Genomic DNA, 57,671 nt, shown 5'->3' with positions numbered 1-57,671 from the left:
ACCGCTAGGTCCGCGCCATGAGTGAGTCACACGACCAGTTGCTATCCCACCATGCGCGTGAAGTGATCGACGCATGGGTGGCCAAGTACCCGCCGGAGCGCAAGCAGTCCGCCTTGCTCGCGGCCTTGGCGGAAGTGCAGCACGAAAACCAGGGCTACCTCACCACCGAACTGATGGACGCGGTGGCCGATTACCTCGAACTGCCGCGCATCGCGGTGTACGAGGTGGCGAGCTTCTACTCGATGTACGAGACCTCGCCCTGCGGCCGCAACGCGGTGGCCATTTGCACCAACATCTCGTGCATGCTGCGCGGCAGTGAAGACATCGTCACCCATGTCGAGAAGAAACTCGGCATCCGCATCGGCGAATCGACGCCCGACGGCCGCATTTTCTTGAAGCGCGAAGAAGAATGCCTGGCGGCCTGCTGTGGCGCACCGATGATGCAGGTCAACCACGTCTACCACGAAAATCTCACCATCGACCGTGTCGACGAAATCCTGGACGGGCTGAAATGACCGATATCAAGCTCGATCTGACTTGCTACGCCACGCGCAACCTGGCCGAGCCGTGGTCGATGAAGACCTATCGCTCGATAGGCGGCTACAGCGCGTGGGAGAAGATCCTGCGCGACAAGACGCCGCAGGCGGACATCATCGAGATCGTCAAGTCGGCCGGTCTGCGTGGCCGTGGCGGCGCGGGTTTCCCGGCCGGCGTGAAGTGGAGCTTCATGCCCAAGGGCGACATGCAGCGCTACCTGGTGTGCAACTCCGACGAATCGGAACCCGGCACCTGCAAGGACCGCGACATCCTGCGCTTCAATCCCCATGCGCTGGTCGAAGGCATGGCCATCGCCGGCTACGCGATGGGCGCCACGGTCGGTTACAACTACATGCGCGGCGAGTTCATGGACGAGCCGGCCATCCATTTCCAGAACGCCTTGAAGGAAGCCTACGAAGCGGGGCTGCTCGGCAAGAACATCCAGGGCACGGGCATCGATTTCGACCTGCATGCCCATCTCGGCGCCGGCGCCTACATTTGCGGTGAAGAAACCGCGCTGCTCGAGTCGTTGGAAGGCAAGAAGGGCCAGCCGCGTTTCAAGCCGCCGTTCCCGGCGAGCTTCGGCCTCTACGGCAAGCCCACCACCATCAACAATACCGAGACCCTGTCCTCGGTGCCGACCATCCTGCGCAACGGCGCGGAGTGGTTCGCCGGTCTCGGCAAGCCCAACAACGGCGGCACCAAGATTTTTTCCGTCAGCGGTCACGTCAACAAGCCCGGCAATTTCGAGATCCCGATGGGAACGCCGTTCCGCACCTTGCTGGAACTGGCCGGCGGCGTGCTCGACGGTCGCGAATTGAAGGCCGTCATTCCCGGCGGTTCGTCGGTGCCGGTGCTGACCGGCAAGGCCATGCTCGAACTCGACATGGACTACGACTCCATCTCCAAGGCCGGCTCGATGCTGGGCTCGGGCGCCGTGATCGTGATGAACGACACCACCGACATGGTCAAGGTGCTGCAGCGTATCTCGCGCTTCTACTATTCCGAGTCCTGCGGCCAGTGCACGCCGTGCCGCGAAGGCACCGGCTGGCTGTACCGCATGTTGACGCGCATCGTGAACGGCGAGGGCGTGCCGGCCGACCTCGACAAGCTCGATCTCGTCGCCAGCAAGATTGAAGGCCGCACCATCTGCGCGCTGGGCGACGCGGCGGCCATGCCGGTGCGCAGCTTCGTGCGTACCTTCCGCCACGAGTTCGAGTACTACATCGAACACGGGCACAGCATTCTGCAAGCGCGCGGCCATTCGGCCGCGGCCTGACCAGTACGTGACAACGGGCATGAGTGACGACCGCATCAAGATTGAAGTCGATGGCCAGACCATCGAGGCGCGCAAGGGCGCGATGCTGATCGAGGCGACCGATGCGGCCGGCATTTACGTGCCGCGCTTCTGCTATCACAAGCACCTGTCGGTGGCCGCCAGCTGCCGCATGTGCCTGGTGGAAGTGGAACGCGCGCCGAAGTGCATGCCGGCCTGCGCGACGCCGGTCATGGATGGCATGAAGGTCTACACGCGTTCGCCCAAGGCCGTCGCCGCGCAGCACGCGACCATGGAATTCCTGCTCATCAATCATCCGCTCGACTGCCCGATCTGCGACCAGGGCGGTGAATGCGAACTGCAGGATCTCGCCATGGGCTATGGCGGCGACGTCTCGCAGTTCACCGAACGCAAGCGCGTGGTGCGCGACAAGAACATCGGCCCGCTGGTGCAGACCGACATGACGCGCTGCATCCATTGCACGCGCTGCGTGCGCTTCGGCGAGGAAATCGCCGGGCTGCGCGAACTCGGCGCCACCGGCCGCGGCGAGCACATGGAAATCGGCACCTACGTGGCCAAGGCCATGACCTCGGAATTGTCCGGCAACGTCATCGACCTGTGCCCGGTGGGCGCGCTGACCAACAAGCCCTACCGCTATTCGGCGCGTGCCTGGGAGCTGCAGCAACGCGATGGCGTCGCGCCCCATGATGCGCTCGGCGCCAACCTGCATTTCCACGTCAAGGGATCCACCGTCAAGCGCGTGGTGCCGAAAGAGAACGCCGCGGTCAACGGCACGTGGCTGTCGGACCGCGACCGCTACAGCTACCAGGGCATGAATCATGAGGCGCGCCTCGCGAGCCCGCGCATCAAGCGCGATGGCCGCTGGAGCGATTGCGATTGGGAGACCGCGCTCACGGTGGTGAGCGACAAGCTGCGCGCCATCGCCGCCAGCGATGCCGATCAGTTGGCGGCGCTCGCTTCGCCGTCGTCGACTACCGAAGAGTTTTATCTCCTGCAGCGACTGGTGCGCGGCCTGGGCTCGCATAATGTCGACCACCGTCTGCGTCAGCGCGATTTCTCCGACCAGAGCGCCGAGCCGCTGTACCCTGGCGTCGAATCGCTGGCCGCCATCGAGAACGCCGATGCCGTGCTGCTGCTCGGCAGCTATCCCCGTCACGAAAACCCGCTGCTCAACCTGTGCTTGCGCAAGGCGGCGCTGAAAGGCGCGGCGGTGATGCAGATAGGCAGCCATGCGCAGGACTTCAACTACGCGCTGGCCGGCCAGCTCGCGGTCAAACCGTCGCAGCTGCTGGGCGCCGCGGCCGCGCTGGCGGCCGGCGTCGCCAGCCGTCGCGGCACGGCCTTGGCCGCGCCGACCGCCAAGCTCGTGGAGCAGAGCGCGGTCACGAGCGCCGACATCGAGGCCATGGCCGACAAGCTGGCCAAGGCCAGCCGTCCGCTGGTGTTGACAGGCGCGGCCGTCAACAGCCATCCGCAGCGCAGCGCGCTGCTGCAGGTCACGGCCGCGCTCGCGGCGGTCAGTGGCGCGACCATGGGTGAACTGGCGGACGGCGCCAACGGCGCCGGCGCGTGGTTGGCTGGCGCCGTGCCGCATCGCGGCCCGGCCGGCCGCGTGCTCGAAAAGCCTGGCCGCAACCTGCGCGCCATGTGCGATGAGCCGCGCAAAGCCTATGTCCTGCTGGGCGTCGATCCGCAGCGCGACAGCGCCGACAGCGCCGGGCTCGCGGCGGCCTTGAACGCGGCCGAATTCGTGGTCGCCGTCAGCGCCTTCGAAAACCCGGCCCTCGACACCCTCGCCGACGTCATCCTGCCGAGCGCGCTGTTCGGCGAGAACGAAGGCTCGTTCGTCAATCTCACCGGCCGCTGGCAGCGTTTCGCGCCGGCCGTCAAACCGCGCGGCGACGCACGCGCGGCCTGGAAGATCCTGCGCGTGCTCGGCAACAAGCTCGACCTGCCCGGCTTCGATGCCGTCAACTGCGAAGACGTGACGCGCGAAATCGAGGCGCTGGTCGGGCAGGTCAAGCTCGCGCCGCGCCTCACGCCGACGCTCGAGACCAGCACCCTCAAGATTGACCCGAGCCGCCTCGAAGTGCTGGTCGAGGTGCCGATGTATGCCAGCGACGCGCTGGTGCGTCACGCCAAGGCCCTGCAGGAAATGCCACAGGCGGGCGACGATTGCGTGCGCCTCGCCAGCGCCACGGCGGCGCGTCTCGGCGTGGTGGCCGGACAGCGGCTCGACATCGAACGCGACGGCCAGCGGGCGCAGGCGCTCCTGGCGATAGACGACGGCTTGCCGGATGGCGTGTGCCTGGTGCACGGCGCGCGCGCGGCGCTGGCCGCGGTCGCGGTACAGGGCGCGGCGGTCACGCTGGTCGCGGCGCGCGGCGAGGCAGCGGCATGATCAATCCCTTCGAATTGCTCGAACAGCAACTGACGGCGCTCGGCATGATCCCGGCGCCGCTCATCACGGTGGCGGTGATCATCGCCAAGATCCTGGTCATCGTGTTGCCCTTGATGGGCGGCGTGGCCTACCTGACCTTGGCCGAACGCAAGATCATCGGCTGGATTCAAGTGCGCAACGGGCCCAACCGCGTGGGGCCGCTCGGCCTGCTGCAGCCCATTGCCGACGCCCTGAAACTCCTGACCAAGGAAATGGTGGTGCCGAGTGGCGCCAGCCGCTTCCTGTTCCTGATTGCGCCGATCCTGGCACTGGGGCCGGCGCTGGCGGCGTGGGCGGTGGTGCCTTTCGGTTCGGAAATGGTGCTGGCGGACATCAACGCCGGCCTGCTGTACATCCTGGCGCTGACCTCGCTTGGCGTGTACGGCATCATCGTCGCCGGCTGGGCGTCGAATTCGAAATACGCGTTCCTCGGCGCGATGCGCTCGGCGGCGCAGATCGTGTCCTACGAAATCGCCATGGGCTTCGCCCTGGTCGGTGTGTTGATCGCGGCCGGCAGCCTCAATCTCGGCGACATCGTCAACGCTCAGCGCGGCGCGCTCGGGCCGGGCAGCTGGTTCTTCATCCCACTGTTCCCGCTGTTCGTCATCTACTTCATCTCCGGCGTGGCGGAAACCAACCGCGCGCCCTTCGACGTCTCGGAAGGCGAATCGGAAATCGTCGCCGGCTTCCACGTCGAATACGCCGGCATGGGCTTCGCGCTGTTCTTCCTGGCCGAATACGCCAACATGATCCTGGTGTCGGGGCTGGCCGCGGTGATGTTCCTCGGCGGTTGGCTGTCACCGCTGCCGTGGCTGACCGGCGTGCCGGGCGTGGGCTTGTTCTTCATGGACGGCATCCACTGGTTCCTGGCCAAGACCGCGTTCTTCCTGTTCCTGTTCCTGTGGTTCCGCGCCACTTTCCCGCGCTATCGCTACGACCAGATCATGCGTCTCGGCTGGAAGATCTTCCTGCCCATCACCATGGTGTGGATCGTGGTCGTCGCGGCGATGGTGGTGTGGCACATGCCGCCGTGGTTCGCGGCCGGCGCGCGAGGCTGAGGCGATGAGTGCAGTTGTCGATTACTTCAAGAGCCTGACCCTGTGGGAACTGCTCAAGGGGCTCAGGCTCACCGGCGCCTACCTGTTCGATCGCAAGATCACCATCCAGTACCCGGAAGAGAAGACGCCGCAGTCGGCGCGCTTCCGTGGCCTGCATGCGCTGCGCCGTTATGCCAACGGCGAAGAGCGCTGCATCGCCTGCAAGCTGTGCGAAGCGGTGTGCCCGGCGCTCGCCATCACCATCGAATCGGAGCAGCGTGACGACGGCACGCGCCGTACCACCAAGTACGAGATCGACCTGACCAAGTGCATCTTCTGCGGCTTCTGCGAAGAATCCTGCCCGGTGGATTCCATCGTCGAGACCCGTCATTTCGAATACCACGGCGAGAAGCGTGGCGATCTGCTCATGACCAAGGACAAGCTGCTTGCGAACGCCGAGCGTTTCGAGGCCCAGATCGCCGCTGATCGGGCTGCCGAGGCGCGCTACCGCTAGCGCCACGCCACACCATAACGAACGATAACGGGAGGGGGACGACGCAGCGACACGGGAGCCGGCAGGGACACGCGCATGAAACGCATGGCGACTAGTTCGTCTGCGCCAACGCCGATGTCGCCCGCGCCTCCACTAGCCGTCTAACCACGATTCATGTTCGAACAAGTCGTCTTTTATTCGTTCGCCGCCGTGCTGGTGCTGGCCGCGACCATGGTCATCACGGTGCGCAACCCGGTGCACGCCGCGCTGTTCCTGGTGCTGTCGTTCTTCGCGAGTTCAGGCCTGTGGCTGCTGCTGGAGGCCGAGTTCCTCGCCATCGCGCTGGTGCTGGTCTACGTCGGCGCGGTGATGGTGCTGTTCCTGTTCGTGGTCATGATGCTCGACATCAATCTCACCGTGTTGCGAGAAGGCTTCGCGCGCTACCTGCCGGTGGCAGGCATCGTCGCGGTGCTGATGTTCATCGCCATTGGCCTGGTCATCGAGCACGAGCATTTCGGCCTCGAGAAGCCGGCCTCGGCCGTCACCCACGCCGCCGACTACAACAACACCCGGGAACTGGGCCTTGCGCTCTACACGCAGTACATCTGGCCGTTCGAAATCGCCTCGGTAATTCTCCTGGTGGCGATCATCGCGGCCATCGCGCTGACCTTGCGCCACACCCGCCAGACCAAGGCGCCCAAACCCGAGAAGCAGGTGAGCGTGCGTCGCCAGGATCGTGTGCGCCTGGTCAAGGTCGACGCCGAGCGCCAGGGCTGAGGAACAACGACGTGCTGACACTCACCCATTTCCTGACCATCGGCGCCATCCTGTTCTGCCTGTCGGTGGCCGGCATCTTCATCAACCGCAAGAACGTCATCGTGCTGTTGATGTGCATCGAGCTCATGCTGCTGGCGGTGAACATGAACTTCATCGCCTTCTCCCATTTCAACGGCGACGTGGCCGGCCAGGTGTTCGTGTTCTTCATCCTGACGGTGGCCGCCGCGGAAGCCGCCATCGGTCTCGCCATCCTGGTGGTGCTGTTCCGTAACCGTAGTTCCATCAACGTCGAAGACCTCGGCACCATGAAGGGTTGATGACGGTCATGATGCCGCGCGCCCTAACGTCACGCATTGCTGGAAAGCCGCATGGGTAATCTGCTTCTCGCCATCGTTCTCCTGCCGCTGGGCGGCGCCATCGCGGCCGGCCTGTTCGGCCGCCAGATCGGCCGCAGCGGCGCGCACTGGGTCACCAGCGGCTCGGTCGCGCTGTCCTTCGCGCTGTCGGTGCTGGTATTCAAGGACATCGTGCTGGGCGGCGAGCCGACCTACAACGCCAACGTCTACACCTGGATGTCGAACGCCGGCGTCGATTTCCACATCGGGTTCCTGGTCGACCAGTTGACCGCGACCATGATGGTGACCGTGACCTTCGTGTCGTGGATGGTGCATATCTACACCATCGGCTACATGCACGACGACCCGGGTTACCAGCGCTTCTTCTCCTATATCTCGCTGTTCACCTTCAGCATGCTGATGCTGGTGATGAGCAACAACTTCCTGCAGCTGTTCTTCGGCTGGGAAGCGGTCGGCCTGGTGTCCTATCTCCTGATCGGTTTCTGGTACACGCGCCCAACGGCCATCTACGCCAACCTGAAGGCCTTCCTGGTCAACCGCGTCGGTGACTTCGGCTTCCTGCTCGGCATCGCCGCGGTGCTGATGTACACCGGCACGCTCGACTATGCCGAGGTGTTCAAGGCCGCACCGGGTCTCGCCGACACCACCATCACGGTGTTCCCGGGCCATGAATGGTCCTTGATGACGGTCACCTGCCTGCTGCTGTTCGTCGGCGCGATGGGCAAGTCCGCGCAGTGGCCGCTGCACGTGTGGCTGCCTGATTCGATGGAAGGCCCGACCCCGATCTCGGCGCTCATCCATGCCGCGACCATGGTCACGGCCGGCATCTTCATGGTGTCGCGCATGTCGCCGCTGTTCGAGATGTCGACCACGGCCTTGTCGGTGGTGATGGCCATCGGCGCCATCACGGCGTTCTTCATGGGCCTGCTCGGCCTGGTGCAAAACGACATCAAGCGCGTGGTTGCCTATTCGACCTTGTCGCAGCTCGGCTACATGACCGTCGCGCTCGGCGCGTCGGCCTACAGCGCCGCCATCTTCCATCTTTTCACCCACGCCTTCTTCAAGGCGCTGCTGTTCCTCGCCGCCGGCTCGGTGATCATCGGCATGCACCACGAGCAGGACATGCGCCACATGGGCGGCTTGAAGAAGTACATGCCCATCACCTACTGGACCAGCCTCATCGGCACGCTGGCCTTGATCGGCTTCCCGGGCTTCGCCGGCTTCTTTTCCAAGGACGCCATCATCGAAGCGGTCGCGCTGTCGCATAACCCGGTCGCCGAATACGCCTATTGGGCGGTGCTGCTCGGTGTCTACATCACCGCGCTCTATTCGTTCCGCCTGGTGTTCCTGGTCTTTCATGGCAAGGAGCGCATGGATCACCACACCCAGGAACACTTGCACGAGTCACCGGCGGTGGTCACCGTGCCCTTGATGGCGCTGGCGGTGCCGTCGGTCATCATCGGCGCGCTCGGCATCGGTTCGATGGTGTTCGGCAACTATTTCGGCAACAGCATCGTGGTCGCCCACGAGCACGACGTGCTCGGCCACATGGCCGAGGAATTCCATGGCGTGGTGCCTTTCATCACGCACGGCGTGACCCAGCTACCCTTCATGCTGGCAATGGCCGGCGCGGTGACGGCGTGGTTCCTGTATCTCCAGAGTCCCGGGGTTCCCGCCAAGATAGCCTCAAGCCTGTCGCTGGTGCACAGGATCCTGCTCGACAAGTACGGCTTCGACCGCTTCAACGAATGGTTCTTCGCCGGGGGCTCGCGCGGCATTGGCCGCCTGCTGTGGAAGGTCGGTGACGAAGGCCTGATCGACGGCCTCTTGGTCAATGGCTCGGCGCGCGCGGTCGGCTGGTGGGCAAGCGTGGTGCGTAACGTGCAGTCCGGTTTCCTCTATCACTATGCCTTCGCCATGATCATCGGCCTGCTCGTGCTGCTGGGTGTGTTCGTCCACGGAGTCCTGTCGTGAACGCATGCATAACGAGCGTCCTTCGAACCAAGTGTGAGCCCGCATGAGCGCTGATCTGCCCCTGCTGAGTATTGCCATCTGGCTGCCGATCATCGGCGGGCTGTGGGTCATTTTTGCCGGTCGCCGCGTGCCCGATGGCCCGGTGCGCACGGATTCGCTGGTGGTGGCGCTTGCGACGTTCGTGGTCTCGCTGCTGCTGTGGCAGCGTTTCGACAATGCCAATGGCGGCATGCAGTTCGTCGAGAGGCTGCCGTGGATCAAGCCCTTCGACATCGAGTACGCGCTCGGCATCGACGGCCTCGCGCTGCCCCTGATCCTCCTGACCACCTTCACCACCGTGCTGGTGGTGCTGGCGGGCTGGGTGGTGATCAAGGACCGCTTGAGCCTCTACATGGGTAATTTCCTGATCCTCGAAGGCCTCATGAACGGCGTGTTCGCCGCCCAGGACGCCATCCTGTTCTACATCTTCTGGGAAGCGATGCTGATCCCGATGTTCCTCATCATCGGTATCTGGGGCGGGCCGCGGCGCGTGTACGCCACCATCAAGTTCTTCCTCTACACCTTCATGGGCTCGGTGTTCATGCTGGTCGCATTGCTGTACCTGTACGGCAAGGCGGGCAGTTTCGCGCTGCCGGCCATGCACCAGGTGCCGCTGACCCTGGCCGAGCAGCAATGGATCTTCATCGCCTTCCTGCTGGCCTTCGCGGTCAAGATCCCGATGTGGCCGGTGCACACATGGTTGCCCGACGCCCACGTCGAGGCGCCGACCGGCGGTTCGGTGGTGCTGGCCGCCATCATGTTGAAGATGGGCGGCTACGGCTTCCTGCGTTTCAGCATGCCTATCGCGCCCGACGCCTCGGCATCACTGGATTGGCTGATGATCGGCCTGTCGCTGATTGCGATCGTCTACATCGGTTTCGTCGCCCTCGTGCAGCAGGACATGAAGAAGCTGGTGGCCTATTCATCCATCTCGCACATGGGCTTCGTCACGCTCGGTTTCTTCATCGTGTTCCAGGTGGCGGCGGCGACCGGCGACTGGCATCGTTCGGCGGCCGGCATCTCCGGCGCGATGGTGCAGATGATCTCCCACGGTTTCATTTCGGGCGCGATGTTCCTGTGCATAGGCGTGCTCTACGACCGCGTGCACAGCCGCCAGATCGGCGACTACGGCGGCGTGGTCAACAAGATGCCGGTGTTCGCCGCGTTCATGATGCTGTTCTCGATGGCCAATGCCGGTCTGCCGGGCACCTCGGGCTTCGTCGGCGAGTTCCTGGTCATCCTCACCGCCTTCAAGGCCAACTTCTGGTATGCCTTCCTGGCCTCGGTGACCCTGATCCTGGGCGCGGCCTACACGCTGTGGATGTACAAGCGCGTGATGTTCGGCGAAGTCGCCAACGATCACGTGGCCGAACTCGAGGACATCGATGGTCGTGAGCGCCTGATCCTTTTGACCCTGGCGGTGGCGGTGCTGGTGTTCGGCCTGTGGCCGGCGCCGATGTTCGACATGATGAATGCCAGTGTGGATCAGCTGATCACGCAGATCTCGCACTCGAAATTACCCTGAGGCCGCCGGCGATGAACGAGATCGTGACCGTATTACCCGAAGCCACCATGGCGGGCCTGGCCTGCCTGGTGCTGCTGGTCGAGGTATTCCGCGGAGCGGACAACCGCGCGGCGACGTTCTGGGCCGCCGCCATGTCGGTGATGGTGGTGCTGGCGGAACTCGCGATGTGGTTTCCGCAGTCGACCACGCTGGCCTTCCATGGCACTTACCGCGTCGACATCATGGCGGCGGTGCTTAAGGCCTTCCTGATGGTGATCGTGCTGCTGTCGTTCTTCTACGCGCGCGATTACTTCGAGCGCCGCGGGCGCGAGGTGCAGGAATTCTACATTCTCGGCCTGTTCGCGACGCTCGGCATGATGGTGCTGATCTCGGCGCACAACCTCCTGACCGTGTATCTCGGTCTCGAGCTCCTGTCGCTGGCCATGTACGCGATGGTGGCCATGGACCGCGATTCGGCCTCGGCCTCGGAAGCGGCCATGAAGTACTTCGTGCTCGGCGCGCTGGCCTCGGGCATGCTGCTCTACGGCATGTCGATGATCTACGGCGTGTCCGGCACTCTCGACCTCGGAACCCTGGCGACGCAGGTGGCGGGCGGCAATTCCCATCTGCTGTACACCTTCGGCCTGGTGTTCGTGCTGATTGGCATCGCCTTCAAGCTCGGCGTCGTGCCATTCCACATGTGGGTGCCTGACGTCTACCAGGGCGCGCCGACGCCGGTCACGCTGTTCATCGGCTCCGCGCCCAAGCTCGCCGCCTTTGCCATGGCGGTGCGCGTGCTGACCGACGGCCTGGGCGGGCTGGTCGGTGAATGGCAGACCATGCTGGTCTTGCTGTCGGTGGCGTCGATGGCCGTCGGTAACGTGGTGGCCATCGCGCAGACCAACTTGAAGCGCATGCTGGCCTATTCGACCATCTCGCACATGGGCTTCCTGCTGCTCGGCCTGCTGTCGGCGCGCACCAGCGGCTATGCCGCCTCGATGTTCTACGTCATCACCTACGCGGTGATGAGCATGGGCGCTTTCGGCGCCATCGTGTTGCTGTCCTCGGCCAACTCCGAGTCGGACCGTCTGCAGGATTTCGCCGGCCTTGCCAAGCGCAGCCCGTGGCTGGCCTTCCTCATGCTGATCGTGATCTTCTCGCTGGCCGGTGTGCCGCCGTTCGCCGGGTTCTGGGCCAAGTGGTTCGTGCTCAAGGAAGTGGTGGCGGCCGGTTATTCGTGGCTCGCCATCGTCGCCGTGGTGTTCTCCCTGATCGGCGCCTACTACTACCTGCGTATCATCAAGCTCATGTATTTCGATGCGCCTGACGCCGCCGCGGAGCCTATTTCAGCCGGTGACGACGTACGCCTGGTGTTCAGCGTCAACAGCCTGTCCATCCTGCTGTTGGGCCTCTTGCCGGGCACCCTGATGTCGGTCTGCCTGGCCGCCATGCTGGCCTACGCCTCCTGAGCCCGGCCGCGCGGCACGGTCCTCGACGCGCGGCACGCCTTGCAAAACCGGTTTCCCTTCTGTTATTCAAGTATTCGCCCCCGCTCGGGGCCGATGGCCGATGCTCCCTTGGGCCTTGAGGGTTCACCGGTATTCAGCGCAAGGCACTCAGTCAGCGGGTAAATACTGTGAATATATACGTGGGAAATCTTGCTTACGCCGTCACCGACGACGACCTTCGGGAATTGTTCTCCGAGTTCGGTGAAGTGCGTAGTGCCAGCGTGATCTCGGACAAGGTTACCGGCCAGTCCAAGGGTTTCGGCTTTGTCGAAATGCAGGACAACAGCGCGGCCGACATGGCGATCAAGGAATTGAACGGTAAGCAGGTCAAGGGCCGCGCCCTGAAGGTCAACGAAGCGAAGCCGCGCGCCGACAAGCCGCCGCAACGCCGTCCGCGTTACTGAGCGCCGCGGCGGTGTGACCCGCCGCCGGCCATCGCGGGCGACCCTAGTCTCGACGGGCGTCGAGGGTTGTGGTCCGCCCCAGCCATGCCCCCATGCGCACCGGGAGACCGGCGCGCGCGTCCTCGTGCCAGTTGAGCCAGCCGCGGCTGGTCGTCACCACCACCGTCGAGCCCATGTTGAAGCGACCGAACTCGGCGCCGCGCTCGAGCGTCGGGCCGTCCAGTGCTTGACTGACATGCGCGGGCTGGTTGTTGTGCGGACGATTGCACGCCGGCTGCGCCCGCGGCAGCACCAGTTCGATGCTGCCGACGTTCAACGCGCCGACCATGATCAGCGCCAGGGAGTGGGGACCAGCCTCGAAGACCACGATGCTGCGCTCGTTGCGACAGAACAGCCCGGGCACGCCGCGCGCGGTGGTGGCGTTGACCGAGAACAGTTCGCCGGGCACGTAGCGCAACACTTTCGCCGTGGCCGTGCACGGCATGTGCACGCGATGGTAGTTGTAGGGCGCGAGGTAGATGGTGGCGAAGTGGCCGCCGTCGAAACGCGCCGCGAGCTCGGCGTCGCCGTCGAACAGGTCGAGCAGTGTGTAATCGATGCCCTTGGCCTGCACCAGGCGGTCGCCGTTCAACGCGCCGAATTCGCTGAGCGTGCCGTCGGCGGGGCACACGAAAGCCTCCGGGTCGTCGACGATGGGACGCGCGCCGTCGCGCAGCGCGCGCGTGAAGAAGGCGTTGAAGCTCGGGTAGGCGTTGCAGTCGGGCTCCCGCGCGTCGCTCATGTCGACACCGAACAGGCGCACGAACACGCGGATGGCGACGCGCGTCAGCACACCGCCCTCGAGGCGCGTGAGGTAACCGACCAGGTCGGACACGAGGTGCTTGGGCAGCAGCCACTGCAGGGCCACGAACAGGCGCGCTGAATACTTCACGCGCTCGCCTCAGGGGGGCGCATTACGCTGCACGGGCAGCGCGACTTTCAGCGCTTCGCCCTCGGCGCAGCGCAATTCCAGCGTCAAGCTCATGCCGGCCTCGAGGGCCTTCACCGGTTCGAACAGCATCACGTGGGCGCCGCCCGGGGCGGCCACGAAGCGCGCGCCGGGCTCGAGTTCGATATCGCCCTGGGCTCGCATCTCGACGCGGCCATCCACCACCTGCGTGGCATGCAGCATGGCGCCCTTGAAATCGGGGCTGGCGACGGACTTGATGGTGAGCGTCGACGCGCCGTCGTTACGCGCTTCGAAATAGGCGGCGGCGACGTCGCTGCCGGGCGGCGGCTGGCGCAGCCAGGCGCGTTCGACGCTGAGGCCATCGCAGGCCAGCGCTTCGCTGCCCGCCAGCACCGCGAGCATGGTCACAACAATGCGCATCAGGATCTTCCCAGGATGAAGGCGCTGACCGCCTTGAAGCGCGCGATCACCGCGTCGGCGGTATGCGGTGGCGTCAGCACGCTGACCAGGCGGCCCGCCGGGTCGATGAAGAAAATGCCGGCCGAGTGATCGACCGAGTAATCGGGGCCGCCGGCGGCCACTTTCATGAACAGCACGCCCAGCGCCTGGGTCAGCGGTTTGAGTTCAGCCTCGGCGCCGGTCACGCCGATAAAGTCCTTGTGGAAGTAATGCACGTATTGCGCGAGCTGGGCCGGCGTGTCGCGCTCCGGATCGACCGACACGAACACCACCTGGCCCTGGCTGCCGTAGGGCGGTGCTTTACGCAGGACCGTGTGGACCTGCGCCAGCACGTCCAGCGTGGTCGGGCACACGTCGGGGCAGTGCGTGAAGCCGAAGAACATCAAGGTCCATTTGCCGCGCAGATCGGCAAGCCGGAACGGCGTGCCGTCGTCACGGGTCAGGGCGATGTCGGGCACCACCGGCGGGTCGGGCCACAACAGGCCGTCGATGGCGGGCACATCGCCGTCGCGGTTATGCCAGTACGACAAGCCGATGCCCGCCGTGAAGGCCACACCGGCGATCAGGATCATCGCCAGCCACGGAATCTTGGGGGTGCTCGCTTGCATCAGCGGATTATAACGATCGCGCGTGTCCGGGTCGCTGCTTGCGCGGCGTCGCTTGCCTTGCAAATGCCTGGCGCAATCGACACCATGTCGGGCGATATCCATGCAATTCACACTGGCGTCGCGCAGGGCGGCGTTTCGGTCCGGCGGCAATCATGAGCGACGCGCCCAAAAAGCTCGGCAAGTACGACATCCTGTCCGAGATCGGGCGCGGCAGCATGGGCATCGTCTATCGCGCCTTCGACCCCTACATCAACCGCGAAGTGGCGGTGAAAGTGGCGATGGCCGAAGCCCTGAAGGACAAGGACACCGGCGAGCGCTTTCGCAAGATGTTCTTCAACGAAGCGCACACCGCCGGCATGCTGCGTCATCCCAATATTCTCGACATCTTCGATGCCGGCGTGGATGGCGATTCGTGTTACATCGTCATGGAGCTGGTGGCCAAGGGCGGCACCCTCAGGCCCTACTGCCGCGCCGAGAAACTGCTGCCGCTCAACCAGGCGGCGGAGATCATCTTCAAGTGCGCCAAGGCGCTCGATTACGCGCACCGGCAGGGCGTGATCCATCGTGACATCAAGCCGTCCAACATCCTCGTCACCGACGACATGGACGTCAAGATTGCCGATTTCAGCATCGCCCACGCGGTACGCCAGGACACCACCCAGACCATGCCCTTGGGCTTCGTCGGTTCGCCGCGCTACATGTCGCCCGAGCAGGTGCACGAGGACGTCATCACCAACCAGACCGATCTGTTTTCGCTGGGCGTGGTCGCCTATGAGCTCATCACCGGCCATCATCCGTTCGGCGGCGAAAGTTTTTCGGCGCTGGTGCACAAGATAGTCAACGAAGACCCGCCGCCCATGAGCAACTACCGGGCCGACACGCCCGAAGTGCTGGAACGCATCGTGCGGCGCGCGCTGGAAAAAAACCCGGCGCGTCGTTATCGCACGGGGCTCGACATCGCAGCGGACCTTTCCATGGTGTTCACCCACCTCGAACGTCCGCAGGAAGACATCGCCATCACGGCCAAGTTCGACAAGGTCAAGCGCCTGGAATTCTTTCGTGGTTTTCCCGACAACGAGATCTGGGAGATCATCCGCGCCAGCGTGTGGATGGAAGTGGATGTCGACACGGCGGTGGTGATCGAGGGCGAAGTCGACGAGGCGTTCTTCATCATCGTCAGCGGTGACGTCTCGGTCACCAAGTTCGGCCAGTCGCTGGACCAGCTGCATACCGGCGACTGCTTCGGCGAAATGGGCTATCTCAACCGCATCAAGCGCACCGCCACGGTCAAGGCCGACGGACCGTTGTCATTGCTCAAGATCAACGCGACGCTCATCGAGCAGGTCAGCGCCGATTGCCAGCTGCGTTTCTACAAGGTGTTCATGAAGGTGCTGATCGACCGCCTGGCCAGGACCTCCGAAATGGCGGTGCGGGGCCCGGCGCTGTGAATGTCCCCATCCCCCTCGGATGAGACTTCAATCGCACATTTCGTCGTCAGACTGAAGTCTGACCCACAAAGTCACGGCACATTTTATTGTGGGTCAGACTTCAGTCTGACATTCAATTCTCAGTGCGTGCGGCGAGATACGCCTCCAACATCGCGCGCGTCGACGGGTCATGCTCGCCGCTCACCGCGCCCTGGCTGATCTCCTCGAGGATGCTGCCGGCCAGCACCTTGCCGAGTTCCACGCCCCATTGATCGAAAGCGTTGATGTTCATCAACACGCTCTGTACGTAGGTCTTGTGTTCGTAGAGCGCGATCAGCGCGCCCAGCGTGGCCGCGGTCAGCGCGTGCATGCTGATGAGCGTGCTGGCGCGGTTGCCGGGAATGTCGCGATGGCGCGCCAGCGGATCGGCGCTGTCGATGATGCGGCCGCGCATGAGGCCCTCGGCCTGGGCGATGCAGTTGGCGACCAGCATGTCGTGATGCGCGGCGCGCGCCGCGGGATGGGTGAGACACACGATGAAGTCGACCGGCACGCGACGCGTGCCCTGGTGCAGGAGCTGGAAGACGGCGTGCTGCGCGTTGGTGCCGAGACCGCCCCAGGTGACGGGCGCCGAGTGGCCCGCGAGGGGCTGGCCTTCGCGGTCCACGCGCTTGCCATTGCTTTCCATTTCGAGCTGCTGCAGGTAGTCCGGCAGGTAGCGCAGGCGGTCGTCGTAGGGCACCACCGCTTCCGATTCGGCGCCCTGGCAGTGGCTGTTCCAGAACGCCGTCAGCGCCAGCAGCACCGCCAGGTTGTCGGCGAACGGCGTGGCGCGGAAATGCTCGTCCAGCGCGCGCGCGCCGGCCAGGAATTCGCGAAAAGCGTCCATGCCGACCGCGAACGCGATCGGCAGGCCCACCGCCGACCACAGTGAATAGCGGCCGCCGACCCAGTCCCACAGCGGATAGACGTTGTCGGCCGCGATGCCGAATTCGACCGCCTTGGCGGGTGCGGCACTGACCGCGACGAAATGACAGGCAATGGCGGCGCCATCGGTGAAGCGCGTCGCCAGCCACGCGCGCGCCGACATTGCGTTCAAGCGGGTTTCGACCGTGGTGAACGACTTCGAAGTGATCAGGAACAGGGTGGAGGCCGGGTTCAGAGGCGCCACCACGCGATCGAATTCCCCGCCATCGACATTGGCGAGAAAGTGCACGCGTACCTGCCCGCTGTGCTGGTAGCGCAGCGCCTCGCAGGCGAGCTGCGGGCCGAGATGGGAGCCGCCGATGCCGATGTTGACGACGTCGGTGATGCGTTCGCCGCTGTAGCCGCGCCAGCGCCCCTCGTGGACATCCGCCACCAGCCGTTCCATGCGCGCCAGCACGTGTTCCACTTCGGTGGCGACGCGCTGACCGTCGACCTCCGCCCGACCCTCGGCGCCGGCGCGCAGGGCGGTATGCAGCACCGCGCGCCTTTCGGTGTGATTGATGATATCGCCCTTGAACATGGCTTCGATGGCGGCGCCGAGGCCACTCGCCGCCGCGAGGCTCAGCAGGCCCTCCAGCGCCGCCGTGTCGAGCGCTTGCTTGGAAACGTCCAGGGTCAGGCCGGCGGCCGACTTGCGCAGGCGCACGAGCCTGTCGGGCTCGGCGTCGAACAGGCTGGCGATGTCCCGCGCGGCGAGGGTCGCTGCCTGCTGTCGCAGGCGATTGCACAATGCATGGGTCGATTCGGGCATCTCGGTGATCCAGTTCCGCTTCAAAGTGACGATAAGCATCCCGGGAAGCTGCCGCAAGCCACGCCGCAGCCCCATTTTGATGACTGCGTGGCGCGACGTCGCGCCGCGCCGGCGGGCCCGGTATGCCGGTCCCGGGAATTGAATTACTATCTTGAAAGTCAAGGCGAACGATACGGCGAACGCCGAGGCAGGCGCCCATCGATGCCTCTTGTAGCGGTGAAGCCGCCGCCGATGGATCGGGCCCAAAACCAGCGAGTGACCAGAGCAGCACATGAGCGGACAAGTCCCGGAACGCTTGGGCAAGTACCAGGTCATGCGCGAAATCGGCCGCGGCAGCATGGGCACGGTCTACCTCGGCCACGACCCCTATGCCGACCGCAATGTCGCCATCAAGATTGCCCACGCCGAGCAGTTGAACGACGAGGAAGGCGGCGAGCGCTACCGCAAGATGTTCTTCAACGAGGCGCATACCGCCGGACGCCTCACCCATCCCAACATCATCGGCATCTACGATGCCGGTGTCGACGGTGACACCTGCTACATCGTCATGGAGCTGGTCGAGGGCGGCGAGACGCTCAAGACCTATTGCAAGCCCGATCACCTCGCCTCCATAGAAAAAGTGGTGGAGATGATCTTCAAGTGCGCGAAGGCGCTCGACTACGCGCACAAGCAGGGCGTCATCCATCGCGACATCAAGCCGACCAACATCCTGGTCACGGCCACCGGCGACGTGAAGATTGGCGATTTCAGCATCGCCCACCTGTCGAAGATGGATTCGACCAAGACCATGCCCATGGGCCTGGTCGGTTCGCCGCGCTACATGTCCCCCGAACAGATCACCGAGGACTACCTCACCAACCAGACCGACATCTTTTCGCTGGGCGTGATCATGTACGAACTGCTCGCGGGCAAGCATCCGTTCGTGGCCGAGAATTTTTCACGCCTCGTGCAGCGCATCCTCAACGACGACCCGCCGGACGTGCGCCAGTTCCGCCAGGACGTGCCCGAGGAACTGGTGCGCATCATGAACAAGGCGCTGGCCAAGGATCGCGCGCAGCGCTACCAGATGGGCATGGACATGGCGTCGGATCTCAGCCGCGCCTTCGATTCGCTGCTGGAGACGCCGGAAGAGAACATCTCCGAGCAGGAGCAGTTCGTCGCCGTCAAGCAGCTCGATTTCTTCGACGGCTTTCCTGATGCCGAGATCTGGGAGATCGTGCGCGCCGGCAAGTGGCAGGACTATCGCGACGGCGATCAGATCATCGTCGAAGGCGAACTGGACGATTCGTTCTACATCATCGTCTACGGCGAAGTGGCGGTGGAGAAGAGCGGCAAGGAACTGCGCGTGTTGCTGGCTGGTGACTGCTTCGGCGAGATGGGCTACCTGGCCAAGACCAAGCGCACCGCGACCATTGTCGCCAAGGGCGCCACCTCGCTCCTGAAAGTGAACTCGACGGTCATCACCCAGGTTTCACTCAATTGCCAGGTGCGCTTCCTCAAGGTGTTCCTGCGCACGCTCATTCATCGCCTGTCGGTCACCACCGAGAAGATGTCGCAGGAAATCTGAGACCATGGCACGCGCGCTGGTCACCGTCGTTGCCGGCCTGGCACTGCTGGCCACCACGACGGCGGCCTGGGCGCTGGATCTCGCGCGCCTGCGCCTGCCGCCCGGATTTCACATCAGCCTGTATGCCGACCAGGTGCCCGACGCGCGCCAGATGGCGCTCGGCAGTCAGGGCACCTTGTTCATCGGCAGCCGTGAAGCCGGGCGTGTGTATGCCGCCATCGACGCCAACCACGATCGCGTGGCGGAGCGTATCGGCCTGGTCGCTGAATATCTCAGCATGCCATCGGGCGTCGCCTTTCGTGACGGCGCGCTGTACGTGGCGGCGGTGGACCGGGTGCTGCGCTACTCCAACATCGAGGCCCACCTGCCGGCGCCGCCGCTGCCGGAACAGGTGGTGGGCGGCTTGCCCAAGGATCTGCATCACGGCTGGAAGGCCATCGCCTTCGGTCCCGACGGCGCGCTGTATGTGCCGGTCGGCGCGCCGTGCAATATCTGCGCACCGAAATTTCCCTATGCCTCGATACTGCGCATCACCACCGACAGCGGCAAGGTCACGGCCTACGCGCGCGGCGTGCGCAACTCGGTGGCCTTCGACTGGCATCCCGCCAACGGCGAGATGTGGTTCGCGGACCACGGTCGCGACATGCTCGGTGACGATGTGCCGCCCGACGAAATCAATCGCGTCACGCGTGCCGGGCAGGACTTCGGTTATCCCCATGTGCACGGCGCCGCCATCCTCGATGCCGAGTTCGGCGCCGGCCAGCGCGCCGACCAATTCACGCCGCCCGCCATCGAACTCGGCGCCCACGTCGCGCCGACCGGCCTCATGTTCTATCGAGGCGGCATGTTTCCGGCCGAGTATCGCCACGCGCTGCTGGTGGCCGAACACGGTTCCTGGAATCGCTCGCGCAAGTCAGGCTACCGGGTGATGCGCGCCACGCTCAAGCCGGATGGCTCGCTCGCCAGCTATGAACCCTTCATCACCGGCTGGCTCGAGGGCGAGGAGAACTGGGGACGGCCGGTGGCGTTCGCAACGCTCGAAGACGGCTCCCTGCTGATCTCCGACGACCAGGCCGGTGTCGTCTACCGTGTGACCTACCAGCCGCCCTGACCATGCCCGGACCAGTCACCTCGCTGGTGGCGCGACTGCGCACCGGCCTCAATCCCGATAGCCCTGACCCTGCCCGGCAGTTGCTCTACGAGCGCTGGGTGGGCGAAGAGCAGTGGCCGCTGTCACCGGTCGCCATCGCCTTGTTGATAGGCGTGGCGCCCGACGCGTGGCAGCGCCATGTCGAGGCCTTGGCCATGGCCGACGAGGCGGCGGCATTGCTCGACGCGATGGCGTCCGCACTTGCCGTGGAAGGCGAGCAGGTCACCACCGGCCTGCGGGTGCGCGCATGGGCGCACGGGCAGGGCGTGGCGATGCCGGCGGCGGCGGAATCGTTGCTGGACTTCGTTGCACGCACGCTGCCGCGCCTCGCCGAGCAGGCCCCGGTGGCGGCCGCGAGCGCGCGCACGACGGACACCGAAGCGGTGCTCGGCGCGGCCTTGTCGCTGGTCACGCGCTTCATGGAAGACTGCCTGGACGAACAGCGCATGTTCGACGGCGCGCGCATCGCGCGCCTGATGCTCGCGCAATCGGCGCTGTGGTTTCCCGACGGCCCGCCGCGCATGGACGAAAAGGCCATCGCCAAACTCATCGAGCATCACATCAGCGGCTTCTGAACAGGCGCGACATCGTCGGCCTGTGGCGGGGCGCCCGGGCATCAGGCAAATGTCAGGCTGAAGCCTGACCCACAATGAAAAAGCGATGGCCCTGTGGGTCAGGCTTCAGCCTGACATTCTGCGCACCGCGAATGTGCGAATGAATTTGCACCTACAGTGCCTTGTCACGCACCGGCATCACCGCGCCGACGTGGCGCTCGTGGCGCGCGTCGGCCAGCGCCACCTGGCGGCGTCTCTCGGCGAAGCCGCGGCGCTTGTCGGCGCTCAACTGGTCATGGCAATGCGGGCAACACTCGGCCTCGCGAAACAATGGTGAGGCGCGGTCCTCGGCACTCAAGGGCCGTCGGCACGCGAAGCACAGCGTGAACTCGCCCGGGCTCAAGGCGGCATCGAGCGCCACGCGTTCGTCGAACACGAAACAATCGCCATGCCAGCGCGAGGTTGCCGACGGCGTTTGCTCGAGGTAATTGAGGATGCCGCCTTCGAGCTGGTACACCGCCTCGATGCCGCGCTCCATGAGATAGGCGCTGGCCTTTTCACAGCGTATGCCGCCGGTGCAGAACATCGCCACGCGGGTCGCGCCACTGCGTTCGAGTTCGGCGTCGATCAAGGCCGGGAACTCGCGAAAGCTGTCCATGCCGAGATCGAGCGCGCCGTCGAAGCTGCCGACCCGCACCTCGTAGCGGTTGCGCGTATCGATCAGCAGCACTTGCGGGTCGTTCAGCAGTTCGTTCCATGCCGTGGGTGTGACGTGGATGCCGGTGCGCTCGGCCGGTGCGATGCCGGGCACGCCCATGGTGACGATTTCGCGCTTGTACTTGATTTTGAAGCGCCGGAACGGCGCGCTCGCGTGCCAGGATTCGCGCACGTCGCTCAAGCTCGCGAAGCCCGGTTGCGCGCGCAGGAAATCGAGAAACCCAGCGACCGCCGCCGGCGCGCCGGCGATGCTCGCGTTCAATCCTTCCTCGGCCAGCAGCAAGGTGCCGAGCAGATCCAGCGCGCGCGCGCGTTCGCCGAGCACGGCACCGAGCTCGCGCGGCGCGGCGAGCGTCACGAAACGGTAGAACGAGGCGACCATGACGGGCGCGGTGGCGGCGGTGTGGCTGGCGGTCATCGAGGGCTACCGGGTGAAGGGCGCGGGGCGCCGGAAATAGGAGACGCCTGGCCCAGCGCGCTGGGCAAGCGGCGGCGATCATCGCATGATCGCGCCATGGGCTTGAACCACGACGAGGCCGCGTTCTCCGCATTTCTTGATCACAGCGGGCATGGCCTGACGAACGCCTTCGCGCGCCTGCCGGAGAGTGCGCAAGCCTGGCTCGCCGACATGCTGCCGCGCGCGCGGGCCGCGCAGGGCAGCGACGGTCGTGTCGCCGCCTGGCGCCAGGCGCTGGCGGCGCTGCCCGATCTCGACGTCGACAGCCGCGAGCTGGGTGATTGTCCGCGCGTAACCGGCTGCTGCGACAGCACGCAGCGCGCCACTCTGCGCGCGGCCCTCATGGCGCTCGCGCCGTGGCGCAAGGGTCCATTCGAGCTGTTCGACGTCCACATCGACAGCGAATGGCGCAGTGACTGGAAATGGCGGCGGGTGGCGCCGCACCTCGAGCCGCTGCGCGGCCGCTGGGTGCTCGATGTCGGTTGTGGAAATGGCTATTACCTGTGGCGCATGGCCGAGGCCGGCGCGGCGCTGGCGCTCGGCATCGATCCCGCGCCGGCGGCGCTGGCGCAGTTCGCCGCGGTGCGTCGCTATATCGACGACGGCCGCGTGCACCTGCTGACGCTCGCGAGCGATGCGCTCGATGCGCGCCTCGCGTGTTTCGATACGGTGTTCTCGATGGGCGTGCTCTACCATCGCCGCGATCCGCTCGCGCATTTGCGCGAGCTGCGCAGCGCTTTGCGCACCGGCGGACAACTGGTGCTCGAAACCCTGGTCATCGTCGACGGCAGCAGCGAGTTGCTGGTGCCCGCCACGCGCTACGCGGCGATGCGCAACGTGTGGGCGGTGCCGTCGCCGGCCACCGTCGAACAGTGGCTGGGCGCGACGGGCTTTGGTGAGGTGCGCTGCGTCGACATCACCGCCACCCGCGTCGCCGAGCAGCGCAGCACGGCATGGATGCCCCACCACTCGCTGGCGGATTTTCTCGCGCCGGACGATGCCACGCGCACCATCGAAGGCCATCCCGCGCCGGTACGGGCGGTGTTCGTCGCCAGCGCCGGCGAAGCTCGCTTATAGTCTTGCGCGCAGGCGCGCCGCGCCGCATTCGACGGAGCCAACAGCCATGAATCCCTGCATGCTCGTGACCGGCGCCAGCCGCGGCATAGGCGCAGCCACCGCTCTCTTGGCGGCGGCACGCGGTTACACCGTGGCGGTCAATTACGTGAACGACGTCGGCGCCGCACAAGACCTGTGCGCGCGCATCGTCGCGGCCGGCGGCGAGGCGTTCAGCCTGCGCGCCGACGTCAGCGATGAAACGCAGGTGCTGCGCATGTTCGCCGAGTTCGACGCGCGCGGCGTGCCGCTGCGGGCGCTGGTCAACAATGCGGGCGTGGTGGGCGTCATTGCGCCATTCGCGGACTACACGGCGGCGCGCCTCAAGCGTACCCTCGAGGTCAACGTGCTCGGTGCGTTCCTGGTCGCGCGCGAAGCGGTCAAGCGCATGTCGACCGCGCACGGCGGCGCCGGCGGCGCCATCGTCAACTTGTCCTCGGCCGCGGCGCGCATCGGTTCGCCCAACGAGTTCATCGACTACGCGGCCTCGAAGGGCGCCATCGATGCCATGACGCTGGGACTTGCCAAGGAATTCGCCACCCACGGCATACGCGTGAACGCGGTGCGGCCGGGACTCATCGATACCGACATCCACGCCTCGGCCGGCGCACCGGATCGCGTCGAGCGCTTCACGCCCATGATTCCCATGCGCCGCGCTGGCCAGGCCGAAGAAGTCGCCGAAGCCATCCTGTGGCTGCTGTCGCCCCAGGCCTCCTACGTCACCGGCAGCTTCATCGACGTCAGTGGCGGACGCTGAGCGCACGCCTGGCCATGGACCAACGCAGCACCCAGGTCCATGCACGGGCAGCCGCCATGCAACTGCCGGCCACGCCCCTGCGCTTCTGCCTGCGCTACATGCGCCGCTACCTGCCGGTGCTGTCGCTCATGGTGGTGCTGGAAGGTGGACAGTCGGCCTGTTCCATCCTGCTGCCCTATGCGATCAAGGAGATCATGGAAGGCGTGAGCGCCGCCCAGGCCGCCCATCTCGATGTGTGGGGCGCCGTCAGCCATGCCTTCTGGTTGTTCGCCGCGCTCAATCTCGGCGTGGTGCTGTGTTCGCGCGCCAGCGGTACGGTGCTGGTGATGCTGGGCCCGGCCTTGCGTCGGCGCGTGCGGCGTGAACTGTTCAGCTACCTGCAATTGCATTCGCAGCGCTACTTCCTGTCGAACTTCGCCGGCTCGCTGGCCAATCGCATCGCCGAGGTGTCGATGGGCGTGGCGCAGGTCATCTGGACCACGCTGTTTGATTTCTGGCCGCTGGCCATCTCGTTCGCCGTCTCCCAATACCTGTTGGCGTCGGTCAACCCGCGCCTCGCGCTGGTGCTGGGCGCGTGGACACTGGTCTACGTGGTGACGTGTTTTCTCCTGGCGCGCCGCTGCCGTCGTTACGCGCGCGATTACGCCGCTGCGCGCAGCGCGGTGAGCGGCACCATCGTCGATTCGGTCTCGAACATCATGACCGCCAAGTTGTTCGCGCGCCGCGACTTCGAACGCCAACACCTGGACACCTATCTCGACCGCGAGGTGGAGCGGGCGCGCGCCACCTTCTGGTTCATGGAAGCGATACGCTGGTTCCAGTACGTAGCGGCCTTCATCCTGATGCTGGCGGTGATCGGCTACGCGCTCAGGTTGTGGAGCGCCGGCGCCATGAGCGCTGGCCAGTTCGCGATGGCGGCCAGCCTGTCGCTGCTGCTCATCGAACAGGCGCGCGGCCTGAGCCGCCGCTTCCTGGAATTCTTCGAGTTCGTCGGCAACATCAACGATGGCGTTGGCATGATCGTGCGGCCCCACGAAGTGGTGGATCATCCAGGGGCCGGCCCGTTGATGGTGGCGCGCGGCGAGATCCGTTTCGACGAGGTCGGCTTTGCCTATCACGAACAGCGGCCGGTATTTCGCGATCTCAGCGTCACGCTGCGCGCCGGCGAGCGGGTTGGCCTGGTCGGCTATTCCGGCAGCGGCAAGAGCACGCTGGTCAATCTCATCCTGCGCCTGTTCGAACCCCAGCGCGGGCGCATACTCATCGATGGACAGGACATCAAGCTCGTCACCCAGGAGAGTCTGCGCGCGGCGGTCGCGATGATTCCGCAGGATCCCCTGCTGTTCCATCGCAGCCTCATGGACAACATCCGCTACGGACGGCTGGCGGCCAGCGACGAGGAAGTGATGCGCGCGGCGCGTCTCGCCTATGCCCACGATTTCATCGAGGCGATGGAACAGGGCTACGCTTCGCTGGTCGGCGAACGTGGCGTGAAACTGTCCGGCGGCCAGCGTCAGCGCATCGCGCTGGCGCGCGCGATCCTCAAGGATTCACCGATACTGTTGCTGGACGAGGCGACCAGCGCGCTCGATTCGGTGACCGAACGTTCCATCCAGGCCAGTCTCGAAGACCTGATGCGCGGGCGCACGGTGGTGGTGGTCGCGCATCGTCTCTCGACGCTGGCGCATCTCGATCGGATCCTGGTGTTTCATGAAGGCTGCATCATCGAAGATGGCAGCCATGCGCAATTGCTGGCGGCGGATGGCCACTATGCCCACATGTGGGCCATGCAGGCCGGCGGCTTCCTGCCCGAACACGAATCGGCCGAAGCCTGACGCCCGCGTCAGGCGGCGCTGCCGGCGCGCGGCGTCTCGAGGCCGCTCCACAGTTCATTCAGATCCGGAAAGCCCCAGTGGCTCGGGTCCTCCCAGCTCTTGATACGTTCCTTGCCCGCGAGTTTGGCCAAGTCGATGATGCGCGGCGCGAGGCGCGCCTTGCGCCGTGTGCAGAAGAAGGCTTTGACGCAGGGCGTGAGCAGGGATTCCGCGCTGATCTCGGTGACCACCGCCAACAGGCCCGACTCGAGTCTGACCAGTGAACCTATCGGGTAGATGCCCACCGATTTGACGAAGGCCTGGAACACGCGCGCATCGAAATGGCCCTTGCTCCATTCGTTCATCTTGCGGATCGCGACCGCCGGGTCCCAGCCGGCCTTGTAGGGACGGTCGGAAGTGATGGCGTCGTACACATCGCACACCGCGCCCATTTTCGCGAACAGGCTGATGGTGTCGCTGTCGAGCTTGTCGGGATACCCGCTGCCGTCGACTTTCTCATGATGATGCAGGCACACGTCGAGCGGGACCTCGCCGACGCCTGCGCCCTCCATCAGCATGTCGTAGCCATAGCGCGGATGCTGCTTCATGCGATCGAATTCTTCGTCGGTGAGCTTGCCGGGCTTGTTGAGGATCTCCAGTGGCACCATGGCCTTGCCGAGATCATGGATGAGACCGGCCATGCCGGCCTCGCGAATCTGGGCCGGTTCGAGGCCCAACTGGCGCGCCAGCGCGATCATCAGGCCGCACACCGCCACCGAATGCATGAAGGTGTAGTCGTCGGCCGACTTGAGGCGCGCCAGGCTGACCAGCGCGCCGGGATTGCGCTGCACGGAGTTGGAGATCTCTTCCACCAAGGGCTCGAGCTTCTCCGGTGACACCGCGTGGCCCATGCGCGCTTCGCTGAACATCGCGGTCACTTCGCCCTTGGCCTTGCCGCACAGCGCGGCCGCACGCTTGACTTCGGAAGCGAGTTCCACGCGCGGCACCAGCACTGTCGGTTGCGCCAGCGATTCGACCAGTTCCCGTTCCACCCGCTGCTCGGTTTCGGCGCGGGTCTCGAGCGGCTGGGCAGCGTCGGCTTCAGCCACGTCCAGGCCCTGGGAAGTGTCTATCCACACCTCTTTCACCGCCGAATTGCGCAGGCTTTCGATATCGGCGGGATTGTCCAGCAGGAACCGCGTGTTCCAGAACGGATGGTCCATCCAGGACCCGCACATTTCGTTGAGGAACATGCCGGGACGCAGGTCGTCGACGGAGATCTTCCGCAGCGACTCTGGTTTGGGCTTGTTCTTTGGCGCTAGCGGCATATGACCTCATCCGTGTCTTCGAGTGGACCGGGCTCTAGCCTCGGTATCGGCGACCAGGGCGCGCGGCTTGAGCCGCTAGGCAGCCGGGCAAGCAGGGGGCGCAGTGCAACATCAGAAGTCACGGGCCACAGGCCCTCGCGCTTTTCACGACCCCTTCACGCCAGCGGTGGTATCCATGCCGCCGGTACGGTTTCCATCGCGGTGACCGGGCCACTCGGATTCAATGAAAAACACACTAGCCGTGCCATCCGGTGCGGGACCTAGGGGAGACAACTATGCGTATGCAATTCAAGGCCGTGCTGCTGGCGGCCGCCGCGACGGTACCGTTCGCGGCGGGAGCCTACACGGAAGAAGATTACCTGGCGTGGTTCAAGGAGAACCAGACCGCGCAGCCGCAGTTCGCTGATGGTGACACCATCACTTTCGACAAGGCTGACCAGGTTCGCCCCTTCATTCCCAAGGAGTTCCAGTCCGAATGGATCTTCGAAGGCATGGAAATGAAGATCAAGGACGCCGGCGATCTGAGCCCGGCCGATGTCTACAAGGCCGCCACCGAGAAGAACAAGGGGACCGCCAAGATAGCGTCCGACGGCGCCATCGAGAGCTATGCCGCCGGCCGCCCGTTCGACCCCGCCGAGTTCAAGCCCGGCAAGGAAGACGGCTGGAAGATGGTGTGGAACTGGAACTACCGCTGGCAGAACGACGGCCTGTCGGTGGGTGAAGTGCACTGGGTGTGGGTACGCCGCGGTGGCGAGCATTCCAAGCACGAAATCATGGGCGCCGACGGCGGCAAGTACGCCAAGTACTACGAAGGCGGCGGCTCCTTCGAGCGCGCGCTGGCCGGTCCCTACAACCGCTTCCTGATGTCGCACAACGCGAAGCACGAAGCCACCGGTTACCGCGTCAACAATGGCGAAGGCTTTGCCAAGGACACCGAGTTCCGCGAATACACCGGCTTCACCTCGCCGTTCGATATCGCGGGTACCGCGTTCCTGATCTTGCGCTACGACGATCCGCGCAAGGCTGACGACTCCTGGGCCTATATCCCGTCGCTGCGCCGCGTGCGTCGTATCTCGGTGGAAGTGAAGTCCGACTCCCTGCTCGGCACCGATCACACCCTCGAGGATTTTTACGGTTTCAACGGCCGTCCGATGGAACACGACTGGGAATACATCGGCACCACCAAGATTCTCGTCGTGGCGCGCTCGCGTAACCGCGAAGCGGTCTACTACGGACCGAACGGCTGGGCCATCAAGGACGACTACGCGCTGCGTCTGACCGACGTCATGAAGCAGATCCCGAAGCGCTCCAACCATCCGTACTCCAAGAAGTTCATCCACGTCGATCGTGAGTCTGGCGAGTCCTACTACGCCAATGCCTTCGACAAGGCGGGTGAACTGTGGAAGGTCTGGCAGCTGACCAAGGTCTGGTCTGACGATCCCTACGTGCAGAACAACCCCGACAAGTTCAACAAGGACCGTTCGCCGGCCGGCACCCGTTTCCAGCTCTTCCAGAGCATCAACGTGGTCGACCTGCAGAACAATCGTGGCACCCTCGTGCCTTGCCGCGGCGCCGAAGCGCCGAACAAGGAACTGAAGGACATGAAGCGTCTGCTGGACGTGAACTACCTGACGGAAGGTCGCTAAGCGCGTCCTGACCGACAAGGTCGTTTAAGCATTGAAGGCCGCCTGGTTCCAGGCGGCCTTTTTTTTGTGCGGATGAAAGCGGCGACGGAAGGTGCGAATGAATTCGCACCTACAGGGGAAGGCGCCCGCATTCGCCTACCCATCGAGGCTCGCTATGTAGGTGCGAATTCATTCGCACACCAGGCGCTATCGAATCACAGGGGCAGGCCCGCGCTCTTTGCCCACCCGTCGGCCATCAATTCATTGGACGGCAGGGTTTCGTCGACCAGTTTCTTCGCCGTCGCGATGCCGGCCACCGGCAGGCCTTGCGCTTCCAGCGCGCCTATCTGCACCAGCACCGAGGCCTGGTCCCAGTAGATGTGTTCGTGGTAGAGCTTGTCGCCGCGGAAGTTGACGATGGCCACCAGTGGAATCTCGACGTAGCGGCCGGTAGGCGCGACGCCCGGCAGCATCCATGGAATCTCGCAGGTGTGGGTGAAGCAGAACACCATCTCGTCCACCAGCCGGTCGGCGCCTATCGTGCGCGATACCGGGATCAGGCGGGTATCGGGCGGATTGCTGTTGACGAAGTGATACTTGTAGAAGCGCTTCAGGTGCTGGTGACCCACACCGCCGGTCATGGTGGGAATGTGATTGACGTAGGGTTCGTCGACCATGGTCGCCATGGTGGCGTCGACATCGCGCGTGGCGAATTCATGCAGGGTGTGGGCGTCCCACAGCCGCGACAAATCGTAGATCGGCCCGAGCTCACGACGCAGCAGCGCGATGCTGCGCGAGTAGGCCATCATCGCCGCGGGCTTGTCGAAATTGGCATGGCGCGGATGGTCGAAGCCGTGGCCGCAGCCGGGGTAGACGGCCAGCTCGACATGCGCGTTGGCCGCCGCCGCGCGCGCCAACGCCTCGCGGCTGGCGGCCGGTATCTTGGCGTCGGCATCGCCGACGTGCAGCAGGGTCGGGCAGCCGATGCGGGTCAGCGTATCCACGTGCTGATCGAGGCCGCTGCCGTAATAGCTGACCACGCAGCCGACCTCGAGTCGCGCCGCGGCGCGCAGCGCCAGCATGCCGCCCAGGCTCCAGCCGATGATGCCGAGCTTGCCGGCGCGCTCATCCAGCGCACGCAGGGCGGCGAAACTGGCCGCGACATCGTCCAGGCCCATCTCGATGTCGAAGCGCTCGCGCAAGGCCTGGGCGCGCTCACGATCCGACTCGTCACCATCGAAACTCATACCCGGCGCGAGGCGCCAGTAGAGATCCGGCACCAGGCACACATAGCCCTCTTCGGCCAACCGTTCCGCCATGGCGCGCATGAAGTCGTTGACGCCGAACATGTCGTGCAACAGCAGCAGGCCCGGTCCGCTGCCCTGGGCGGGCGTGGTGAGCAAGGCCGGCAACTGCGCGCCGTGCGCGCCATGGAGGGTGATGGTCCGTGCGCGTGCCATGGGGTGTCCTGTGGATGTCGTGTTTGCGTGACGGCATTCTTATCGGATACTGGCGCACCCGCAAGACAACCCGATCGCGATTCATTTTGTGACCAGCTCCAGGGAGCCAGGCATGCGACGTCCGCACAACGCGATGTTCAATCGCAACCGTTTCAAACTTGGTCTGTTCTCGCCCAATTGTGCGGGTGGCATGGCCATCACCACGGTGCCGGAACGATGGCAGGCAAGCTGGGCCAACAACCTGGCGCTGGCCAAGATGGCGGACGAAGTGGGGCTCGAATTCCTGCTGCCCATCGCGCGCTGGACCGGCTACGGCGGTACCACCGATTTCCAGGGCGAATCGCTGGAAACCATCACCTGGGCCGCCGGCCTCCTGGCCCACACCACGCGCCTGACGGTGTTCGCCACCGCCCATACCGCGTTCTCGCATCCCTTGATGGCCGCCAAGCAATTCGCGACCATCGATCATCTCGGCGGCGGGCGCTTTGGCCTCAATATCGTGTGCGGCTGGAATCAGCCGGAATACGAAATGTTCGGCCTCACCCTCGCCGAAGATCACGATACGCGTTACCGCTACGGCCAGGAATGGTGGGACGTGATCCGCCGGGCCTGGCACAGCGAGCAGGACTTCGACTGGAACGGCGAGTTTTTCCAACTGCGTGGCGCGCGCTGCACGCCCAAGCCTGTCGATGGCAGCCTGCCGCCGCTCATGAACGCCGGATCGTCGGCCGAGGGCCAGGGGTTCGCCGCGCGTAACTGCGATTTTCTTTTCACCGTGATTCTCGACACCGCGAGCGGCGCCGACACTGTCAGGCGGGTACAGGCGCTGGCGCGCGAGCGGCATCAACGTGAGCTCGGCGTGTTCACCACCTGCTACGTGGTGTGTCGCGCCAGTCAACGCGAGGCGGAGGAATATCATCATCACTACGCGGTCGAGCATGCCGACGCGGAGGCGGTTGAACGCCTGATGAGCCTGATGGGCATGCACGCCCATTCCTTCCCGCGCGACATGATCGGCGCGTTGCGCACGCAGTTCGCCGCCGGCCATGGCGTGTATCCCTGGTGGGAGATCCCGATACGGTGGCGCGGCGCATCGTCGAGATCGCCGACGCAGGTTTTGCCGGCGCGTCGTTGGCGTTCGTCAACTATCTCGATGAGTTGCCGTACTTCGCAGTCGAGGTGATACCGCGACTGGAACGCAAGGGCTTGCGGCTACCCATGTAGGTGCGAATTCATTCGCACACTCAAACGGCCGTTCCGCGCGTAGCAGCGCCATCAATGTGCGAATGAATTCGCACCTACTGCTCTATCGCATTCGCCACCGCCGCCAGCAATTCGTCGCCGCGCACCGGCTTGCGCAGGTAGGTACGGATACCGAGCTCGCGCGCCTTGCGTTCATCGATGGTGGCGCTGTAGCCGGTCATCAACACCACCGGCAGGTCGGCGCGCACGCCCATCACGCGCGCGGCGAGCTGTGCGCCGGTCAAGCGCGGCATGGTCTGGTCGGTGACCAGCAGGTCAAAGCGTTCGGGGGCGCTGGCGAACAGCTCCCAGGCGTGTGACGGATCGGTCTCGACCGTCACGGTATAACCGTTCAGTTCCAGCAGTTCGCCGACGAAGCTCGCCACCGCGCGTTCGTCGTCCACCACCAAGACTTCGGTCGGACGGCTTGCTTCGTAGCTCGCGATATCGACCGGCTCGGAGCCGACGTCGGATTTGAGCTGCGGCTGCTCGAGCGGCAGCAGGATTTCGAACTTGCAGCCGGCGTCGGGCGCGGTTTCCACCAGGATATGTCCCTGGTGCCGGTGCACGATGCCGTGCACCATGGCCAGCCCCATGCCGGTGCCGCGACCGGAAGCCTTGGTCGAGAAGAACGGCTCGAAGATGCGTGCCTGGGTGGTTTCCGGAATGCCGGGGCCATCGTCGGCCACGCCCAGCACCACGAACTCGCCGTCGAAGGCGTGATGGCAGGATGCGCAGTGACCGTTGGTGATGTGTCGCCGGCCGAGGGACATCTCGATGCTGCCGGAGCCGGCCATGGCGTCACGCGCATTGATGCTGAGATTGAGCACCACTTGTTGTAGCTGTACCGGGTCGGCCATTACTTCGGGCAGCACGCCTTCCACCGCGGTCTTGATCTCGATGGTGGCCGGCAGGGTCGGGCGCAGCATCTTGATGGTCTGCTCGAGCACCAGGTCAATCTTCATCGACACCAGCTCGCCGCTCTCGCCGCGGCTGAAGGCCAACATCTGCGCCACCAGGTCGCGTGCGCGCGCACCGGCGGTCTGCACTTCCTTCAAGTAATCGACCATCTTCTCCGGCACGCGGTCGGCGAAGCGCTGCAAGGCCAGGCCGGAATAGCCGAGGATGCTGGCCAGGATGTTGTTGAAGTCGTGGGCGATGCCGCCGGTCAAGAGGCCGATGGATTCCATCTTTTGCGCCTGCTGCAATTGTTGGTGCAGGCGGTCGCGTTCGAGTTCGGCGAGCTTGCGCGCCGTCACATCGATGACGATGCCGTAAAGGCTGTGGCCGTTGGTGCGTCCGCGCGCTTCTATCCAGCGTTCTTCGCCGTGCGGGGTACGGACGCGATACTCCATGCGCAGGTCCTGCGTCTTGGCGCAATCGCGCACTCGCGCGATTTCGGCGCGCACGTTGGCGACGTCGTCGGCATGGATGACGTGCAGTACATCGTGCACTGGCCACGGGCTCGGCGTTTCGAGATCGAGCATGTCGCCAAAGGCATCGGTGGAATGGATGACGTCCTTGTCGAGATCCCAGGTCCAGGACGCCATCTGCGCAGCTTCCAGCGCGATACGCAGGCGCGTGCCGATGTCGCGCGCCGCCGCCTCGGCGAGCTTGGTGGTGGTGACGTCGACCACCAGGCCGCTGACCGTGCCGCCGCCCAGGCCATCCAGGTGCAAGCGGTAGCGCACTTCCAACCAATGCACATCGCCGCCCGGCGATATGACACGGTAGAACACCACTTCGGTCGCGGTTTCCTCGACCCGGCCGTTGAGGGCGCGGCTGCGTGCCTGCAGTTGCAAGGTATCGGCAGGATGCCGCGCGGCGTCATCGGGATGAATGTGGGTGAGAATGTCAGAGAAGCGCAGCGGATGACTTTCGGGATCGAAGCCGTAGATCTGCCACAAGGAGCGCGAGCCGTGCATTTCGTCGCTGACGAGATCGCGCTCGAACCACGCCATGCGCGTATGTTCCATGGCTTCCTGGAACTTGGATTCCATTGCCTTGGTGGCGGTCACGTCGAACACCAGGCCGAAGGCGCGCCCATGGTCACCGTCATAGTCATTGCGGTAGCGCACTTCGAGGTGACGCAATTCGCCGTCGGGCCGCCGTATGCGGTATTGCAACATGCGCACTTGCGTATCGGTCGTCTTGTTCGCCAGCGATAGCTGCACTTCGCGCAGGTGCGAGGTGAGATCCTCCGGCACGATGCGCGCGCGGATCTCGTCCAGGTGCCAGGGGCCGGTGGCATTGCTCAAACCGTAGATCGCCGCGATCGACGGCGAGCCGATGCCGATATTGGTGTCGAGATCGCGCTCGAACCAGGCGATGTGGGCCTGTTCCATCGCCGTTGCCAGGCGTTGATCGCGCTGACGCTCGGCCTGGTTCGCGGCCGTGACCGAGCCCATGTCGGTGCAGGTGCCACGCACCGACAGCACCGCGCCCTGCGCGTCGCGGCCCGTCACGGTGCCGCGCGCCAGCAACCAGCGCTCCGTGCCAAGCGGGTCGAGCATGCGATAGTCGCACTGCCAGAAATCTTCAACGTGCGGCGCGGGCAGCGTCAGCAGTTGGGCAACCCGCGCGCGATCGTCGGCATACACATGGGGCAACCAGTCCTGCGTGGACAGGCTGAGCTCGTGGGCGCCGAAGCCGAGCAGGGCGGCGCAGGTCGGCGACAGGTACCAACGCTCCGCCAGCGGTTGCCACAGCCACTCGCCATGGCCGAGCCGCGCCAGCAGCGGATCCCAGGCGGGGAACACCTCCGGCCCGCGCGGTGCGGTGGGAGCTGTCGTGGCTTCGGCGAAAGGCGAGATCATGCGGAATGCTCCAGGGCTGGTCGCGCGGCGCAGCGTGACTCAGCGCTCGCTGGCGGTGCGCGCTGGCCCTCGAGGGTGCAGGGCGCGAACAATATTTCAAAGGCGGTGCCGCCATCGGCGGAGGCGGTGACGAGGATGTGTCCGTCGGCCTGGTGCACGATGCCGTGCACCACCGACAAGCCCAGACCGCTGCCTTCGCCCACCGCCTTGGTGGTGAAGAATGGGTCGAAGATGCGGGCGAGGATGTCGGGGCGGATGCCGTGACCGGAGTCCTCCACGCGCAGCACCACGAAATGGGCGTCGAACTCGTTGCCGCAGGCGGCGCATTCGCCGTGGCGCCGAGCGAAATCCAGGGCCACGTGCAGCTGGCCGTTGCCGCCCAGCGCGTCGCGCGCGTTGATGCAAAGATTCATCACCACCTGCTGCAGTTGGCTGGCGGCCAGTGCCACCGGCGGCAGGTCGTTGCGCAGGTCACTGGTGATGGTGATGGTGGTCGGCAGCAGCGGCCGCAGCATGCGCAGACTGTCGTGGATCTCATCGGCCAGCGACAGCGCCGAGACCTGTTCGGGGCTGCCGTGACTGAAGGTGAGCACGCGTTGTACGAGGTCACGCCCGCGTTCGGCCGCCAACATGATTTCGTTGAGATAGGTCGCCAGCCGGCCATCACCGTGGTCGCCAAAGCGACGCTGGGCGAGTTCCGCATGGCCGAGTATGGCTGCCAGCAGGTTGTTGAAGTCGTGAGCGATACCGCCAGCCAGCAGGCCCAGCGCCTCGACTTTCTGCGTCTGGTAGAGCTGCTGCTGCAGCCGTTCGCGTTCGCGTTCGCCTTCCACCCGCGCGGTGATGTCGGTGAGGATGGAGATATAGCCGTCGGCGCGACCGTCGATGTCGAAATGGGGCACGATGGTGGTGGCCACCCAGTAGTGACTGCCGTCCTGGCGACGGTTCTGCAATTCACCGCGCCACACCTTGCCGGCGCTGATGGTGAGCCACATCTCGTGGTAGAAGTCCTCGTCGTGGGCGCCTGATTTCAACATGCGATGTGTGCGGCCCAGCAACTGTTCGCGCTGGTAGCCGCTGACCTGGCAGAACTTGTCGTTGACGTAGGTGATGACGTCGCGCACGTCGGTGATGGCCACGATCGAATGCTGATCCAGCGCGTACTTCTGGTATTCCAGTTCGCGGGTGGTGGCGCGCAGCGCATCGCGCGCCGCGACCTCGACGGTCTCATCGCGCGCCAGCGCCACGATACGCAGCGCACATCCGTGTTCGTCGCGCTCGGCGTTGCCGACCAGGTGCAACCAGTGCCACTGACCTTCGCGGTCGTGGCAGCGAAAATGCACGTCGAGCGAGGTGCCGATCATGGCGCAGGAGTTGAGCGCCTGGTCGAGCGGCGCGCGGTGCCGGGGGTCGACCACGCGCATGCCGACCTCGAGCGGAATCTCGTCATTGACATAGTCGCCGAAGAAGCGCGACCAGAAATGCCGTGTGCCGCGCACGGCGTTGTCCTTGATGCTCCATTCGAAGGTGCCGGTGCCCGAAAACTCGTGGCTCAAGCGCAACTGCCGCTCGCGCTCGGTGAGAACGCGCTGTTTTTCCAGCAGCGATGCCATCACGCTGTTCAGCGCTTGCGCGAGGGCCACGAATTCGCTGCTGCCGTGGGCCACGGCGCGCGCACCGCGATCGCCGCTGGCCATTGCCTGCGCGGTGCGCAGCAGTTGTTGTACCGGCGTTGAAATGGCGCGGTCCATGACCACGCCCAGGACCACCGTCAGTGCCGCCATCACGGCCACCATGCTGCCCAGCACGCTCAGCATGAATTGACGTTCCGCGGCCTTGGGTCTCTCGAGATCCCATTCGATGTAGAGCAGACCATTGCGCGCCGGGCGCAGACTGAATTCGCGGCTGGCGAGGATTACCGGATAGAGCGCCACCACGGCACCGCGATCGGCGCCGAGGCGCAGCCGGCCGGCGTTGGTCGCAAGCACCTCGTCGAGCGTCGCGCGCAGCGCGTCGCCGAGCGCGGGCACCGCGGGCTTGTCATCGAGTTCGCGACTCGGGTCCAACAGCACGCGCGCGGTGCTGTCCATCAACAGCACGCGCCGGATACTGCTGTCGAGCATGAGCGAGCCGAGATAGGTACGGGCATCCGCCAGGTTGCCTTGACGCAGCACCGAGTTGAGCCCGCTCTGCACGAGGTCGCTCTGGCTGCGCGCATGCTGCATGCCGCGCTCTTCGATGGTGCGATTCTGCAAGGGCAGCGCGATCAACAAGGTCAGTCCCGCCGCGATCAGCACGAACAGCAGCAGCAGCAGTGGCAGGCGTCGACGCAGGCTGTGCGGCATCATGGCAGTGCCAGCCTGCTGATATGGGCGGCGATGTCGGCCTCGGTGAAGGCATGGCTCAAGAGGCCGGCGCCGCGCATGGTTTCGGCCAGTCGCAGCACGCTGGCGCTGAGCCCGCCTTGCAGAAGTTCCTGGTTCTCGTCACGCGTGACCAGGTGCACGCCGCCCATGGCCTGGCGGAATTGTGCGCGATTCAATTGCGTCATGGAGGCGAGGCTGTCGGCGGCGCTGTCGGGATCGTTATCGACGCTTTGCGCCGCGGTGTACCAGGCCTCGACAAGTTTGCGCAGCTCGGGCGCGCGCTCGCGTGCGGTGCGCGAATTGACCACCAGCACGTCGACGATCTCGCCCGGAATCGACGCCGAACTGAACACCTCCTTGCCTCCGAGAGCCAGCAGGCGCGAACGCGTCGGCTCGAAGGTGACGACCGCATCGACCAGCCCACTGGTGTAGGCATTCTCGTGATCGCCGAAATCCGAGGCGACGACCTTGACGTCGCTTTCCGTGAGTCCGGCGCTCTCCAGCGTGCGCCGCAGGACATAGGCGCCCATCGCCGTGCTCTCGGTGCCGATCACGTGGCCGCGCAGATCGGCGACCGAGGCGAGCGGTGGCCGCGCGATGACGCTGTCGGCGCCGTTCGAGTAGTCCACCACCAGCAGCACGTGCGGGTCGTTGCCTTCGTCGAGCAGCTGCAGGAACTCTTCGATGGTGAAGGCGCCGACGTCGATGCGGTGATTGCGAAAGGCGCGCAAGACTTCCGTGGCGGAACTGAGTTCCTGCAGGCGCGCGTCGAGCTGTCCGCGGTGATGGGCGAGGTACAGCGGCCAGTGGCCAGGCCAGTTGTTGGTCGCCACCCGCAGGGGCGTAGGCGGTTCGCCGCCACAGGCACCGAGCATGGCGAGCACGCAAAGCCACGTGCACGCCAGCCATGCGCGCGCCGCGCGCGTGGTGCGTGCGACACGGGACGGGCTGGGGTGCGAGCGCGACATGGGGTCAGGCGCTCGCCAGGTGGCTGATGGCTTCGCGCACGAAGGCCAGCAAAGCCTCGGGATTGAGCGGCTTGGACAGGCACCTTTCGGCGCCGGCCGCGATCGAGCGGCCGGTGTTCTCCGATGATGCAAAGCCGGTCATGGTAATGACGCGCGTGTCACGCGTCAGGTGATCGGCCTTGATGCGCTGACACACCTCGAATCCGTTCAGGCCCGGCATCATCAGGTCGAGCAGCACGATGTGCGGGCGGATCACCTGCATCTTGGTGCCGGCGTCGAAGCCGTCGTAGGCGGTCTCGACCTCGAGATTGTCGATGTCGCTGAGCAACTCGCGGATGTAGCCGACCAGTTGCCGATCGTCATCGACCACCAGCAGGCGTGCGTGGCCCGATTGGCTGTCGGCACGTGTGCCGGCCAGGCGATGATCGCGTGCGAAGCGTTCCACTTCCGCGCGTAGGAAGCGCCGATGACCGCCCACCGTCACCTCGGCCTTGAGCAGGCCTTTCTGCGCCCACTGGCGCACCGTGATGGGCGACACCATGAACAGGCTCGCCACTTCGTTGGGCGTGAGGTAAGGCTTGTCGGGAGCGTTGAAAACAAGCTTGCGCTGATCGATTCGCGATTTCATACGACGTCCATCGGCTGTTCTGAGTGTTCGGCGCGCGCGCTGGTGGCGCGTACGGCGTTGCCGTTGCCGAAATATTCGAGGGAACTGAAGCTCAGGCGCCGCGCCATGGCGATGCCGCGGCCGTGGGCGTGGGTGGCGCGCCCAGGTTCGAATTCGAAATAGGGCAGCGGGTCGAAGCCGTGGCCCTGGTCGGTGATGGTGTAACTGACTTCCCGTGCGCCGAGTTCGACCTGTACGGTGACGTGCTTGTCGGCGTAGTCGGGCGCCGCCAGGCGCCGGCAGATCTCGTTCTGCCATTGGCCCGAGCCCAGCAGGGCGGATTTTTCCTGGTAGCTGATGTCGAGGTTGCCGTGTTCGACGGCGTTGATCATCAGTTCCCACAAGCCCGTCACCACCGCGCCGGGATTGGCGGTGCAATGCGCCAGCAGCGCCGCCAGCACGCGCGCCTGGTGAGGCGTGCGGAAGCGGAACTCGCCCTCGTGCAGAAGGCCGATGGCGTCGGCGGTGGATGCGAGTTCCTTGCGCAGGTTGGCGCGTGCCTGGTAGTCATCGATGGCGGCGCGCACCACCGCCTGCAGCATGGATTCGCGGAACGGCTTGGTCACGTAGTAATAGGCGCCGGCGTCGATGCCGTCGGTGATGTCGCGTTCACTGGCGAGGCCGGTGAGCAACACCACCGGAATATCGCGCGTGGCGCTATTACCCTTCATGCGGTTGAGGATGGTCAGGCCGTCGAGATCGGGCAGGCGGCGATCGAGCACCACCGCCTGGTAGCGACCGGGCTCGGCGGTGACGCGCTCGAGGCCGTCGCGGCCGAGCGTCGTCAGTTCGACCTTGAAGCCGGCGAGATCGAGCACCTCGGCGGTGAATCTTCCCAGTTGCTGATCGTCATCGACGAGCAACACCGTGTCTGGCGTCATGAGTGTTTCCCTTGTGTAGCGAAGCGCGCGCGGACCGCGCAATCATTTTCATTATTGGTATGCATTGCCGATACGGTCAGCCGTGCGGCACACAGCCGTTGGCCAACAGCGCCTCGTAGATGCGGCGGCCACCATCGGCCACCGCGCTGCGCGCATCGAAGCGCATCATGCCGTCGGCGTCGGCACGCAGCAGCGCGAGAAATTCACGGGTCAAGGCCGGGTTGTAATAGCCCTTGTTCATTTCCTCTTCGATGATGTCGCGCGCACGTTCCACCGACCATGCTTCCTTGTAGGGGCGCGCGGTGGTGAGGGCGTCGAACACATCGAGCAACTGGAAGATCTGCGCGAGCAATGGGATCTCGCTGCCGGCCAGGCCATCGGGATAGCCGCTGCCGTCCCAGCGCTCGTGATGATGGCGAATGATCGGCACGGCGCTGCGCAGGGACTTCAATTCACCGCACAGCATGGCGCCGATCACGGTGTGCTGCTTCATCAGCACCCACTCCTGCTCGGACAGCGCCCCGGGTTTGAGCAGGACGCGGTCGGGGATGGCGAGCTTGCCGATATCGTGCAGGATGGCGCCGCTCTTCAGCGCCGCGAGATCGCGTTCACCGAGCCCCAGGGCCGCGCCGAACACTTCCGCGTAGTGGGCCAGGCGCGAGCAGTGATCGCCCGTGCATTCGTCCTTGGCCTCGACCATGCGCGCAAGACCGAACAACAGGGTCTCGGCACTTTCCATCTGGTCGGTGAGGCGCTTGGTGGTGGCCGCCGAACGCACGCGCGCGATGAGTTCATTGGGGTCGTAGGGTTTGCGTATGAAATCGTTGGCGCCGCCGGCGAGGCTGATGCTCAAGTCCGCGTAACCGTGCGAGCCGGTGACCACGATCACCGGCAGGATGTGACGGTTGTAGCGTTCACGTATGGCCTGGCACAGTTCATCGCCGCTCATTTCCGGCATGACCTTGTCGACCAGCACGACGTCGAATTCCTTCTGCGTCAGCAGCTCGAGCGCATCGCGGCCGGACATCGCGGTGCTGACGCTGAACAGCGGCGCCGACAGGATCTCCGATACCAGGTTGCGGTGTGCGGCATCGTCATCGACGATCAGCACGCGAAACGGGTCGGCGCGCTCCGCCGCGAGGCTCATGTTGACGAAAGACAGCGCACGGTCGCGGGGACGGAAGTCCATGATGCGCTCCGTCACCGGCATGCTGCCGGCGTCGGTCATGCCATCGGGCTCGGGAAGGTCAGGGCTACGATTCTTGGATTTGCTGGTGACGCTCATGGCGTTTGGGTCCTACTAGCTGTTTCAAATCGATTGAGACGCCGCGCTCGCCGAACTGTCGGGCGGCCCCGAGGGTGGGGCGGTCCTTGCTCCAGTCTGCATTAGCGGCCATCGTCTCAATCGGTTTAATCCGTTTTTCGAAGCGATTGATCGCCGCCGCCGCCGCCACAAAGCAGGGCGGCGCGTCGCGATAACCAGTGGAGTCGGCTGCGCTTCATTCGGGCAGGGTGGCCGCGTTCGGCCACGGCGGGGGCGCGAACGATATTTCGATTCGACCAATTAAATCGAATTAATCGATATTAAAACCAGCCGGCCGGCGGCTGTCGAGATATTTCGGCGGCCCGAATGCAAATAACTGTGTCGAAAGGTGAGGGGGAGGAAGGTGCGACGGCAGCTTCAGTCGCGGGGCCACTGCCAGTCGTAGCCGTGGTCGTCGACCAGGCAGCGCGCCAGCACGGCGTCGAAATACGCGCGATCCTCGGCGTCGAACCACGCGCTGGGCGGGCGCTGGTCGTCACGGATGATGTTGCGCACCGGGCTGGCCGGGTCGAGCTTGGACGTTATGTTCTGTTTGCTGCCGGCGGCGACCGCCGTCTCGATATGGGCGGCCGCGATGGCAATGCCGAAGTGATCGAAGACCTGCGCGAGCAGCAGCGCCGGCCGCGCCTGCAAATCTTCGTAGCGGATCTCGAGCGTGGCGGCCGGAAAGCGGCGCCTCACCCGCGCCCAGCGATTGAGAAAATGCAGGCCGCCCCACAGGTCGAAGATGTAGCGACGGCCGCGCGGGTCGCCGCGCAGGTATTCCTTGAAAGTGACGCCGTAGCGCTCCTTCCATTTCTCGTAGTTCGAGACCAGCGCGGCGCGCAGATCGCGCACCAGCACCACGTAGGGCGGCAAGTCGAGGCCGAGCCGCAGCAGGCGTGAATCGAACAGCGCGTGGGGCACCGAATGGGTGCTGGCGAGGCGCGGCGCATGTTCATGCAGGCGCGCATGTTTGGGATGACCGATGAAGTCGTTGGACGAATCGTTGTGCACGAAACGCGGCGGTGGCAACTCGAGCTGCAGCGCCAGCGCGGTGCTCATCATGAACTTCAGCCAGTGGGTGCCGGAGTGCTGCATGGTGATCACGAAGCCGTCGAAATGACGGTGTTTGAGCAGCGCGAAGTTGGAGACGTCGCGGCGCAGGCAATGCCAGCGGAAGGCGCCGACCGGCAGCGGCATGTCGATATGGGTGCTCATGAGGGGCGCAAGCATACGCCGGCCACCGGCGCTTGTCCGGCCGATGGCGCGAAGCTGCCGCGGCACGCCAGGTCGGTCATCCGAGAAGCATTACCGGGCGTCCGTATTTTTGTGACGTATTACACAAGAGGCACAGGGTGCCGCCAGATGAAAATCGTTAGCATCCCGGCCCGCTACGGTGCGCTGACAAAACTATAAATAACGACAGGTAGGGATCGTGATTCCACGGAAGGATGGCGGGCGCGCGTGCCTGCGGGGTGTGCTGTTTGCTCTTTTGGCGTGGATGACGGGCAGCGCGCTGGCCGTCGACGTGCAGATCTCGCAGTTGACCGACAACCCCGATCCGGCGGTGCGCGCCGGCCTGCTGACCTACAGCCTGTCGGTGGTCAACGGCAGCGCCGATACCGCCGGCAACGTGGTCTTGAGCGTGCCGCTGCCCGCCACCACCACGTTCGTCTCGACCAACAACCCGGCCTGCTTGCACGACGGCCTCGCGCCCGGCGTGGTCACTTGTGCCCTCGGCAATATCACCGGTGACGGCCTCGGCGGGCCGGTGACCAGCGTCGACGTGGTGGTGCGCACCACGGCCGCCACCGGCGCCACCTTGCCGGTGGCCGCGAGCGTCGCCACCAGTTCACCCGACTCCAACAATTCCAACAACACCGGCACCCAGAACACCACCATCGACGACGGCGCCGACCTCACGGTGGCGGTGGCCGACCTCGCCGACCCGGTAATCGCCGGCGCCACCATCGACTACACCTTGACCGTCAACAACGGTGGCCCGAACCCGGCGGTGGCGACGGTCGTCACCGACACCTTGCCGACCGGCACCACGTTCGTGTCGGCCAGCGGCAGCGGCTGGGTGTGCAGCGCCATCGCCCAGGTCGTCACCTGCAACCGCGCCGCCAGCCTCGCCAGCGGCAGCAGCGCACCGCTCATCAACGTGGTGACGCGCGTCACCGGCGCGGTCAGCGGCACCGTGACCAATGCGGTGACGGTGACGTCCGCCACCGGCGATCCGGAACCCAACAACAACACCACCACCGAAAACACCCAGATCACGGTCGGCGCCGATACCTCCATCACCAAGGTGGTGTCGCCGAGCCCGGTGGTGGCGAGCTCGCCGGCCACCTTCACCCTGCGGCCGCGCAATGCCGGCCCCTTCGACGCCAGCACGGTCACGGTCACCGACGTGGTGCCGGCCGGCTTCACCATCGACAGCGTGACGGGCGGCGCCTGGAGCTGCGGCACCGTCGGCAATACCGTCACCTGTACGCGGGCGACGCTGCCGGTCGGCGCGCTCGACGACATACTCGTCAATGTCACCGCGCCGGCAGCGGGTTCGTTCACCAATACCGCGACGGTCGCCGCCACCACCGCCGACCCGCAGGCCGGCAACAACAGCGGCACTCTGAACGGCACCATCGCCGCCGACGGCGCGGACCTGTCGATCAGCAAGTCCAAGACCCCGAACCCGGTGGCCCAAGGCTCACCGACCGCCAGCGCCATCCGCGTGCACAACAACGGTCCGCGGCCGACCAGCGGCGTGATCACGGTGGTCGATACGCTCGATGCCGGCGAAAGCTTCGACAGCGCCTCGGGCAGCAACTGGGCCTGCGCGCACAGTGGCGCCACGCCCGGCGGCGTCGTCACCTGCACGTTCTCCGGCCCGGCGCTCAACTCCGGTGGCAACACCAGCGTGTTGACCATCAACAGCATCGCGACCAATGCCGGCACCCTGAGCAATTCGGCGAGCGTCACCGACGTCGGCGGTACGACCGATCCGGATCTCGCCAACAACACCGCGGTCGCGGCCAGCGGCAGCACCAACCAGATCGCCGACCTGTCCATCACCAAGAGCGCCACCACGGCCAATGCCGACACCACGCTCGACATCGGCGAAAGCCGCATCACCTACACCATCGCCGTGACCAACAACGGCCCGGACGCGGTAGGCGGGGTGGTGATGACCGATCACGTGGCGGGCTTCGTCAGCAATGTCGCCGACGCCACGCCCGATACCACGGCGGTGGGGGTCAGTGATGATTCCGGTGGCCGCTTCAATTGCACCACCGGCGCCAACGTGAGCTGCACGCTGGCCAGCGGCCAGACCCTCGCCAACGGCGAGACGGTGACCTTCACCCTGACCGCCGATCGGCCCTTGCTCGATGGCGCCATCACCAACACCGCCGATGTCACCTCGACCGAACTCGGCGACAATAATCTCGGCAACAACAGCGCCGGCGCCAACGCCACCGTCGAGCCGCTGGGCGACATCGAACTGTCGAGCAAGGTCGTCACGCCCAACACCGTGCCGGCCGGCACGCAGGCCACCTACGTCATCACGGTCGTCAACAACGGTCCTAGCGCGAGCGACAACGTCGAGGTCAGCGACGTGTTCACGCCGCCGCCCGGCCGCAGCTTCACCTTCATCTCCGGCGGCCCGAGCAAGGGCAGCTGCGCGCCGTTCGCCGCCAACACGCTCAACTGCAACTTCGGCACGCTGGCCAAGGACGAAACCGCCACCGTGACGGTCGTCGTGCGGCCCGACTGGGACGTGCAGAACGATGCCTGGACGCTGGCCAACACCGCCACGGTCACCACCACCAGCCCCGACACCAACGCCGCCAACAACAGCCAGACCGCCAACCTGCCGGTGACGCCGGCGGTGGTGGACCTGTTGGTCAACAAGACCGATCTGCGCGACCCCACGCCGTTCGACCCGACCGATCTGCCTGGCAACGTCATCGTCTATCGCGTCAACATGACCAACCGTGGACCATCGCTCGCCACCAACGTGGTATTGCGCGACGTGTTCTCGCCCAAGAACGGCAAGCAACTGACTTTCCTGTGCGACGACGCCGGCGCGGTGAGCTGCGCCGCCGGCACTTCCTTGTGCGACAACACCGCCAGCGCCGTCACCGGCCCGGCGACGCTCACCATGAGTTGCGCGATTCCCGACATGGCGGCCAACCAGACGGTGGTGCGCCACCTGTTCTTCCACGTCGATTCCGCGCCCGATGGCAGCGGCGATACCCATGACGACGTCGCATCGCTGGACTCGAATGAAGACGACGCGGTGGCGTCCAACGACAGCGAAGCGGAAGCGACCACGGTGCGCGTGAAGGTCGATCTGGGCGTGACCAAGAGCGCGGCCAGCGACCCGGTGGCGCTCAACGAGCCGTTCGACTTCACCATCACCGTCATCAACAACGGGCCGGGCGACAGCGACCAATCGGATCTCGCCGACACCTTGCCGGCGGGCATGGTGCTGACCGCCGCGCCGACGCCGGCGCAGGGCGCCTGCACCGGCGCCGCCGGCGAGTCGTCCTTCACCTGCGCGCTGGGCGCGATCGCGGCCAATGCCAGCGTGACGGTCAGCGTGCCGGTCAGGATCACGACGCTGCCGGTGAGCGGCACGCTCACCAACACCGCCACCGTCAGCACCAATGGCCTCGACACGGTGCCGGCCAACGACACCGCCTCCGATGTCGTGACGGTGCAGAAATCCTCGCTGGCCGGCACGGTGTTCGCCGATGCCGACGATGACGGCACGCAGGACGCCGGCGACAACGGCATCGCCGGCGTGAGCTTGACCTTGACCGGCACCGATGCCTTTGGCAACGCGCTCAATGTCACCACCACCACCGACGCCAGCGGCAACTACCTGTTCGACAATCTCGCGCCCAGCAACGGCGCCGGCTACACCGTCACCGAAAGCCAGGCTGCGGGTTTCGTCGATGGCCTGGACAGCAAGAACGGCGTGGTGCAGGCCGGTAGTCGCGGCAGCGATGCCTTGACCGCGATCGCGGTGGCGGCCAACACCGCCGTCACCGATCAGGACTTCGGTGAAGTGCCGAACACCGCCATCACCGGCGTGGTGTGGGTGGACGAAGACGGCGATGGCGTGCGCGATGCCGGCGAAACGCTGCGCATCCCGGGTGTCACCATTACCTTGAGCGGCACCGACGACCTCGGCAACCCGGTCAACCAGACCACCACCACCGCCGCCGACGGCAGCTACAGCTTCAACGATCTCCGGCGCGGCACCTATCGCGTCGCCGAAAGCCAGCCCGCGGCATGGGCCGACAGCGGCGACGTGGCCGGCACGGCCGGCGGCACGCTGGCCGATGATGCCGTGTCCGCGATCGCGCTCGGCGCCAACGTCGTCGCCAGCGGTTATGACTTCGGCGAAACCGGCAACAGCCTCGCCGGCCTGGTGTTCAGTGATCTCGACGGCGACGGTATCCGCGATCCGAACGAACCCGGCCTGCCGGGCGTGGCCATCACCCTCACCGGCACCGACAGCGCCGGCAACCCGGTCTCGCGCTCGGTCATCACCGGCGCCGACGGACGCTATCGCATCAATGGCGTGCCGCAATCCAACGGCAGCGGTTACACGCTCACCGAAACCCAGCCGGCCGGCGTCACCGACGGCAAGGACAGCGCCGGTACCGCCGGCGGTGCGGTCGCCAACGATGTCGTCACCGGCATCAAGTTCCCGGCGCCGGGCACCCACGCGACGGGTTACGACTTCGGCGAAGGCCAGCCGGTGTCGCCGGCCAAGATCGCGGGCCGCGTGTTCTTCGACGGCAACCACAACCGCCAGGACGACGAGAACAGCGGCCAGGTCGGGTGGACGGTGCAGCTCGTGCAGCGCGCCGATGCCGGTGATTTCGTGCACATGACGGTGATCGCCACCGCGCTCACCGATGCCAAGGGCGACTACCGCTTCGAAGGTTTGTCGCCCGGCACCTACGAAGTCATCTTCCGTCATCCCGACGGCGGCATCGTCTACGGCAAGCCTGTCTCGACCGGCAATGCCGGCAACACCGACCTTGGCACCATACGCGGCATCACGCTCAACGCCGGCGATACCGTCATCGCGCAGAACCTGCCGCTCGATCCCTCGGGCGTGGTGTACGACGCCATCACGCGCACGCCGGTCGCCGGCGCGGTGGTGAGCATCGCCGGCCCGGCCGGGTTCGATCCCGCCACGCATCTCATCGGCGGTATCGACAACGTCAGCCAGACCACCGGCAGCAGCGGTCAATACCAGTTCCTGTTGACGCCCAGCGCACCGGCCGGCGTGTACACCCTCAAGGTCACGTCGCCCGCCGGTTACCTGCCGGGCCTGTCGGGCGTGCTGCCGCCCTGCGAGGCAAGCCTGAGCGTGGCGCCGGCGCCCAACCCCGCGCTGGTGCAGAACAGTGCGACGCCGCCCGCCGCCGGTGCCCAGGTGCACGCGCCGAACGCCTGCGCCAGCAGCACCGCCGCCGCCGCCTTCGCTGACGGCGCGACTGGCACGCAGTACTACACGAGCTTCAACCTCACGCCGGGGCTGGCGGGCTCGGCCGACCTCATCAACAACCACCTGCCGCTCGACCCGGTCGGCAGCGAAGTGGTGTCGATCACCAAGACCGCGGCCAAGACCAATGTCACGCGCGGCGATCTCGTGCCTTACACCTTGCGCATTCGCAACAACTTGAGCGGGCCGCTGCCGAATCTCGACGTGGTCGATGCGCTGCCGCCCGGCTTCAAGTTCCGCGAAGGCTCGGCGACCCTCGACGGGCAGAGCGTGACGCCGGAATTGAAAGGTCGCCAGCTCACGTTCCACGACGTCGACTTCACCGGCAACCAGGAACGTACCGTCAAGCTCATCGCGGTGGTCGGCGCCGGCGTCGCCGAGGCCAACTACACCAATCGCGCCTGGAGCGTGAATGTCATCGGCAACACCGTGAACTCCAACGTCGCGAGCGCGGTGGTGCGCGTGTTGCCCGACCCGCTCATCGACTGCTCGGAAGTGATCGGCAAGGTGTTCGACGACCGCAATCGCGACGGTGTCCAGGACGACGGCGAGAAGGGCATCGCCAACGCGCGCGTCATCGGTGTCGATGGCCTGTTGACCACCACCGACGCCCATGGCCGTTACCACGTGGCCTGCATCGCGGTGCCCGACGAGGATCGCGGTTCGAACGCGGTGCTGAAACTCGATGCGCACACCCTGCCGCTCGGCTACGAGCTCACCAGCGAGAATCCGCGCGTGGTGCGCCTGACGCGCGGCAAGATGACACGCGTGAATTTCGGCGCGACGCCGCGCGCCGATGCGCTGCCGGGCCCGACCGACCTGCTGCCCGCCGCGCCGTCCTCGAACGACGCGACTACCTCGCCTTCATCGCCCGCGCCGAGGTGCGACTCTACCCGAGCGACAGCGGCGGCCGCGGCAAACCGCTCGCGGTGTTGCCGGTCGGTGAAGACGGCATGGCGAACTGGGACGTGCCCGCTGACTTCGCGTCCGCGCGGTCGATTACGTGTTGCGCGTCGAGGATGGCGAGGGACGCTTCGATCAGACACGCGCCAAGCGTCTCGAGATCAGCAAGGCCGCGTTCAAGGGACGCGAGGACGATCTGTTCGCGGGCTACGGCGAGAACAGTCGCGACATCGCCAATATCCCGGTCGCAGGGTGGCGCGGTGACGGTCGACGGCGAAGCGGTGGTCAATGGCGCCGAGGTCACGGTCATGGGGCACGCGGTGCCGGTCGACCAGGGCGGCAGGTTCGCCGCGCGCCAGATCCTGCCGGCCGGCGAGCACGCGGTGGCGGTCAGCGTGACGCGCCAGGATGGTCGGCGTGCCGAGGTCGAGCGCCGCATCATCATCCCGGCCGAGCAGTGGATGGTCGTGGCCCTGGGTGACCTGACGGTGGGCGGCAGCGACGTCGACGGGCCGCTGGCGAAAGTCACCGACGAAGACGATGCGCGCTTCAAGGACAAGGCCTATGTCGACGGGCGCATGGCCTTCTATCTGAAGGGCAAGGTCAAGGGCAAATACCTCGTGACTGCCGCCGCCGATACCCGCGAACAGCAGTTCGACGAGCTCTTCCACAATTTCACGCGCAAGGATCCACGCAGCCTGTTCCGGCGTCTCGACCCCGATCGCTATTACCCGGTGTACGGTGACGACAGCACCACGGTGCAGGATGCGCCGACCCAGGGCCGCTTCTACGTCAAGGTCGAGCGCGGCGAGAACGACGTCATGTGGGGCGACTTCCAGGTGCACATGAACGATGCGGAACTGATCCGCCAGAACCGTGGCCTGTACGGCGCGCGCGTCAATCTCAACACCGGCGACACCACGCGCTTCGGCGAGAAGCGCGGCCAACTGACCGGTTTCGCCGCCGAGCCCGGCACGGTGCCGGGCCGCGACGAGTTCCGTGGTACCGGCGGCTCGCTGTACTACCTGCGTCGTCAGGACGTGCAGGAAGGTTCGGAATGGGTCGCCATCGAGATGCGCGACCGCGACACCGGCCTGGTGCTGGAGACCCGCACCCTGGTGCCGAACCAGGATTACGACGTCAACTACCTGCAGGGGCGCATCCTGTTGACGCGGCCTCTGATGTCGACGGTGTCGGATCATCGCACCGTGCACAACGGCGGCCTCGCGGGCCAGCCCGCCTACCTGGTCGTGACCTACGAATACCAGCCGGGTCTAGGCCGCGTCGACGATCTCGCGCTGGGCGGCCGCGGCGCCTACTGGGTGAACGATCATTTCCGCGTCGGCCTCACCAGTTACCGCCAGGACAGCCCGGGCGCCTCGCAGACCCTGTTCGGTGGCGACGTGACCATGCGCTGGACCGAGGCGAGTTACGTCAGGGTCGAGAAGGCGCGCTCCGAGGGGCCGGGCAGCGGCGTCACGCAGTCGCTGGACGGCGGTTTCAACTTCGTCGGGCGCAACGGCGGCCGCGGCGGCGCCGATGCCCACCATGTCGAGGCGGCCCTGGATCTCGATGACCTCGGCTTGAAAGAGCGCGGCGACGCGCGTCTCTACTGGCAGGACCGCGATCATGGTTTCAGCAGCCCGGGGCAATTGACGACCGGCCCCGACGCCTCGCGCAAGGGCGCCGATCTGAAACTGCGCCTCGGTTCAATCTCGCAGTTGAACCTGCATGCCAGCGAAGCCGAGGCTGACAGCCAGCGCCTGCGTTCCGTCGAGGCTGAAATCGAAAACCAGCTGACCGCGAACTGGTCGCTGGGCGTCGGCCTGCGCAGCGATGACAACGAGGTGCGCACGCCGACCGCGAGCGCCCATCTCAATCGCGCCGGCGTGCGTTCGGACGTGGCGGTCAAGCTCGGCTTCAAACCCGATGCCGAGAGCCGCCGCGAGTGGTCGAGCTACGGTTTCGTGCAGGGCACGGTGGATCGCTCGGGCGACCGCCGCCGCAACGACCGCGTCGGTCTCGGTGGCGATCTGCGTCTCAACGATCGCATCAAGTTGAACAGCGAGCTGTCGACCGGCAGCAGCGGTGTGGGCGCGATGCTGGGCGGTGAGTGGCAGCGCAACGACCGCACCACCCATTACTTGAACTACGGACTGGATCCGGATCGCACCGACATCGGCTACGGCGGTCGCCAGGGCGACTTGACCAGTGGCACGCGCTACCGCTTCGCCGATCATGGCAGCGTCTACGGCGAACAGCGTTACAGCCATGGCGATGGACCGACCGGCATGGTGCGCGCCTTCGGTCTGGACATGAACCACGGCGACCACTGGACCTACGGTCTGCGTGGCGAATTCGGTGACGTGCACGATCCGCTGGCGGGCGATCTCACGCGGCGTGCCGGCGGCGGCTCGCTGGGCTATCACGACCTGCGCCTGCAGTATGCCGCCGATGTCGAGATCCGCGACGAGTCCGGCACCACCGGCAATCGCACCACCTGGCTGGCCCGCAACAATGCTGCCTACCAGCTCAATCTCGACTGGCGCGCGCTGGCGCGTTTCAACGTGTCGTTCTCCAACGGCGCCGGTGGCAACTTCGCCGACGGTGAATTCGCCGAAGTGGTGGCGGGCATGGCCTACCGTCCGGTGGCCAACGACCGGCTGAACATGCTGTTCCGCTATCACTTCTTCTACGACCTGCCGTCGCCCGGCCAGCTCACGCGCGGCGGCGAGTTCGCCGACTACGCCCAGCGCAGCAACATCCTGTCGGTGGATAGCACCTACGAGCTCACGCGCTGGCTGGCCATCGGCGGCAAGCTGGCGTGGAAGCACGGCGAGATCCGCGACAACCGCGTCGACGGCCCGTGGTTCGACAGCCAGACGCTGCTCGGCATCGGCCGGCTGGACCTGCACATCACCAACAAGTGGGACGCGGTCGTCGAAGGCCGCGTGCTGGACATCGCCGAGGCCGATGATCAGCGCGCCGGCGTGCTGGTTGGCGTCTATCGCCAGGTCAACAGATTCGTCAAGTTCGGCGCCGGCTACAACTTCACTGATTTCTCCGACGACCTGACCGATCTGTCCTATCGCCACCAAGGGGTGTTCATCAACCTCATCGGCGCCTATTGAGGCGGCATGGCGCGGCGCGCAATGCGCCGCGCCTGATTGCCGGGCGGCCGGCGAGTGCGTTAGCGTGGGTCGTCCCCCGTGCCGCGTCGAGACCATGTCTGAATCCCGTTTGCCCTGGCGCCGTCTGCGCCGCCAGGAATTGCCCCGCGATACCGTCGAATGCGCGCGCTGGCTGCTCGGCAAGGTGGTCGTGCATCAGCATGCCGACGGCCTGCTGGCCGGCCGCATCGTCGAAACCGAGGCCTATCCGATTGGCGACCCGGCCTGTCATGCCCACGCCGGTCTCACCGCGCGCAATGCCTCGCTGTTTCGCGAACGCGGACATTGCTACGTGTATTTCATCTACGGCACGTGGTTCATGTTGAACGTGTCCAGCGAAGGCGCGGGCGAAGGCGCCGGCGTGTTGCTGCGCGCCCTCGAACCCCTGCACGGCGTCGATGTCATGCAGCGACTGCGTGGCGTAGCGCGTCTCACCGATGTCGCGCGCGGCCCGGGACGCCTCGCCCAGGCGCTCGCCATCGACCGCAGCCTCGACGGACTGGACATGTGCAAGCCGGGGCGTCTATGGCTGGGACACGGCACCGCGCCACTCGGCGAAACAGGCAGCAGCGTGCGCATCGGCATCAGCAAGGCGGCGGACAAACCCTGGCGGTTCTTCGAGCGCGGCAATCGGCATGTGAGCGGACCGCGACGCTTGTGCAGGTAGGTGCGTTGCTGTTGTGGGTCAGGCTTGAGCCTGACACTCGATCGGCCGAACCAGAAATCCAAACAATCCGAATGTCCGACTGAAGTCGGACCCACGAAGACCGGAGGAAATCAGGCATTCCTCGGATTCAAATATTCCTCCGCCAGGTCGACCGTCGCGCGCTTGCCGAGGTGGATGAAATTCTCCGCCAGCCATTGTGCGGCGGTGGCGCGCCCGCGGTCGCGCAGATCCGTCAGGAAGCGCCACTCGGTGTTGAACTTGCTGGCCGCGCCCAGCGCGTTGAGTGCATCGTCGGCGCGGATCGAATGGATCAGCATGTGGCGCAGGCGCGCACGGTATTCGTCCTTGATCCAGCCGTCCTCGATGAGCTTGGTGACGAAGGCCACCGCGCGGAACTCTTTCAACAGCGCGGAATTGAACGTGATCTCGTTGACGCGGTCGGCGATTTCGGCGGCGCTGCGTGGGATCTGCTGGTTGAAAATCGGGTTGATGTGCACCACCACCACGTCGCGGCTGTCGGTGTTGTAGAACAGCGGGAACAGCGAGGGGTTGCCCATGTAACCGCCATCCCAGTAGAACGCGCCATCGATCTCGATGGCCTGGAACAGGTTCGGCAGGCAGGCCGAAGCCAGCACCGCGTCGATGCTGAGTTCTTCATTGCGGAACACCCGCACGTTGCCGGTGCGGATATTGGTGGCGCTCAGGAACAGCTTGCTGCACTGGCAGCGCCTGAGTTCGTCGAAATCCACGCAGGCCGCCAGCACATCGCGCAGCGGATTGATGTTGAGCGGGTTCAACTGGTAGGGAGAGAAGCTGCGCGTCAGGCTCTCGAAAGCCACGTAGCTCGCGCTTTGTTCCGGCTTGATGCCGAGCAGGCGCTCCACCGGCGTCAGGCTCAACGGGCTGTAAGCCGCCGCGCTGCGGCTCACGTGGCGCCAGAAATCGTGCAGCGCCTGGCGCGCGCCATCGCGGCCGCCGCGCATGTTGCCATAGGCGTAGACCACCGCGTTCATGGCGCCGGCGCTGGTGGCCGAGATGCCTTCGAAAGTCACGCGTGCGTCTTCGAGCAGGTAATCAAGCACGCCCCAGGTGAAGGCGCCATGGGCGCCGCCGCCCTGCAAGGCGAGATTGATGGCGCGAAACTGCGCTTCACTCATGGGGGAGGACTCCGAACAGCGCGAAACAAGCCCGGCGCCTGCAACGACGACGGCACCGAGAGATGACATCTGCAGGCGATAGCGGCCGCGCTGCCGTCGGGCCGTAGGCAGGCACTACAATGGCCGCCCCGCATTTGCGCTAACCGGAGTTCCAATCATGGCCATATCCCTGCATGCACAATCCGTCGCGGTGCTCGACCACGGTCTTGCGGTACTGGCGAGCCTGCTCGACAAGGCGGCCGCCCACGCCGCCGCCGCCGGCTACGATGTCGACGTGTTGAGCGGCGCGCGCCTGTTTCCCGACATGCTGCCGCTCACCCGCCAGGTGATGATCGCCACCGACATGGCCAAGGGCGCGGCGGCGCGCCTGGCCGGCGTCGAAGTGCCGAAGTGGGAAGACACCGAGACCACCTTCGAGCAATTGCAGGCGCGCCTCGCCAAGGCCCGCGCCTTTCTCGCCGGCTTCACGCCCGCCCAATACGAGGGCGCGGAGAACCGCGCCATCGAAATCAAGACGCCGAGTCGGGCGTTCCAGTTCACCGGCGAACAATACCTCTTGAAATGGGTGCTGCCGAATTTCTATTTCCACCTCACCACCGCCTACAACCTGTTGCGTCACAACGGCGTGCCGCTCGGCAAGATGGATTTCCTGATGGTCGAGTGACACCGCGCCACGCGATGGCGCTCAGGCCGACACTTCCACCAGCCGCGCCTGTGCGCCCGCCACCGGCTCGATACGCAGACGCCGATGGTGGAAGGGCGCCACGCCCGGTCGATGGGCGATGCTGACCAGGGTGGTGTTCGGCAATTGCTCGCGCACCAGGGTGTAGACCTTGCGTTCCAGGTCCTCGTCGAGCGCCGAGGTTGCCTCGTCGAGGAATAGCCAATCGGGCTTGTTGATCAACACGCGCGCGAAGGCCAGGCGCTGCTGTTCACCGGGCGACAGGCGCTGCGACCAGCGATGTTCCTCGTCGAGGCTGTCGACCAGGCTTTCGAGTCCGCAATGCGCGAGCGCGCTCCGCAACTCATCGTCGCTGACGCTTGCGGCGCCGCGCGGATAGGCGACCACGTCGCGCAAGGCGCCGAGCGGCAGGTAGGGACGCTGCGGCAGGAACAGGGTGCTGGCGCCGGCCGGCACCTCGACGCGGCCGCGTCCGAAAGGCCAGATCCCGGCCAGCGCGCGGAACAGCGTGCTCTTGCCCGATCCCGACGGCCCGCTGAGCAGCACGTGCTGGCCGCGATGCAGGCTGCATTCGACATGACCGAGCAGCACGCGCCCATCGGGCAGCGCCACTTCCAGGCCGCGCGCGGCGATCACCGACTCGCCGCCCGTGGTCACGCCCAGCGCCTCGGGATCGGCGGCGGCCTGGGCAGCGTCCTGGATCGCCTCGTGGAAGCTGGTCAGACGGTCGACCGTCGCTTTCCAGGTCGCGAGCTGGTTGTAGGAGTCGATGAACCACGACAGCGATTCCTGCACGCGGCCGAAGGCCGACGAGGTCTGCATCAGATCGCCGAGCTGGATCTTGCCGCTGAAATAGCGCGGCGCGGCCACCACGAACGGGAAGATGGTGGCGAGTTGCCCGTACATGGCCGTGAACCAGGTCAGGCGCTTGCGGTAGTTCATGAGCGCCAGGAAGTTGTCGACCACGAAGCCGAAGCGATGCTCGAGCACTTTGCGTTCGCCGTCCTCGCCGCGATAGAAGGCGACGCCTTCGGCGTTCTCACGCAGTCGCACCAGGCCGTAGCGCATGTCGGCCTCGTAGCGCTGCTGCTGGTAGTTGAGGCCGATGAGCGGACGGCCGAGCTTGTGCGTCAACCAGGTGCCGACGATGGCGTAGACCAGCGCGCACCACACCATGTAGCCCGGCACGTGGATGTCGTGACCGAACAGCGTGAAGCCGAAAGCGCCCGACAGGCCCCACAGGATGGCCACGAACGAAAACAGGGTGACCACGCTGTTCATGAATTCGAGGGCGAGATTGAGCGTGCTCTCGGTGAAGACCTGCAGGTCTTCCTGGATGCGCTGATCGGGGTTGTCGGTGCCCTGGCTCTTGAGCTCCATGCGGTAGTAGCAGCGGTTGGACAGCCAGTCCTCGAGAAACACCTTGGTCAGCCAGCGCCGCCAGCGGATCTGCAACATCTGGCGCAGGTAGCTCTGGTAGACGGCGATCACGATGAAGCCGAAAGCGAGCAGCGAGAACAACATCAGCTGGGTCTTGAATGCCTCGTAGTCCTTGTTCTGGATGGCGTTGTAGAAACCGTTGTACCACTGGTTGAATGCCACGGTGAGCGCCACCAGGGCGAGGTTCATCGCCACCACCACGCCGAGCAACAGCCACGCCGTGCCCTTCTCCTCTGATTGCCAGTAGGGCTTGATCAAGGCCCACACCTTGCCGAGCTGGCCGTTGCGGGTGATGGACACTTTGTGCGTGACGTTGCTCATGCGCTATTCCGTGTGTGATTCGAAGACGCCGCTTGCGCGCGGCGCGGCGTGGCCGCGACAGCTTGGCAAAGACTAGAGCTGGTCTCAAAATTATTCGCGGCCGCGTTGCCCCGTGAAAAGCGTGATGGCAAGGCGCGGTGCGCAGGGAATAGTGGTGCTATTTTCAAGCGCCGCAACGCGGCCAGCGCGTTTTTCACGGGACAACCCGCAGGGCCGGTGCCCATTTTCGCGCATTACGGCGTTGCTCGTCGCTCATTTAGCGGTGCTAAACCACGCTCCTCGCGCCTTGTACTGCACAAAAATGGGCGCCGGCGCGACCACGAATAATTTTGAGACCAGCTCTAGGGTGATGCCGCGTTTGAGAGAGGTGGCGGCCGCCTGAGTTCCGCGTCGACGACCCTGCGTTCAATCGACTTCCATCACAGCTTCGATTTCTACCGCCACGCCGAGCGGCATGCCGTAGGCGCCGACCGCCACGCGCGCATGGGCGCCGCGCTCACCGAAGATCTCGATGAACAGCTCCGAGGCGCCGTTGATGACCGCGCCGATCTCGGTCAGCTCGGCGGTGCAATTGACGTAACCCGCGACCTTGGCTACCTGCTTGATGCGATCGAGATTGCCGCCCAGCGCCTCGCTGGCCTGGGCCAGCACGTTGAGCGCCGACAGGCGCGCGGCGGCGCGGCCTTCCTCGATAGTGAATTCGCGACCGACCTTGCCGACGTAGCGCAGCTCACCTTCCCACTGCGGGATCTGGCCGGAGATGTACAGGATGTTTCCGATGCGTGACGCTCCCTTGATCTTTGCCACCCGCGGCGGCTGGGCGCGCGGAATGACGATGTCGAGGGCGGCGAGACGGGCGGCAATGCTGGGTGCCATGGGCGCTGCTCCGTGGTGTGTCGATGGGCGAGGATGCGCGTCAGCGCGCGACGAAGCCGCCGTCCACCGGCAGCGCGTGACCGGTCATGAAGGACGCGCCGTCGGATGCCAGCCACACCACCGCGCTCGCGATCTCCTCCGGCTCGGCCACGCGGCCCATGGGTTCGAGCTTGGCGATGCGGTCGAGGAAGCCGGGCAGCGAACGGTCGGCGTTCTCGGTCATCTGCGTGCGTACGCCCCCCGGGCATACCGCGTTGATGCGGATGTTGTCGCGCGCATATTCGATGGCGGCGTTCTTGGTCAGGCCGATCACGCCGGCCTTGGCGGCGGAGTAGGCGGCGGCGTGGCTCATGCCCACCAGGCCCGCCACCGACGCGGTATTGATGATCGAACCGCCGCCGTGTTTCAGCATGTGCCGCAGTTCGTACTTCATGCAGTGCCATACGCCGGTCAGGTTGACGGCCATGACGCGCGCCCAGTCGTCGCTCGGGTAGTCATGGGTCTTGGTGAACACGCCGGCCACGCCGGCATTGTTGAAGGCGACATGCAGGCCGCCGAAGGCTTCGACCGTGGCGGCCACCATGCGCGCCACCGCCTGCTCATCGGCGACGTCCACGCCGAGGCTGCGCGCCGTGCCGCCCGCGCTCGTGATCTCGGCGACGGTGTCGTCGCAGGCCGCCACGTCGACCGCCATCACGCTTGCCCCGGCGCGCGCCAGCGCCACCGCGCTTGCCCGCCCGATGCCACTGGCGGCGCCGGTGACCAGTGCAATCTTGCCCGCGCACACTCCGCTCATGAGGCCTCCCCCTTCATGTTGTCGATGATCGTCAAGAGTGCAGCAGCCGCCGACAAGATGCCATCCCCTCGCATGGCTTCCCCGATCGCGCGTTGCGGGCGCGGCGCGCGCCGCTCGATACTGCGCGCAGCAACCTGAGGAGCAAACGACGTGACAGGCATGGTGCAGGACAAGGTCATTCTGGTCACCGGTGGCAGCACCGGCATCGGGCGCGCGACCGCGCGGATCCTGGCGCGCGAAGGGGCGACGGTGGTGATTGCCGACGTGCAGGACGAGGAAGGCGCGCGCACCGTCGAGGGCATCGTGGCGGACGGCGGGCGCGCCGAGTACCGGCACGTGGACGTCAGTGACCACGAGGCGGTGCGGGCCCTGGTGGCCGCCATCGCCGAGCGTCATGGCGGCCTCGACTGCGCGTTCAACAACGCCGGCATCGAGGGGCCGACCGCCAAGATCATGGAATTGCCGCTGGCCGACTGGCAGCGTGTCATCGCCGTCAACCTGACCGGCGTCTACATCTGCATGAAATGCGAGCTCGAGCAGATGCTGCGACAGGGGCGCGGCGGCGCCATCGTCAGCACGGCGTCGGCGGCCGGCCTCATCGGCATTCCCGGCGCGGCTGCCTACAACTCGGCCAAGCATGGCGTGGTGGGCCTGACCAAGACCGTGGCGCTGGAGTACGCGCGCCAGAACATCCGCGTCAACGCGGTCTGTCCGGGCTTCATCGAAACGCCCATGCTCGAGCGCGTGACCGACGCCAGCGTGAAGATACGCGAGCAACTGATCGGCTCGGTGCCG

General features: G+C 65.5%; 43 protein-coding genes and 1 pseudogene (2 of these 44 only partly in view). 26 read left to right on the top strand and 18 right to left on the bottom strand.

Annotation, left to right across the window (positions count from 1 at the left end; translation table 11 throughout):
* From IPM80_14835 to IPM80_14780, 12 genes are all read left to right on the top strand, one after another.
* A protein-coding gene (locus tag IPM80_14835) for an NADH-quinone oxidoreductase subunit D (protein MBK8959662.1) crosses the window boundary here: on the top strand, nucleotides 1-8 show its final stretch. Its footprint begins 1,246 nt before the window's first position; the window shows 8 of its 1,254 coding nt (coding positions 1,247-1,254); its start codon lies off the left edge, out of view; it ends in the stop codon at nucleotides 6-8.
* Between the two features lie 9 nt (nucleotides 9-17).
* A complete protein-coding gene (gene nuoE, locus IPM80_14830) occupies nucleotides 18-515 on the top strand; it encodes an NADH-quinone oxidoreductase subunit NuoE (protein ID MBK8959661.1) in 498 nt (165 codons plus the stop codon).
* Entirely contained in the window at nucleotides 512-1,816 is a 1,305-nt protein-coding gene (gene nuoF / locus IPM80_14825) for an NADH-quinone oxidoreductase subunit NuoF (protein MBK8959660.1), read from the top strand. Before nuoE ends, nuoF begins: the two co-directional genes overlap by 4 nt.
* A 19-nt stretch (nucleotides 1,817-1,835) precedes the next feature.
* Complete coding sequence (locus IPM80_14820; protein MBK8959659.1) at nucleotides 1,836-4,235, top strand: NADH-quinone oxidoreductase subunit G; 2,400 nt, start codon at nucleotides 1,836-1,838, stop codon at nucleotides 4,233-4,235.
* Between the two features lie 44 nt (nucleotides 4,236-4,279).
* The gene (nuoH, locus tag IPM80_14815; protein MBK8959658.1) at nucleotides 4,280-5,332 is read left to right on the top strand and encodes an NADH-quinone oxidoreductase subunit NuoH; all 1,053 of its coding nucleotides are present in this window, start codon (nucleotides 4,280-4,282) and stop codon (nucleotides 5,330-5,332) included.
* 4 nt (nucleotides 5,333-5,336) lie between these two features.
* Nucleotides 5,337-5,825, top strand: coding sequence for an NADH-quinone oxidoreductase subunit NuoI (gene nuoI / locus IPM80_14810; GenBank protein ID MBK8959657.1), 489 nt, complete (start codon nucleotides 5,337-5,339; stop codon nucleotides 5,823-5,825).
* A 153-nt stretch (nucleotides 5,826-5,978) separates the two neighbouring features.
* Nucleotides 5,979-6,581, top strand: coding sequence for an NADH-quinone oxidoreductase subunit J (locus IPM80_14805; GenBank protein MBK8959656.1), 603 nt, complete (start codon nucleotides 5,979-5,981; stop codon nucleotides 6,579-6,581).
* Nucleotides 6,582-6,592: 11 nt separating this feature from the next.
* Complete coding sequence (nuoK, locus tag IPM80_14800; GenBank protein MBK8959655.1) at nucleotides 6,593-6,898, top strand: NADH-quinone oxidoreductase subunit NuoK; 306 nt, start codon at nucleotides 6,593-6,595, stop codon at nucleotides 6,896-6,898.
* A gap of 51 nt (nucleotides 6,899-6,949) precedes the next feature.
* Complete coding sequence (nuoL, locus tag IPM80_14795) at nucleotides 6,950-8,911, top strand: NADH-quinone oxidoreductase subunit L (GenBank protein MBK8959654.1); 1,962 nt, start codon at nucleotides 6,950-6,952, stop codon at nucleotides 8,909-8,911.
* A 43-nt stretch (nucleotides 8,912-8,954) separates the two neighbouring features.
* Nucleotides 8,955-10,475 (top strand): NADH-quinone oxidoreductase subunit M, encoded by a 1,521-nt coding sequence (locus IPM80_14790; GenBank protein MBK8959653.1) that lies wholly within the window; start codon nucleotides 8,955-8,957, stop codon nucleotides 10,473-10,475.
* 11 nt (nucleotides 10,476-10,486) lie between these two features.
* Nucleotides 10,487-11,923 (top strand): NADH-quinone oxidoreductase subunit NuoN, encoded by a 1,437-nt coding sequence (gene nuoN / locus IPM80_14785; GenBank protein ID MBK8959652.1) that lies wholly within the window; start codon nucleotides 10,487-10,489, stop codon nucleotides 11,921-11,923.
* A gap of 167 nt (nucleotides 11,924-12,090) precedes the next feature.
* Complete coding sequence (locus tag IPM80_14780; protein MBK8959651.1) at nucleotides 12,091-12,366, top strand: RNA-binding protein; 276 nt, start codon at nucleotides 12,091-12,093, stop codon at nucleotides 12,364-12,366.
* A gap of 43 nt (nucleotides 12,367-12,409) precedes the next feature.
* Here IPM80_14780 and psd read toward each other — a convergent pair whose 3' ends face one another.
* From psd to IPM80_14765, 3 genes are read right to left on the bottom strand one after another with little or no spacing between them, the layout of a single operon-like run.
* Nucleotides 12,410-13,297 carry a phosphatidylserine decarboxylase gene (psd, locus tag IPM80_14775; protein MBK8959650.1) on the bottom strand — a complete coding sequence of 296 codons (888 nt, stop codon included), beginning with the start codon at nucleotides 13,295-13,297 and terminating at the stop codon, nucleotides 12,410-12,412.
* 9 nt (nucleotides 13,298-13,306) lie between these two features.
* Nucleotides 13,307-13,735 (bottom strand): copper chaperone PCu(A)C, encoded by a 429-nt coding sequence (locus IPM80_14770; protein MBK8959649.1) that lies wholly within the window; start codon nucleotides 13,733-13,735, stop codon nucleotides 13,307-13,309.
* Nucleotides 13,735-14,382 (bottom strand): SCO family protein, encoded by a 648-nt coding sequence (locus IPM80_14765; protein MBK8959648.1) that lies wholly within the window; start codon nucleotides 14,380-14,382, stop codon nucleotides 13,735-13,737. The genes IPM80_14770 and IPM80_14765 overlap by 1 nt, the downstream gene beginning before the upstream one ends.
* Before the next feature lie 152 nt (nucleotides 14,383-14,534).
* Here IPM80_14765 and IPM80_14760 point away from each other — a divergent pair, with 152 nt between their 5' ends.
* A complete protein-coding gene (locus IPM80_14760; protein ID MBK8959647.1) occupies nucleotides 14,535-15,830 on the top strand; it encodes a protein kinase in 1,296 nt (431 codons plus the stop codon).
* A gap of 112 nt (nucleotides 15,831-15,942) precedes the next feature.
* On the opposite strand, the gene pgi is transcribed toward IPM80_14760, so the two are convergent.
* On the bottom strand, nucleotides 15,943-17,547 hold the full coding sequence (gene pgi, locus IPM80_14755; protein ID MBK8959646.1) for a glucose-6-phosphate isomerase: 1,605 nt from the start codon (nucleotides 17,545-17,547) through the stop codon (nucleotides 15,943-15,945).
* Between the two features lie 271 nt (nucleotides 17,548-17,818).
* Between pgi and IPM80_14750 the strand changes: the two genes are divergently transcribed.
* The 3 genes from IPM80_14750 to IPM80_14740 are packed head-to-tail and all read left to right on the top strand — an operon-like array spanning nucleotide 17,819 to nucleotide 20,839.
* Entirely contained in the window at nucleotides 17,819-19,114 is a 1,296-nt protein-coding gene (locus IPM80_14750) for a protein kinase (GenBank protein MBK8959645.1), read from the top strand.
* A gap of 4 nt (nucleotides 19,115-19,118) precedes the next feature.
* On the top strand, nucleotides 19,119-20,225 hold the full coding sequence (locus tag IPM80_14745) for a PQQ-dependent sugar dehydrogenase (GenBank protein ID MBK8959644.1): 1,107 nt from the start codon (nucleotides 19,119-19,121) through the stop codon (nucleotides 20,223-20,225).
* 2 nt (nucleotides 20,226-20,227) lie between these two features.
* On the top strand, nucleotides 20,228-20,839 hold the full coding sequence (locus IPM80_14740; GenBank protein ID MBK8959643.1) for a hypothetical protein: 612 nt from the start codon (nucleotides 20,228-20,230) through the stop codon (nucleotides 20,837-20,839).
* Between the two features lie 151 nt (nucleotides 20,840-20,990).
* Here IPM80_14740 and IPM80_14735 read toward each other — a convergent pair whose 3' ends face one another.
* Entirely contained in the window at nucleotides 20,991-21,953 is a 963-nt protein-coding gene (locus IPM80_14735; GenBank protein ID MBK8959642.1) for a rhodanese-related sulfurtransferase, read from the bottom strand.
* A gap of 96 nt (nucleotides 21,954-22,049) precedes the next feature.
* Between IPM80_14735 and cmoB the strand changes: the two genes are divergently transcribed.
* From cmoB to IPM80_14720, 3 genes are read left to right on the top strand one after another with little or no spacing between them, the layout of a single operon-like run.
* Nucleotides 22,050-23,069: a tRNA 5-methoxyuridine(34)/uridine 5-oxyacetic acid(34) synthase CmoB gene (gene cmoB, locus IPM80_14730; protein ID MBK8959641.1), complete on the top strand. Its 1,020-nt coding sequence runs from the start codon at nucleotides 22,050-22,052 to the stop codon at nucleotides 23,067-23,069.
* A gap of 46 nt (nucleotides 23,070-23,115) precedes the next feature.
* Nucleotides 23,116-23,862, top strand: coding sequence for an SDR family oxidoreductase (locus IPM80_14725; GenBank protein MBK8959640.1), 747 nt, complete (start codon nucleotides 23,116-23,118; stop codon nucleotides 23,860-23,862).
* Between the two features lie 14 nt (nucleotides 23,863-23,876).
* Nucleotides 23,877-25,697 carry an ABC transporter ATP-binding protein gene (locus tag IPM80_14720; GenBank protein ID MBK8959639.1) on the top strand — a complete coding sequence of 607 codons (1,821 nt, stop codon included), beginning with the start codon at nucleotides 23,877-23,879 and terminating at the stop codon, nucleotides 25,695-25,697.
* A gap of 8 nt (nucleotides 25,698-25,705) precedes the next feature.
* Here the strand turns inward: IPM80_14720 and IPM80_14715 are convergent, their stop codons facing one another.
* The gene (locus IPM80_14715; GenBank protein ID MBK8959638.1) at nucleotides 25,706-27,004 is read right to left on the bottom strand and encodes an HD-GYP domain-containing protein; all 1,299 of its coding nucleotides are present in this window, start codon (nucleotides 27,002-27,004) and stop codon (nucleotides 25,706-25,708) included.
* Nucleotides 27,005-27,279: 275 nt separating this feature from the next.
* Between IPM80_14715 and IPM80_14710 the strand changes: the two genes are divergently transcribed.
* The gene (locus tag IPM80_14710; protein MBK8959637.1) at nucleotides 27,280-28,650 is read left to right on the top strand and encodes a DUF1329 domain-containing protein; all 1,371 of its coding nucleotides are present in this window, start codon (nucleotides 27,280-27,282) and stop codon (nucleotides 28,648-28,650) included.
* 194 nt (nucleotides 28,651-28,844) lie between these two features.
* Here the strand turns inward: IPM80_14710 and IPM80_14705 are convergent, their stop codons facing one another.
* Nucleotides 28,845-30,089 (bottom strand): dienelactone hydrolase family protein, encoded by a 1,245-nt coding sequence (locus tag IPM80_14705; protein ID MBK8959636.1) that lies wholly within the window; start codon nucleotides 30,087-30,089, stop codon nucleotides 28,845-28,847.
* A 112-nt stretch (nucleotides 30,090-30,201) separates the two neighbouring features.
* On the opposite strand from IPM80_14705, the pseudogene IPM80_14700 reads away from it, so the two are divergent.
* Nucleotides 30,202-31,313 (top strand): annotated as a pseudogene (locus tag IPM80_14700) (LLM class flavin-dependent oxidoreductase).
* Nucleotides 31,314-31,387: 74 nt separating this feature from the next.
* Here IPM80_14700 and IPM80_14695 read toward each other — a convergent pair.
* From IPM80_14695 to IPM80_14665, 7 genes are all read right to left on the bottom strand, one after another.
* Complete coding sequence (locus tag IPM80_14695; protein MBK8959635.1) at nucleotides 31,388-34,147, bottom strand: PAS domain-containing protein; 2,760 nt, start codon at nucleotides 34,145-34,147, stop codon at nucleotides 31,388-31,390.
* Nucleotides 34,144-36,495 (bottom strand): PAS domain S-box protein, encoded by a 2,352-nt coding sequence (locus IPM80_14690; protein MBK8959634.1) that lies wholly within the window; start codon nucleotides 36,493-36,495, stop codon nucleotides 34,144-34,146. Before IPM80_14690 ends, IPM80_14695 begins: the two co-directional genes overlap by 4 nt.
* The gene (locus IPM80_14685; protein ID MBK8959633.1) at nucleotides 36,492-37,397 is read right to left on the bottom strand and encodes an ABC transporter substrate-binding protein; all 906 of its coding nucleotides are present in this window, start codon (nucleotides 37,395-37,397) and stop codon (nucleotides 36,492-36,494) included. The genes IPM80_14690 and IPM80_14685 overlap by 4 nt, the downstream gene beginning before the upstream one ends.
* An 88-nt stretch (nucleotides 37,398-37,485) precedes the next feature.
* On the bottom strand, nucleotides 37,486-38,109 hold the full coding sequence (locus tag IPM80_14680; protein MBK8959632.1) for a response regulator: 624 nt from the start codon (nucleotides 38,107-38,109) through the stop codon (nucleotides 37,486-37,488).
* Nucleotides 38,106-39,029, bottom strand: coding sequence for a response regulator (locus IPM80_14675; protein ID MBK8959631.1), 924 nt, complete (start codon nucleotides 39,027-39,029; stop codon nucleotides 38,106-38,108). Before IPM80_14675 ends, IPM80_14680 begins: the two co-directional genes overlap by 4 nt.
* A gap of 76 nt (nucleotides 39,030-39,105) precedes the next feature.
* Nucleotides 39,106-40,314 (bottom strand): response regulator, encoded by a 1,209-nt coding sequence (locus IPM80_14670; protein MBK8959630.1) that lies wholly within the window; start codon nucleotides 40,312-40,314, stop codon nucleotides 39,106-39,108.
* A gap of 396 nt (nucleotides 40,315-40,710) precedes the next feature.
* Nucleotides 40,711-41,568, bottom strand: a complete 858-nt coding sequence (locus IPM80_14665) for a sulfotransferase domain-containing protein (GenBank protein ID MBK8959629.1) — start codon at nucleotides 41,566-41,568, stop codon at nucleotides 40,711-40,713.
* A gap of 202 nt (nucleotides 41,569-41,770) precedes the next feature.
* Here IPM80_14665 and IPM80_14660 point away from each other — a divergent pair, with 202 nt between their 5' ends.
* From IPM80_14660 to IPM80_14650, 3 genes are all read left to right on the top strand, one after another.
* The gene (locus IPM80_14660; GenBank protein MBK8959628.1) at nucleotides 41,771-48,031 is read left to right on the top strand and encodes a DUF11 domain-containing protein; all 6,261 of its coding nucleotides are present in this window, start codon (nucleotides 41,771-41,773) and stop codon (nucleotides 48,029-48,031) included.
* A complete protein-coding gene (locus tag IPM80_14655) occupies nucleotides 48,028-50,898 on the top strand; it encodes a hypothetical protein (GenBank protein ID MBK8959627.1) in 2,871 nt (956 codons plus the stop codon). The genes IPM80_14660 and IPM80_14655 overlap by 4 nt, the downstream gene beginning before the upstream one ends.
* Before the next feature lie 94 nt (nucleotides 50,899-50,992).
* Nucleotides 50,993-51,604 carry a DNA-3-methyladenine glycosylase gene (locus IPM80_14650; protein ID MBK8959626.1) on the top strand — a complete coding sequence of 204 codons (612 nt, stop codon included), beginning with the start codon at nucleotides 50,993-50,995 and terminating at the stop codon, nucleotides 51,602-51,604.
* Nucleotides 51,605-51,714: 110 nt separating this feature from the next.
* Here IPM80_14650 and IPM80_14645 read toward each other — a convergent pair whose 3' ends face one another.
* Nucleotides 51,715-52,761: a patatin-like phospholipase family protein gene (locus IPM80_14645; GenBank protein ID MBK8959625.1), complete on the bottom strand. Its 1,047-nt coding sequence runs from the start codon at nucleotides 52,759-52,761 to the stop codon at nucleotides 51,715-51,717.
* Nucleotides 52,762-52,918: 157 nt separating this feature from the next.
* Here IPM80_14645 and IPM80_14640 point away from each other — a divergent pair, with 157 nt between their 5' ends.
* Complete coding sequence (locus tag IPM80_14640) at nucleotides 52,919-53,425, top strand: DUF1993 domain-containing protein (GenBank protein ID MBK8959624.1); 507 nt, start codon at nucleotides 52,919-52,921, stop codon at nucleotides 53,423-53,425.
* A gap of 21 nt (nucleotides 53,426-53,446) precedes the next feature.
* Here IPM80_14640 and IPM80_14635 read toward each other — a convergent pair whose 3' ends face one another.
* From IPM80_14635 to IPM80_14625, 3 genes are all read right to left on the bottom strand, one after another.
* A complete protein-coding gene (locus tag IPM80_14635) occupies nucleotides 53,447-55,204 on the bottom strand; it encodes an ABC transporter ATP-binding protein/permease (protein MBK8959623.1) in 1,758 nt (585 codons plus the stop codon).
* A 405-nt stretch (nucleotides 55,205-55,609) separates the two neighbouring features.
* Complete coding sequence (locus tag IPM80_14630; protein MBK8959622.1) at nucleotides 55,610-56,080, bottom strand: RidA family protein; 471 nt, start codon at nucleotides 56,078-56,080, stop codon at nucleotides 55,610-55,612.
* Between the two features lie 40 nt (nucleotides 56,081-56,120).
* Nucleotides 56,121-56,876, bottom strand: a complete 756-nt coding sequence (locus IPM80_14625; GenBank protein MBK8959621.1) for an SDR family oxidoreductase — start codon at nucleotides 56,874-56,876, stop codon at nucleotides 56,121-56,123.
* A gap of 150 nt (nucleotides 56,877-57,026) precedes the next feature.
* On the opposite strand from IPM80_14625, the gene IPM80_14620 reads away from it, so the two are divergent.
* Nucleotides 57,027-57,671, top strand: partial view of an SDR family oxidoreductase gene (locus IPM80_14620; GenBank protein MBK8959620.1) — the 5' portion only. The gene runs 120 nt beyond the window's last position; 645 of the gene's 765 nt are visible here — the first part of the coding sequence; the start codon lies at nucleotides 57,027-57,029; the stop codon falls past the right edge of the window.

It is taken from the genome of Pseudomonadota bacterium (genome assembly GCA_016719885.1).
Classification (GTDB): domain Bacteria; phylum Pseudomonadota; class Gammaproteobacteria.
The sequence above is the reverse complement of the archived record's forward strand: the minus strand, read 5'-3'. Positions and strand labels throughout refer to the sequence as shown.

Excerpts from the sequence above, each read along its gene's own strand:
- nuoE (MBK8959661.1), top strand. The coding sequence starts at position 18 with ATGAGTGAGTCACACGACCAGTTGCTATCCCACCATGCGCGTGAAGTG.
- nuoF (MBK8959660.1), top strand. The coding sequence starts at position 512 with ATGACCGATATCAAGCTCGATCTGACTTGCTACGCCACGCGCAACCTG.
- IPM80_14820 (MBK8959659.1), top strand. The coding sequence starts at position 1,836 with ATGAGTGACGACCGCATCAAGATTGAAGTCGATGGCCAGACCATCGAG.
- nuoH (MBK8959658.1), top strand. The coding sequence starts at position 4,280 with ATGATCCCGGCGCCGCTCATCACGGTGGCGGTGATCATCGCCAAGATC.
- nuoI (MBK8959657.1), top strand. The coding sequence starts at position 5,337 with ATGAGTGCAGTTGTCGATTACTTCAAGAGCCTGACCCTGTGGGAACTG.
- IPM80_14805 (MBK8959656.1), top strand. The coding sequence starts at position 5,979 with ATGTTCGAACAAGTCGTCTTTTATTCGTTCGCCGCCGTGCTGGTGCTG.
- nuoL (MBK8959654.1), top strand. The coding sequence starts at position 6,950 with ATGGGTAATCTGCTTCTCGCCATCGTTCTCCTGCCGCTGGGCGGCGCC.
- IPM80_14790 (MBK8959653.1), top strand. The coding sequence starts at position 8,955 with ATGAGCGCTGATCTGCCCCTGCTGAGTATTGCCATCTGGCTGCCGATC.
- nuoN (MBK8959652.1), top strand. The coding sequence starts at position 10,487 with ATGAACGAGATCGTGACCGTATTACCCGAAGCCACCATGGCGGGCCTG.
- IPM80_14770 (MBK8959649.1), bottom strand. The coding sequence starts at position 13,735 with ATGCGCATTGTTGTGACCATGCTCGCGGTGCTGGCGGGCAGCGAAGCG.
- IPM80_14765 (MBK8959648.1), bottom strand. The coding sequence starts at position 14,382 with ATGCAAGCGAGCACCCCCAAGATTCCGTGGCTGGCGATGATCCTGATC.
- IPM80_14760 (MBK8959647.1), top strand. The coding sequence starts at position 14,535 with ATGAGCGACGCGCCCAAAAAGCTCGGCAAGTACGACATCCTGTCCGAG.
- pgi (MBK8959646.1), bottom strand. The coding sequence starts at position 17,547 with ATGCCCGAATCGACCCATGCATTGTGCAATCGCCTGCGACAGCAGGCA.
- IPM80_14750 (MBK8959645.1), top strand. The coding sequence starts at position 17,819 with ATGAGCGGACAAGTCCCGGAACGCTTGGGCAAGTACCAGGTCATGCGC.
- IPM80_14745 (MBK8959644.1), top strand. The coding sequence starts at position 19,119 with ATGGCACGCGCGCTGGTCACCGTCGTTGCCGGCCTGGCACTGCTGGCC.
- IPM80_14740 (MBK8959643.1), top strand. The coding sequence starts at position 20,228 with ATGCCCGGACCAGTCACCTCGCTGGTGGCGCGACTGCGCACCGGCCTC.
- IPM80_14735 (MBK8959642.1), bottom strand. The coding sequence starts at position 21,953 with ATGACCGCCAGCCACACCGCCGCCACCGCGCCCGTCATGGTCGCCTCG.
- cmoB (MBK8959641.1), top strand. The coding sequence starts at position 22,050 with ATGGGCTTGAACCACGACGAGGCCGCGTTCTCCGCATTTCTTGATCAC.
- IPM80_14725 (MBK8959640.1), top strand. The coding sequence starts at position 23,116 with ATGAATCCCTGCATGCTCGTGACCGGCGCCAGCCGCGGCATAGGCGCA.
- IPM80_14720 (MBK8959639.1), top strand. The coding sequence starts at position 23,877 with ATGGACCAACGCAGCACCCAGGTCCATGCACGGGCAGCCGCCATGCAA.
- IPM80_14715 (MBK8959638.1), bottom strand. The coding sequence starts at position 27,004 with ATGCCGCTAGCGCCAAAGAACAAGCCCAAACCAGAGTCGCTGCGGAAG.
- IPM80_14710 (MBK8959637.1), top strand. The coding sequence starts at position 27,280 with ATGCGTATGCAATTCAAGGCCGTGCTGCTGGCGGCCGCCGCGACGGTA.
- IPM80_14705 (MBK8959636.1), bottom strand. The coding sequence starts at position 30,089 with ATGGCACGCGCACGGACCATCACCCTCCATGGCGCGCACGGCGCGCAG.
- IPM80_14695 (MBK8959635.1), bottom strand. The coding sequence starts at position 34,147 with ATGATCTCGCCTTTCGCCGAAGCCACGACAGCTCCCACCGCACCGCGC.
- IPM80_14690 (MBK8959634.1), bottom strand. The coding sequence starts at position 36,495 with ATGATGCCGCACAGCCTGCGTCGACGCCTGCCACTGCTGCTGCTGCTG.
- IPM80_14680 (MBK8959632.1), bottom strand. The coding sequence starts at position 38,109 with ATGAAATCGCGAATCGATCAGCGCAAGCTTGTTTTCAACGCTCCCGAC.
- IPM80_14675 (MBK8959631.1), bottom strand. The coding sequence starts at position 39,029 with ATGACGCCAGACACGGTGTTGCTCGTCGATGACGATCAGCAACTGGGA.
- IPM80_14670 (MBK8959630.1), bottom strand. The coding sequence starts at position 40,314 with ATGAGCGTCACCAGCAAATCCAAGAATCGTAGCCCTGACCTTCCCGAG.
- IPM80_14665 (MBK8959629.1), bottom strand. The coding sequence starts at position 41,568 with ATGCTTGCGCCCCTCATGAGCACCCATATCGACATGCCGCTGCCGGTC.
- IPM80_14650 (MBK8959626.1), top strand. The coding sequence starts at position 50,993 with ATGTCTGAATCCCGTTTGCCCTGGCGCCGTCTGCGCCGCCAGGAATTG.
- IPM80_14645 (MBK8959625.1), bottom strand. The coding sequence starts at position 52,761 with ATGAGTGAAGCGCAGTTTCGCGCCATCAATCTCGCCTTGCAGGGCGGC.
- IPM80_14640 (MBK8959624.1), top strand. The coding sequence starts at position 52,919 with ATGGCCATATCCCTGCATGCACAATCCGTCGCGGTGCTCGACCACGGT.
- IPM80_14635 (MBK8959623.1), bottom strand. The coding sequence starts at position 55,204 with ATGAGCAACGTCACGCACAAAGTGTCCATCACCCGCAACGGCCAGCTC.
- IPM80_14630 (MBK8959622.1), bottom strand. The coding sequence starts at position 56,080 with ATGGCACCCAGCATTGCCGCCCGTCTCGCCGCCCTCGACATCGTCATT.
- IPM80_14625 (MBK8959621.1), bottom strand. The coding sequence starts at position 56,876 with ATGAGCGGAGTGTGCGCGGGCAAGATTGCACTGGTCACCGGCGCCGCC.